53 protein-coding genes and 1 pseudogene (1 of these 54 running past the window's edge) are annotated in these 55991 nt (G+C 72.9%); 13 read left to right on the forward strand and 41 right to left on the reverse strand.

Going from position 1 to position 55991, the window contains the following annotated elements:
• The 21 genes from FF100_RS04080 to FF100_RS36900 all read right to left on the reverse strand — a co-directional run.
• The coding region (locus FF100_RS04080; RefSeq protein ID WP_139034317.1) for a DUF2793 domain-containing protein at positions 1-630 on the reverse strand (630 nt) is incomplete at its 3' end.
• Positions 623-4537, reverse strand: coding sequence for a baseplate multidomain protein megatron (locus FF100_RS04085; RefSeq protein ID WP_139034318.1), 3915 nt, complete (start codon positions 4535-4537; stop codon positions 623-625). The genes FF100_RS04080 and FF100_RS04085, both read right to left, overlap by 8 nt.
• Positions 4534-5010, reverse strand: a complete 477-nt coding sequence (locus FF100_RS04090; RefSeq protein WP_139034319.1) for a DUF6950 family protein — start codon at positions 5008-5010, stop codon at positions 4534-4536. The genes FF100_RS04085 and FF100_RS04090 overlap by 4 nt, the downstream gene beginning before the upstream one ends.
• Positions 4988-5875, reverse strand: coding sequence for a DUF2163 domain-containing protein (locus tag FF100_RS04095; protein ID WP_139034320.1), 888 nt, complete (start codon positions 5873-5875; stop codon positions 4988-4990). The genes FF100_RS04090 and FF100_RS04095 overlap by 23 nt, the downstream gene beginning before the upstream one ends.
• Positions 5876-5879: 4 nt before the next feature.
• On the reverse strand, positions 5880-6515 hold the full coding sequence (locus FF100_RS04100; RefSeq protein WP_139034321.1) for a DUF2460 domain-containing protein: 636 nt from the start codon (positions 6513-6515) through the stop codon (positions 5880-5882).
• Between the two features lie 34 nt (positions 6516-6549).
• Complete coding sequence (locus FF100_RS04105; RefSeq protein ID WP_246101915.1) at positions 6550-7959, reverse strand: hypothetical protein; 1410 nt, start codon at positions 7957-7959, stop codon at positions 6550-6552.
• Positions 7956-8537: a gene transfer agent family protein gene (locus FF100_RS04110; protein WP_139034322.1), complete on the reverse strand. Its 582-nt coding sequence runs from the start codon at positions 8535-8537 to the stop codon at positions 7956-7958. Before FF100_RS04110 ends, FF100_RS04105 begins: the two co-directional genes overlap by 4 nt.
• Before the next feature lie 8 nt (positions 8538-8545).
• Positions 8546-8992: a phage tail tube protein gene (locus tag FF100_RS04115; protein ID WP_139034323.1), complete on the reverse strand. Its 447-nt coding sequence runs from the start codon at positions 8990-8992 to the stop codon at positions 8546-8548.
• Between the two features lie 23 nt (positions 8993-9015).
• Positions 9016-9435: a DUF3168 domain-containing protein gene (locus FF100_RS04120; RefSeq protein ID WP_139034324.1), complete on the reverse strand. Its 420-nt coding sequence runs from the start codon at positions 9433-9435 to the stop codon at positions 9016-9018.
• The gene (locus tag FF100_RS04125; protein ID WP_139034325.1) at positions 9435-9719 is read right to left on the reverse strand and encodes a hypothetical protein; all 285 of its coding nucleotides are present in this window, start codon (positions 9717-9719) and stop codon (positions 9435-9437) included. The genes FF100_RS04120 and FF100_RS04125 overlap by 1 nt, the downstream gene beginning before the upstream one ends.
• Positions 9716-10030, reverse strand: coding sequence for a hypothetical protein (locus FF100_RS04130; protein ID WP_139034326.1), 315 nt, complete (start codon positions 10028-10030; stop codon positions 9716-9718). The genes FF100_RS04125 and FF100_RS04130 overlap by 4 nt, the downstream gene beginning before the upstream one ends.
• Complete coding sequence (locus FF100_RS04135) at positions 10030-10404, reverse strand: DUF4054 domain-containing protein (RefSeq protein WP_139034327.1); 375 nt, start codon at positions 10402-10404, stop codon at positions 10030-10032. The genes FF100_RS04130 and FF100_RS04135 overlap by 1 nt, the downstream gene beginning before the upstream one ends.
• 1 nt (position 10405) lies before the next feature.
• A complete protein-coding gene (locus FF100_RS04140; protein ID WP_139034328.1) occupies positions 10406-10681 on the reverse strand; it encodes a hypothetical protein in 276 nt (91 codons plus the stop codon).
• 11 nt (positions 10682-10692) lie between these two features.
• Positions 10693-11640, reverse strand: coding sequence for a DUF2184 domain-containing protein (locus FF100_RS04145; protein WP_139034329.1), 948 nt, complete (start codon positions 11638-11640; stop codon positions 10693-10695).
• 26 nt (positions 11641-11666) lie between these two features.
• Positions 11667-12110 (reverse strand): structural cement protein Gp24, encoded by a 444-nt coding sequence (locus FF100_RS04150; RefSeq protein ID WP_139034330.1) that lies wholly within the window; start codon positions 12108-12110, stop codon positions 11667-11669.
• Positions 12110-13114 carry a DUF2213 domain-containing protein gene (locus tag FF100_RS04155; protein WP_139034331.1) on the reverse strand — a complete coding sequence of 335 codons (1005 nt, stop codon included), beginning with the start codon at positions 13112-13114 and terminating at the stop codon, positions 12110-12112. Before FF100_RS04155 ends, FF100_RS04150 begins: the two co-directional genes overlap by 1 nt.
• A 334-nt stretch (positions 13115-13448) precedes the next feature.
• Entirely contained in the window at positions 13449-14714 is a 1266-nt protein-coding gene (locus FF100_RS04160; protein ID WP_139034332.1) for a DUF1073 domain-containing protein, read from the reverse strand.
• On the reverse strand, positions 14714-16081 hold the full coding sequence (terL, locus tag FF100_RS04165) for a phage terminase large subunit (RefSeq protein WP_139034333.1): 1368 nt from the start codon (positions 16079-16081) through the stop codon (positions 14714-14716). The genes FF100_RS04160 and terL overlap by 1 nt, the downstream gene beginning before the upstream one ends.
• A gap of 22 nt (positions 16082-16103) precedes the next feature.
• Positions 16104-16685, reverse strand: coding sequence for a hypothetical protein (locus tag FF100_RS04170; RefSeq protein WP_139034334.1), 582 nt, complete (start codon positions 16683-16685; stop codon positions 16104-16106).
• 261 nt (positions 16686-16946) lie between these two features.
• Positions 16947-17624: a transcription termination/antitermination protein NusG gene (gene nusG, locus FF100_RS04175; RefSeq protein ID WP_139034335.1), complete on the reverse strand. Its 678-nt coding sequence runs from the start codon at positions 17622-17624 to the stop codon at positions 16947-16949.
• A gap of 25 nt (positions 17625-17649) precedes the next feature.
• Complete coding sequence (locus FF100_RS36900) at positions 17650-17823, reverse strand: hypothetical protein (protein ID WP_171070045.1); 174 nt, start codon at positions 17821-17823, stop codon at positions 17650-17652.
• 356 nt (positions 17824-18179) lie between these two features.
• Here FF100_RS36900 and FF100_RS04180 point away from each other — a divergent pair, with 356 nt between their 5' ends.
• A complete protein-coding gene (locus tag FF100_RS04180) occupies positions 18180-18896 on the forward strand; it encodes a LexA family transcriptional regulator (RefSeq protein ID WP_246101916.1) in 717 nt (238 codons plus the stop codon).
• Positions 18897-18966: 70 nt separating this feature from the next.
• On the opposite strand, the gene FF100_RS04185 is transcribed toward FF100_RS04180, so the two are convergent.
• The 3 genes from FF100_RS04185 to FF100_RS04195 all read right to left on the reverse strand — a co-directional run bounded on the left by FF100_RS04185 (position 18967) and on the right by FF100_RS04195 (position 21443).
• Positions 18967-19359 carry a hypothetical protein gene (locus tag FF100_RS04185; protein WP_246101917.1) on the reverse strand — a complete coding sequence of 131 codons (393 nt, stop codon included), beginning with the start codon at positions 19357-19359 and terminating at the stop codon, positions 18967-18969.
• Positions 19360-19614: 255 nt separating this feature from the next.
• Complete coding sequence (locus FF100_RS04190; RefSeq protein WP_139034338.1) at positions 19615-20547, reverse strand: aldo/keto reductase; 933 nt, start codon at positions 20545-20547, stop codon at positions 19615-19617.
• Positions 20544-21443 carry a helix-turn-helix domain-containing protein gene (locus FF100_RS04195; RefSeq protein ID WP_139034339.1) on the reverse strand — a complete coding sequence of 300 codons (900 nt, stop codon included), beginning with the start codon at positions 21441-21443 and terminating at the stop codon, positions 20544-20546. The genes FF100_RS04190 and FF100_RS04195 overlap by 4 nt, the downstream gene beginning before the upstream one ends.
• A gap of 158 nt (positions 21444-21601) precedes the next feature.
• On the opposite strand from FF100_RS04195, the gene pobA reads away from it, so the two are divergent.
• A complete protein-coding gene (pobA, locus tag FF100_RS04200) occupies positions 21602-22801 on the forward strand; it encodes a 4-hydroxybenzoate 3-monooxygenase (RefSeq protein WP_139034880.1) in 1200 nt (399 codons plus the stop codon).
• A 9-nt stretch (positions 22802-22810) separates the two neighbouring features.
• Here pobA and FF100_RS04205 read toward each other — a convergent pair whose 3' ends face one another.
• Entirely contained in the window at positions 22811-23254 is a 444-nt protein-coding gene (locus FF100_RS04205) for a PACE efflux transporter (protein ID WP_139034340.1), read from the reverse strand.
• 100 nt (positions 23255-23354) lie between these two features.
• Between FF100_RS04205 and FF100_RS04210 the strand changes: the two genes are divergently transcribed.
• Entirely contained in the window at positions 23355-24263 is a 909-nt protein-coding gene (locus FF100_RS04210; protein WP_139034341.1) for a LysR family transcriptional regulator, read from the forward strand.
• A gap of 228 nt (positions 24264-24491) precedes the next feature.
• Here the strand turns inward: FF100_RS04210 and FF100_RS04215 are convergent, their stop codons facing one another.
• The 7 genes from FF100_RS04215 to FF100_RS04245 form a co-directional block, all read right to left on the reverse strand.
• The gene (locus tag FF100_RS04215; protein WP_139034342.1) at positions 24492-25547 is read right to left on the reverse strand and encodes a TIGR01620 family protein; all 1056 of its coding nucleotides are present in this window, start codon (positions 25545-25547) and stop codon (positions 24492-24494) included.
• An 8-nt stretch (positions 25548-25555) separates the two neighbouring features.
• Positions 25556-27022 carry a YcjX family GTP-binding protein gene (locus tag FF100_RS04220; RefSeq protein WP_139034343.1) on the reverse strand — a complete coding sequence of 489 codons (1467 nt, stop codon included), beginning with the start codon at positions 27020-27022 and terminating at the stop codon, positions 25556-25558.
• A 78-nt stretch (positions 27023-27100) separates the two neighbouring features.
• Positions 27101-28300, reverse strand: a complete 1200-nt coding sequence (locus tag FF100_RS04225) for a hypothetical protein (RefSeq protein WP_139034344.1) — start codon at positions 28298-28300, stop codon at positions 27101-27103.
• A gap of 348 nt (positions 28301-28648) precedes the next feature.
• Positions 28649-29167: a SixA phosphatase family protein gene (locus tag FF100_RS04230; protein ID WP_139034345.1), complete on the reverse strand. Its 519-nt coding sequence runs from the start codon at positions 29165-29167 to the stop codon at positions 28649-28651.
• A 4-nt stretch (positions 29168-29171) separates the two neighbouring features.
• Positions 29172-30017: an AAA family ATPase gene (locus tag FF100_RS04235; RefSeq protein WP_139034346.1), complete on the reverse strand. Its 846-nt coding sequence runs from the start codon at positions 30015-30017 to the stop codon at positions 29172-29174.
• Between the two features lie 76 nt (positions 30018-30093).
• Entirely contained in the window at positions 30094-30753 is a 660-nt protein-coding gene (locus tag FF100_RS04240) for a hypothetical protein (protein WP_139034347.1), read from the reverse strand.
• Positions 30750-31976, reverse strand: coding sequence for an ATPase (locus tag FF100_RS04245; RefSeq protein WP_246101918.1), 1227 nt, complete (start codon positions 31974-31976; stop codon positions 30750-30752). Before FF100_RS04245 ends, FF100_RS04240 begins: the two co-directional genes overlap by 4 nt.
• Positions 31977-32234: 258 nt before the next feature.
• Here FF100_RS04245 and FF100_RS04250 point away from each other — a divergent pair, with 258 nt between their 5' ends.
• The 3 genes from FF100_RS04250 to FF100_RS04260 all read left to right on the forward strand — a co-directional run bounded on the left by FF100_RS04250 (position 32235) and on the right by FF100_RS04260 (position 36591).
• Positions 32235-33539 carry a cystathionine gamma-synthase family protein gene (locus tag FF100_RS04250; protein WP_139034349.1) on the forward strand — a complete coding sequence of 435 codons (1305 nt, stop codon included), beginning with the start codon at positions 32235-32237 and terminating at the stop codon, positions 33537-33539.
• Positions 33540-33669: 130 nt separating this feature from the next.
• The gene (locus FF100_RS04255) at positions 33670-35460 is read left to right on the forward strand and encodes a cation:proton antiporter domain-containing protein (RefSeq protein WP_139034350.1); all 1791 of its coding nucleotides are present in this window, start codon (positions 33670-33672) and stop codon (positions 35458-35460) included.
• A 27-nt stretch (positions 35461-35487) separates the two neighbouring features.
• Positions 35488-36591 carry an ATP-dependent DNA helicase gene (locus FF100_RS04260; protein WP_139034351.1) on the forward strand — a complete coding sequence of 368 codons (1104 nt, stop codon included), beginning with the start codon at positions 35488-35490 and terminating at the stop codon, positions 36589-36591.
• 61 nt (positions 36592-36652) lie between these two features.
• Here the strand turns inward: FF100_RS04260 and FF100_RS04265 are convergent, their stop codons facing one another.
• Complete coding sequence (locus FF100_RS04265; RefSeq protein WP_139034352.1) at positions 36653-37165, reverse strand: P-loop nucleotide/nucleoside kinase family protein; 513 nt, start codon at positions 37163-37165, stop codon at positions 36653-36655.
• Between the two features lie 286 nt (positions 37166-37451).
• Between FF100_RS04265 and FF100_RS04270 the strand changes: the two genes are divergently transcribed.
• Genes FF100_RS04270 through hslU form a run of 3 tightly spaced genes read left to right on the forward strand, consistent with a single transcriptional unit; the run spans position 37452 to position 40222 of the window.
• The gene (locus tag FF100_RS04270) at positions 37452-38342 is read left to right on the forward strand and encodes an EAL domain-containing protein (RefSeq protein WP_139034353.1); all 891 of its coding nucleotides are present in this window, start codon (positions 37452-37454) and stop codon (positions 38340-38342) included.
• Complete coding sequence (gene hslV / locus FF100_RS04275) at positions 38321-38851, forward strand: ATP-dependent protease subunit HslV (RefSeq protein ID WP_048431164.1); 531 nt, start codon at positions 38321-38323, stop codon at positions 38849-38851. The genes FF100_RS04270 and hslV overlap by 22 nt, the downstream gene beginning before the upstream one ends.
• A 57-nt stretch (positions 38852-38908) precedes the next feature.
• A complete protein-coding gene (gene hslU / locus FF100_RS04280; protein WP_139034354.1) occupies positions 38909-40222 on the forward strand; it encodes an ATP-dependent protease ATPase subunit HslU in 1314 nt (437 codons plus the stop codon).
• Positions 40223-40425: 203 nt separating this feature from the next.
• On the opposite strand, the gene FF100_RS04285 is transcribed toward hslU, so the two are convergent.
• From FF100_RS04285 to FF100_RS04305, 5 genes are all read right to left on the reverse strand, one after another.
• Entirely contained in the window at positions 40426-41487 is a 1062-nt protein-coding gene (locus FF100_RS04285) for an MBL fold metallo-hydrolase (RefSeq protein WP_139034355.1), read from the reverse strand.
• 342 nt (positions 41488-41829) lie between these two features.
• Complete coding sequence (locus tag FF100_RS04290; RefSeq protein ID WP_139034881.1) at positions 41830-42213, reverse strand: PilZ domain-containing protein; 384 nt, start codon at positions 42211-42213, stop codon at positions 41830-41832.
• Positions 42214-42337: 124 nt separating this feature from the next.
• Positions 42338-42562 carry a hypothetical protein gene (locus FF100_RS04295; protein ID WP_139034356.1) on the reverse strand — a complete coding sequence of 75 codons (225 nt, stop codon included), beginning with the start codon at positions 42560-42562 and terminating at the stop codon, positions 42338-42340.
• Between the two features lie 214 nt (positions 42563-42776).
• Entirely contained in the window at positions 42777-43436 is a 660-nt protein-coding gene (locus FF100_RS04300; protein WP_139034357.1) for a cysteine hydrolase family protein, read from the reverse strand.
• Positions 43437-43531: 95 nt separating this feature from the next.
• Positions 43532-45574, reverse strand: coding sequence for an NAD(+) synthase (locus FF100_RS04305; protein ID WP_139034358.1), 2043 nt, complete (start codon positions 45572-45574; stop codon positions 43532-43534).
• Positions 45575-48915: 3341 nt separating this feature from the next.
• Here FF100_RS04305 and FF100_RS38575 point away from each other — a divergent pair.
• The 4 genes and pseudogenes from FF100_RS38575 to FF100_RS04325 all read left to right on the forward strand — a co-directional run.
• Positions 48916-50496, forward strand: a pseudogene (locus FF100_RS38575) (DNA translocase FtsK); the annotation flags it as partial.
• Positions 50497-50644: 148 nt separating this feature from the next.
• Positions 50645-51601, forward strand: a complete 957-nt coding sequence (locus tag FF100_RS04315) for an outer-membrane lipoprotein carrier protein LolA (RefSeq protein ID WP_139034359.1) — start codon at positions 50645-50647, stop codon at positions 51599-51601.
• A 117-nt stretch (positions 51602-51718) separates the two neighbouring features.
• Entirely contained in the window at positions 51719-52528 is an 810-nt protein-coding gene (locus FF100_RS04320; protein WP_139034360.1) for an exodeoxyribonuclease III, read from the forward strand.
• Between the two features lie 108 nt (positions 52529-52636).
• Complete coding sequence (locus FF100_RS04325; RefSeq protein WP_139034361.1) at positions 52637-54016, forward strand: TAXI family TRAP transporter solute-binding subunit; 1380 nt, start codon at positions 52637-52639, stop codon at positions 54014-54016.
• A 15-nt stretch (positions 54017-54031) separates the two neighbouring features.
• On the opposite strand, the gene FF100_RS04330 is transcribed toward FF100_RS04325, so the two are convergent.
• The 3 genes from FF100_RS04330 to sdhA all read right to left on the reverse strand — a co-directional run.
• A complete protein-coding gene (locus FF100_RS04330) occupies positions 54032-54652 on the reverse strand; it encodes an AprI/Inh family metalloprotease inhibitor (protein ID WP_139034362.1) in 621 nt (206 codons plus the stop codon).
• A 185-nt stretch (positions 54653-54837) separates the two neighbouring features.
• Positions 54838-55620, reverse strand: a complete 783-nt coding sequence (locus FF100_RS04335; protein WP_139034363.1) for a succinate dehydrogenase iron-sulfur subunit — start codon at positions 55618-55620, stop codon at positions 54838-54840.
• A 141-nt stretch (positions 55621-55761) separates the two neighbouring features.
• Positions 55762-55991, reverse strand: partial view of a succinate dehydrogenase flavoprotein subunit gene (gene sdhA, locus FF100_RS04340; RefSeq protein ID WP_139034364.1) — the end only. It continues 1597 nt past the right edge of the window; the window shows 230 of its 1827 coding nt (coding positions 1598-1827); its start codon lies off the right edge, out of view; its stop codon occupies positions 55762-55764.

Here is a 55991-nt window from a genome sequence, read left to right on the forward strand (position 1 = left end):
GGCCTCGCGCCAGGTGCTCCCGTCGGCCGAGACCTTCAGGCGCACGTCGTCGTCGCCGGTGAGCCCGAGTTCGGCCCGGCCGGAGAACCCGGACTGGAACAGCAGCGACAGCACGTTGCCGGCAGCTTCCTTGTTCAGGGTGTAGCGCAGGTCCCCGGTCCCGCCCTCGCTGGTGGCAAGCGCGGTCCAGAGCGCCTTGTTCAGCTTGGCGGCGAACGGGTTGGTGGCGTCGGCGGTGGTGCCGAGGCCGAGGCGGGTGAGGTTCTGGAGCGCCGTCAGGGTGGAGCGGAACGAGGCCCACGCCACACCTGTATAGGTGTACAGGTCGGCCTCATCCGCCACGAAGGCGAGCCAGCCGGCGCGCGGCACGAAGGAGCGCCACGCCCCGTCCTGGTAGCGCACCACCCGGCCGGCCCATCCCGACCACGCCCCGGTGGGAGAGGCGCCGGCGATCAGGTAGCGGTCGCCCTCGGCCGGGCTGGCGGGCGGCGCCGTCAGGTCCTTGTCGAGGACCGCGAGCTGCACCAGCGTGTCGAGGGCGACCAACGCCTCGTTGTGGGTCACGTGCTTCTGCGCCTGCGCCGCCTGGAGCAGCGGCAGGGCCAAGTTTGCGGTGGCTGCGTCAGGCATACAGGGTCGCCCTCAGGGCCGCGCCGCGGCCGTAGGTTGCCGAGACTTGGTGGATGGCGACGGACAGGCTGGTGACCGGCCCGCCGAAATCGGCCGCCTGGTGGGCGGCTTCGTAAGTGAGGGACGGTGCCGACAGGTCGAACGTCCGGAGAACGGTGGCGCCGGAGAGCACGTCGAGGGCGTAGGCCTCGGTTTCCTCGGCCAAGGGCACCTCGAGCTGTTCCCACGGGTCGCCGTCGATCCGGGTGCGCCGGATCCACGTCAGCACCAGGTCGCCCGACGCCGCCCGCACCATCCGGGCCTGCGCCGGCGCGTAGGGGCGCAGGCCCACGCCCCGGAACGCCAGGGTGGCGCCGGCATAGGACGGGTCATCCTGCGGCCGGCCGAGCGGCCCCCAGCGCCAGGCGAGCGGCAGGGTGCGCAGGGACAGGGGCATCCCCGACTGCACCAGGGCATCCGTCAGCACCACGAACGCCGCTCCGGCCGGAGTCGGGTTGCCCAGGGCGAAGTCCGTCCCGAGCTGGCCGCGCAGCAGCGTGCGGAGCCGGTAGCGCCCGGGCGCCAGCAGCGTGGCTTGCGCCCATTGCAGCACCTCCCACTCCCCCGACGGCGTCAGCAGGGCCGCGACGTTGGCCCCGTTCAGCACGTCGACCTCGGGTGAGGAGGTCAGCTCGACCCCGCGCGGCACCTCGACATCGACGCTGTTCCCCCGGTCCCACCGGGCGACCGGGCCCGGATACAGCGCCTCGGTCAGCCGCCCGATGATCGACCGGGCGCCCACCGTGGCGTCGTCCTCGAACGCCCCGCCGGCGGTCGAGCGCAGCACCGCCACCGGCGACCACGGCGCCGTGTAGGCGGCGAGGTACGGCGCGTGCGGCACCGCATCCGGGCGCAGGAGCGGCAGGTCGAGGACGTGGAACAGCGCGACCCCCGCCGTCGCCGGCGGCTCGGCCGGCCGCGGCGTCGCGGTGCCGTCCCGGTAGGCGAACACCGCCGGATCCGTGCGGATGCCGCTCGCCGGCCGGCCCGCTTCGAGACCGAGGCGGGTCAGCCGGTAATCGGTGGCGGCCCCGGCGAGGGAGAGGGTGACGACATCGCCCGCGTCCAGGGCGAGGCAGGACGGCGGCAGGGTGGCCCCGACCTGCTCCCGCTCGACCACGCCCTGATAGAGCAAGGCCTGCGCGATGCCCCGCGCCGTTCCCTCGTCCAGGCAGAGCGGCACCGTCACCCGCTGCACCGAATTGGCCCGCCCGTTGGAGCGCCGCGCCTCGACCGATGCCGACTGGTAGCCCCGGTGCGGATCGATGTAGGTCAGCGCCACCACCCCCGGCAGCGCCGTCTCCTCGCCCCGGATGCGCCGGTAGTCCCCGCCGGCCCCATCCCGCGCCACCAGATCGTCGGCAGTGAGCTGGAGCGCCGGCGCCCGCGCCAGCGGCGCGAAGACCAGGCGCCCGGCCGACTCCGCCGCGTCGAAGAAGAAGCACGTGCGCAGCGGTTCGAGGCTGGCGCGCGGCGTCTGCACCTCGGTGACGGCGTAGCCCTCCACCACGCCGTAGAGCTGGCCGACATCCACCGGCACGCTCAAGCCCCCGCACAGCTCCGCCACCACGTCGGCGATCGGCGACAGGCCGAGGCGCCCGTTGATCCAGTGGCCGAGCCGGTAGTTCGGTCCGTCGCTCCACACCGCCGCCTGGCGCGGGAAGTCCGGATAGGGCCGGGCATCCCACGTCCAGACGAACAGCCGCTCCGGATCGACCATCCGGCCGCCATAGACGGCCGAGACCGGGTTGCCGGCGGTCCCCTGCCAATAGGCCAGGGCGGCTTCCAGGTAGGCCCGTTGCGCCGCCGGATCGCGCCGGCCGTTCGAGTAGTACGGCAGGACGCTTTCCGACGACTTCGGATCCACGAAGACGTTGGGTTGGTTCATGCCCTTGTCGACGGCCGGGCAGCCGAGCTCGATGAACCGGACCGGCTTGCCCTGCGGCACCCAACCCGTTGCGCTGTCCTGGCGCACCCCGCCCGGCCGGTCGCGATGCGGGTTCGCCCACCAGGCGCGCAGATCCTTGAGGCGGAACACCCAATGCTCGCCGTAAGCCGTGTCGGCGATCGGCGTCCGGGCCTGCGCGTCGCGATCGGCCTGCGTCGGATAGTACCAGTCGAACAGCTCGCCGGCCGCGACGTTGCCGGTGAGATAGCCCGGGTCATAGGGCGAGGACGCGCCGGCTTTCGCGTCGAGGTGGTCGAACCCGTCGCGCCAATCGGCGAGCGGCATGTAGTTGTCGATCCCGACGAAGTCGATATTCACATTCGACCACAAGGGATCCAGGTGGAAATACACGTCGCCCGTCCCATCCGCCGGGCGATGGTTGGCGTATTCCGTCCAGTCGGCCGAGTAGCCGAGCTTCGTGGCGCTCCCCAGGATCGACCGCGCGTCGGCCGCCAGGGACACGAGCTGCGCCACCGCCGGGAAGGTCGAGGCGCTGGAGCGCACGGTGGTGAGCCCGATCATCTCCGAGCCGATCAGGAAGGTATCGACCCCGCCCGCAGCCTCGGCGAGCCGCGCACAGTGCAGGATGAAGCGGCGGAACGAGAACTCCGCCTTGGCGCTGGTGACCGTGCGGCCGTTCCACGCCAGGTCCCCCGGCGCCACCGTGCCGAAGAACGCCGCGACCTGGTCGGCCGCGGCGGCGGTCTTGTCGACGGTGCCGGGCCGGCCGGGCGCCGGATGGCAGGTCACGCGCCCGCGCCAGGGGAACGCCGCCTGCTCCGCCCCGCCATAGGGGTCCGGCAGGCCGTTGCCGGGGGCGATGTCCATCATCACGAACGGGTAGAGCGTGACGGCGTAGCCCCGGCTTTTGAGCGCCCCGATGAGCTGCACCACCGACAGGTCGGCCGGCGCCCCGCCGAGCAACGGCACGCCGAGCCCGGTGCGGCTGACGATGGCCGCCACCGCCCGGGCGATCCCGCCCGCCAGCCAGTCCGGCGACGTGGTCTTGCTCGCCGTCTCGACCTTCGGGACGATGCGGCAGGCGCCCAGCCGCAAGTCGGTGCCGTGCCAGGCGACCACCAGGGAGACGTGCCGGCAGCGCGGCGCCTCCGCGGCGAGCTGATCGAGCGCCTTCAGCGCGTCGACCCCGCCCGACACCGTGTTCTGCCCGGTGATCCCGCCGAAGGTCGAGGCGTTGACCGGCACCGTGGCATAGGTGAACTCGCCCATGCTCGGGATCATCGTCACGGCGGTGACCAGCTCCTCGAGACGCGGCCGGCCGGAGGCGTTGGGGGCGCGCCGGATCACCTCCGCGGTGATGACCGGCACCCGGTTGCCGAAGCCGGCGAGCGGCAGATCCTCGAACACGAGGTAGGCCAGGCCGCGATAGGCCGGGGCGTTGGCCGCCCCTTCGATCGCGGCGATCTTCGGGTCGGGCCCCTGCGCCTCGTCGCCGAGATAGACCCGCGCGCCGTAGGCCGCGAGGCTGATCGGCTTGCCGTCGGCGTAGACCTGCCCCACCGCGACGATCGGGCCCTCGCACAGGGCAATCGCCACGCTGACGCTGTAGAGATAGGTGACGTTGAACTGTTTCTGCCCGCCGCCGCTCTTGCCGCCGGGGGACTTCACCTTCTCGACCTTCTGGGTCTCCTTGAGCTTGGTGGCCCAGATGATCTGCCCGCCGATGCGGACGCGGCCGAACACGCGGGCGAGGGCCGCCCCTTCGGTCGAGGCGGTGACGTGCAGGTCCGACAGGCGCGGGCCGAGGTTGACCTGCGGCTTGGGGCGCGAGCCGAACAGGGCGCGGTCGATCAAGCCGCCGCCGGCGGCGCCGACGATCTGGCCGAGCGCGCCGCCGATCGGCCCACCGAAGGCGGTGCCGGCCGCCCGGCCGGCATAGGACAGGACGAGCGTGCTCACGTCGGGGGCTCCGGCGATGGGGTCTGCGAGGGTGCGGGGAACCGGAAGGCGTAGGCGATGCGCCGGGACCAGGCCGGCGGGATCCAGGTCTCCATCACGGCGTGACCGTCATAGGCGTGGATCATCACCGAGGGGGCGACGAGGATCCCGCAATGCTTGGCCGGCAGCCGGTCGCGCCAGCGGAACAGCAGCACGTCGCCGGGCTCGGCCGCGGCCGGCGCGAGCGCGACCAGGTGGCGGGCGGCGGCATCCCGCAACGTCTCCTGGCCCCGGTCCTCGGCCCAGCTCGGCGTGTAGGGCGGCGGCGCCTCCGGCTCGGCCCCGTACAGCTCGGCATAGACGCCCCGCAGCAGGCCGAGGCAATCGGCGCCGGCGCCCCGCAGGCTGGCCTGGTGATGGTAGGGCGTGCCGAGCCACGTGCGCGCCAGCGCGACGACACGCGCGCGAGTGTCAGCCGCGGCGGCCTCCGTCATTGTCTGCCCCCTGCTCCGCGTAGGCCACGGCGTAATCGTTGCCCGGCAAGTCCGGGAAGCCGCGGAAGTTGACGACGTTGGCGAACTTGTCCCGGCAGCTCGCCAGGGACTTGTCGCACCCGGCGGTGACCTGGAACGCGTCGCCAGGCGCGATCGGCGCCGGCATCGGCTCCCACAGGTCGAGGGTGGCGAGGCCGCCGGCGCGGCCGTGCGCCCGCACCTCGACCGCCGCGCCGGCATTCGCCCCGGAGGTCCAGACCAGCCGGCCGGCCTCGAACCACCGGGCGGCGTAGCCAGCGAGGCCGGAGGCGGTGACGCCGCGGGCGCTCCCCACCGTCGCGACCGTCCCGGCGCCGCGGATCGCGGCGGCGGTGGCGTCGACCCGGCAGCGGCTATCGCCCAAGAGCGCGTCGCAGGTCCGCTGGTAGACCCGGCCCAGGGGTTGGTTCAGGCGATCGGCGAGGCCGCGGACTTCGGCCGTGAAGGCGGAGGGCCCGCGCGAGACTTCGCCTATGGTGCCGGAGAGGACGAGGAGGCGGTCGGCCGGGCTCGACCAGTCGACCCGCCAGACCGCGACCGTGGCGCCGTCGAACAGGCCGCGCGCCAGCTCGGCCTCCGCCAGGCGCCCGCTGGTGAGGGCGCCGACGATCTCCAGGCTGTCGGCCGAGAGGCCGGTGCCCTGTTCGAGGGCGGTGCCAGTGGCGCCGCTCTCGGCCGAGCACGTCACGCCGTCGACCACCACGTCGAGGTCATGGTCGGTGAAGCCGAGGCGCAGGCCGTCGGTGCGGGTGACGATCCAGCAATGGCACAGGGTGGTGACCCCGCTCGCGAGGCGCGCGGCGAGGGCAGGCGATAGCGTCTTCATGGGCTCACCGCCGGATCTCGATGACCGGGATGTCGGCCACCACGCCGGCGCGCAGGGCCTGGTGGTCGATCGCGAGACGGTCGGTGGCGAAGCGCACCGGCACGTCGAACAGGAAGCCTGCCGTCACCACCGCGCCGGAGGCGGGCGCGGCCTTGAGGGTGACGAGGCCGGTTGTGGCATCGAGCGCGAAGGCGGAGGCCGCGAGGGCCACGCCGCCGACCGCGACCACGACCGAACCGGCGACCGGCTTGGTGATCGGCCGGGCATAGGGCGCGAAGGCCGCGCCGTAGGTCTTGGCGAGCGGGAACACCCGGCTGGTCCCGTCGCCGGTGCCGAGGCGCTGGTCGGTGGGCGCGATCGCCTGGCCGGGGGCGGCGGAGCTGTGGTCGAAGGTGTCGCGCCAGCGAAAGCCGTAGAGCGGGCCGCGGCGCTCCTCGAAGAAGGCGATCAGCACAGCGACGTCCTCGGCGGAGCGCAGGGCCCGTCCCGCATCGTAGCTGCGGCGGGAGTGGCGCCAGAGGCTGTTGCGCTCCTCGTCGCCGGATCCGAGGGGGACGATCTCGGTGCGCCGCTCCGGCCCGCCGCGGGATCCGTAGGACAGGGCGAGGGGAAAGCGCACCTCGTGGAAGGGGCTCGGCATGGCTCGCGGGCTCCTCTGCTCACCGGCTTGGTTCTCACAGGCCCCTCAGGCCGCGCTGCACCGCCCGGGCGAGGGCGGCGCTGACCTGCGCCTCCGCGCGGTGGAAGCTCGGGGCGTCCACGGTGGCGATCGACACCGAGACCTGGACGGTCGGGGCGGCCGCCTGCGGCGCGACACCGTGCGTCGCCGGCAGGATGCGGCCGGGCTGGAGCGGCACGAAGGTCTCGCGCCCGCTCTCGCCGACCGTGTAGGCGACGCCCGGGGTGACCGGCCCGCCGGCGGCGCGGCCGGTCGGGTTCGGGGTCAGGCCGAGCGACCCGATCGCATCGCCGATCAGGTCGCTTCCGGGGCTGCCGCGGCCGAACAGGCCGTCGAAGGCCCGGTCGAGGCCCCGGCTCGCGAGCGTGGTGGCGAGCCGGGCGACGACGGTGGTCAGGCGCTCGCCGTGCAGGATCGCGCCCTTGAAGCTGTCGGCGAGCGCCGAACCGAGTTCGCGCGAGGCGGATTGGGCGGCGCGCTGGGCGGCTTCCGCCCGCTCCACCTGCGCGGTCGCGGCGCCATAGGCCTCCGCCACCCGGTCGACCTCCTCGCGCAAAGCCGGCGTCACCGAGAGGTCGGCCTTCTTGGCCGCCTCCAGCAGGCGGAACGCCGCCTCGGCCTTGGCGGCGGCGCCCTCCTCCCGGCCGACCGCGCCGGCCTCGATCGTGAGGAGGCCGGTGCGCCGGGTGAGGCGGGCGACCTCGCCGCGAAACGCGTCGTCCTCCGGCTCCGCCGCCTTGGCGGGCCGCGGCGGCGGCCGGGGAGGCGACCATGCGGGCTCGGCGGTGGGGGCGGCAGCCGTGACGGCTGCGGTGGTGGCGGCGGCGGCTGGCGCGGGGACGGGGCCGGCCGGCGGCGCGAGGCTGCCGCGGGGCGCGGCGTCGCTGATCGCGAAGGCGTCGGCGATGCGGGCGCGGATCGCCGCGCCCCCCCGTGCGCTCTCCTCGGAGGCTGCCTTCACCCGCCGGCCGAGATCGGCGACGAGGTCGGCGGCGGCCGGGATCTTGTCCGCGATGCCGCCGACCGCGCTCGTCACCGCCTCGAACCCCGCCACCGCCTCGCGGGAGGCGGAGCCCGCTTCGCCGAGCCGCGCGGTCAGGCTCCCGACCGCGTCGTCCACCCGCCGCAGGGAGGCGCCGTCGCCGGTCGGGACCGCGCTCGCCTGCTCCAGCGCCCGCTGCAGCCGCCCCAGGGATTCCGGCGCGGCCATGCGGGCGAGCTCGTCGCGCACCTCGGCGCCGGCCCGCGCCATCGCGGCCGCGATGCGCCCTGCCCCGGCCTCGACCGCGCGCTCGGCCTCCGCCATCGCCCGCTCGGCGATCGGCCCGGCCCGCGCCAGCTCGCGCTCGTAGGCCTCGACATGGGCCTCCAGGGAGACCACCAGGCGCTCGATCTCGGTCGTCATGCGGGCGATCCGTCATCCGGCACGCTCTGATGGGGAAGGCCTTGGAGCCAGGCCCAGAGCGCGTCCTCCTCCTGCGGCGTCGGGGCGTCGGCGGCATCCGCGTCGCGGGCGCGGTTGAAGCCGTCGATGTAGGCGGCGAGCTGCCACAGGCTCATCGCCCGCAGGTCGGCGGCCGGCAGGCCCATGGCGGCGGCGGCGCCGTAGAAGGCGGCGAAGGCGATCCGCCCTTCGGGTCCCGCGGCGGCGGCCGGGCGGCCGACCCGCTCGTCCTCGGCGCCCTCGAGCCCTGCGGCCAGGACCAGGGCGGCCTTGGCGATCAACGGGATGCAGGGCATCCCGTCGAGCCTCCGGGCGATCGCGTGGGCTTGCGGCACCGGGGAGCCGCCGCCGATCAGGCCGAGGCGCAGCACGTCGCGCACGTCCTGGAACCGGTAGCGCCGGCCGGCATGGAAGCGGTGCAGCAGGTCGGCGGGACCCGCGCCCGTCGCCTCCTGCAACGCCTCGAGGTCGCCGATGGCGAGGCGGAAGCGGCGGGTCGCGCCGTCGAGGTCGAGGTCGATATGGCCGTCGCGGCTCATCGCCCGCCTCACGCCGCCGCCGTGAAGAGAACCGCCCCGGTCGATTGCAAAGCCACCGAGACGGTACAGCGCTCGCCCCGGACGGCGCCGACCTCGAAGCTGGTGAGGTGGAACAGCCCCTCCCAGGCGCCGCCGCCGTCCGCTCCGGCGCCGCTCACCTCGACGCGGGCCTTCACCGGCGCGTCGGAGTCGAAGGCGGCGCGCCAGCGGGCGATGCTCTGGCGCGCCATCACGCCCTTCCCGGACACCGCGACCGACTTCGACACGGCGAACCGGTCGACGAAGGGGGCGACATCCTCGTTGGCGCAGTCCGGTACGACCGAGCTGTTGGTCTCCTTGGTGAATTGCGCCGCCCGCTCGGTCAGGCCGCAGGGCGCCTCGAAGGTGCCGGCCTTGGTCAGGCTCTCGAGCTTCACGGCGATGGCCGAGAACGGCAGGGTGGTGGGCTGGGTCATGAACGCGCTCCCGACGGTGGTGATCAGAGGGTTTCGGCGGCGACCGCCCCGAAGCGGGCGACGCCGTGCCAGGAGCCGGGCCCGAGGGGCTCCGGCAGGACCAGGCTGCGCTCGTGCGACAGCCACAAAAGCTCGCCGCGGGTCAGCGCCAGGTCGGCCTCGTCGAGGGCGCCCACCACCGCGGCAAGGAGGTCCTGCACCGGCCTCAGGTCCCGGGCGCCGCGCAGGAAGGCGTGGACGGTCAGGCGGCAGGTGCAGCCGCGCCATCCTTGCGCCTCGTAGGGGCCGACCTCCGGCGGATCGACGCGCAGGAACGGCCATTCCTCCCGGGCGCTCACCGTCTCGCGCACCCGGGTGCCGACGAGCGGGCGCAAACCCGGATCGGCGAGGAGGCGGCCGCGCACCGCCCGCAGGAGCTGGGGCGACAGGTCGAGCCCGGCCATCACGTCCTCCCCGGCAGGCGCGCGAGGGCGGGCCCGATCACCGGACGGGGGCCCTGCGTCGCGGTGCCGAATTCCCGCACGGCCAGGCCCGGCGCCTCGACGGTGACGACGGCGCCGTCGGGCGTCTCCGCCGCCTCGGCGCGTCCGTCGGCCAGGTCCTGCGCGATCTCGGCGGCGAGGGCGTCCGCCGTCTCCCGCGCGCGGGCCCGCGCGGCGTCGCGTCCGGCCCGGGCGAGGCGCGTGAGCCGCGCCTGGAGCGGGCCGGTCTCGGCATGTCGCGTCACAGCGGTCTCCCCTGGATGAGGGCGTGGCTGCCGGCGGGGTCGGTCTCCACCGCGACGATGCGGTGGCGGGTCCCCGCCAGGGTGATCTCGTCGTCGGGGTTCGGAGGGAGGCCCGGTGTCAGGACGGTCATCCGCACGAGGCGGCCCGGCAGGCCGGGTTCCTCGGCGGCCTCCCGGTCGCCGTCGCGCCTGGCCCGGACGGGATTGTCCGAAGCGAGGCCGTCCGGGCCGATCCGGTGCAGGATCGCCTCGTCGAACAAGGGGGCGAAGGCCTCCCCGAGGTGGCGGCCGAGGCCGTCGAGGAGGCCCATCACACCACCGCCACGCCGAGACTGTTGCGGCGCATCACCTCGTGGAAGCGCCGCCCGTAGGAGGTGAGCCCCAGGGTGCCGGGCAGGATCTCGCCAGGGGCGTCGCGACGCTCGAGGTGGAGCGTGCCGCTTCGCAACGCCTTGAGGTCGAGGGCGCCCGCCCGGGCGAGCTCGGCCTCCGCGCCGCCCTGCCCGTCGAGGGTCAGGGTGTGGGCGGCGTGGAGCATCCGCCCGAGGGCCGCGTCGGCGTCGGGCCAGGAGGCGCCGACCCGGGGGGCGGCCTCGGCGAGTGCGCCCGCGATCGCGGCGTCCGGGCTGCCCCCGAAGGCCGGGAAGCGGGCCCGGAAGGCGGCGGGCGTGATCGTGTCCGCCATCTCACGCCTCCCCCCTGAGGGGCGGCCGCTCGCGGCCGCGCCGGCGCTCGGGCCGTGGATCCTGCCGGAGCGGCGGATCCTGCGGCGGCGGGTCCCCGTCGGGCCCCGCCGCCTCGATCCGCACCTCGCCGGCCGCCGCCCAGGCGGCGAGGCAGGGGTCGGGCCGGTCGGGCAGCGCGAGTACCGCGCTCTCGCCGGGCACCAGCAGCCGGGGGGCGCGAGCGCCCTTCGGCCAGACCAGCCGGGGGCCGGCGGCGTGGTTCGTCACCCGCATCATCGCGCCCTCCCCTAGATGCCGTCGAGGTAGCGGCAGGCGGCGGGCCGGCGGATGTCGAGGCCGCCGAGCCGGAAGGCGCCCGGCACCTCGAACCGCCACGGGCCGGTCTGCCAGGCCGGGAAGAACCGGAACGGCATCGGCAGCCACAGCTTCAGGACCGAGGGGTCGCGGCGATAGGCGACCATCCGGGCGGTGCCGCCGGTGCCGGCGGTCTCGAGCGCCCGCACGCCGTAGACCGTCAGCTCCTGGCCGGTCTCCAGGGTGTAGACGTTGTGGCGCCGGATCCAGTCGAGCAGGGTGAGCGGGCTGATCCCGTCGAGGCGGCGCAGGCCGATGCCGAGCATCTGCTCGTAGGGCAGCAGTAGCGTGTCGGCCATCTCGACGGTGTTGGAGCCGGTGAAGATGCCGATCAGCTGGCCGTTGACGTCGGCGAGGATCTGCTCCGCCGTCTTCTGGGCCCAGGCGGTGCTGCCGTTGGTGCCGGTCGCGGCGGCGCTGCCGACCGTCACGCCCGGATGGTTGAGGAGGCCGGAGAAGCCCTTCGCCGGGTCGCCGAAGAGCGCGACTTGGTCGATGAACTCCTCCGAGGCGAGCCGCGCCGCGTCGGCCTTGTCGGCGTCGAGATCCATGCCGAGGAGCTGGGCCTTGCCGAGCTCCTCCAGGTCGTAGCCGTAGCCGATCCCCGCCATGGCGACGGCGGTCTCGTGCTGGCGGCGCAGCATCTCGACCTTCGGCACGTCGGCGGCGGCGCCGTGGACCCAGGTCGCCTGCCCGACCCGGTCGACCGAGAAGTAGGTCACGGTCGGCACCCATTCGGGCGCCGCGGTGTCGACCGGCACGAGGCGCGGATAGCGGATCGCCGGGTACTGGGCGCGGTAGACGGCCGGCTCGATGAAGGCCTGCTGGCTGACCAGGAAGGCGAGCGCCCGGGGCGCGTCGGTGAGGAGAGTGCGGGTCATGCGAAGGCTCTCTTTCCGGGCTCTCGTCAGTTCAGGCGCAGGCGGACGAGGCCGCCGGCGGGGGCCGAGGTGTCGAACAGGGCGTTCGCGATCGGGGCGTTGCCGGAGGCGGCGGCCGTGAGGGCGCCGGCGGGCGTGACGTAGGCGGGGCTGCCGGCGCTCGCGGCCGAGGCCGTCACGACCCAGACGGCGCCGGACGTCATGACGGCCGCGGTCTCACCCTTGGCGAAGAGGTCGGCCCCGCTCGGGCTCGGCCGGGCGTTGCGGTCGGCCAGCACGATGCCGCGGAACACCGCGCCGGCGGCGGCGATGCCCTCGTCGCGGGCGCCCTGGAAGGCGGCGCGGCCGAAGCCGATCCCCTCCGCGGTCTCGACGGTGCGGCTCACGACCGTGGCCGGGTTCTGGTCGGCGGCCATGCCCTCGTAGGCGGCGGCCGGCCGGCCGGGATAGCTGGTCTGGACGGGGGGCATCAGCGGGCTCCTGCGGGTTTCCAGGCGTTGCGGAGGGTCTCGACCATGGCGGCGTGGGCCGCCTCGGGCGTGAGGGCGTCGACGGACCGGTGCCGCAGGGCGTCGCGCAGCGGATCCGGGGCGTGGGGTGGGACGGCGTGGGGCGGTCCGGCGGCGACGACCCGGAAGGCGCCCTCGATCGCCGCAGGCGCCATCGCGGCGGCCTCCGCCTCGCCGAGCGCCCGGGCGACCGCCGCACGCCGGATCGCCTCGGGCGTCAGGCCGGTCGGGTCGAAGGCCTCGCCGAGGATCCGGCGGGCGTCGGCGACCAGGGCGCCGCGCTCGGCCGCCAGCGCGTCGAGGGCGGTCGCGTCCGGCACCCGGGCGCGGAGCGCCGCGACCTCGCCCTCGCGCTCGGCCAGGGCCGCCTCGGCGGCCTCCGCGCGCCGCTCCGCGTTGGCGAGGCGCTGGCCCAGATCCGCATCGCCGATCCGGCATTCTGGCCCGGCGCGGCCCTGCGCCACGATGGCGACGTGGTCGACGACGACCTTCGTCTGGCGGGCGTCGTAGGGGCTGCCGTCCGGGGCGGTGCCGGGGGTCCAGTCGAGGTCGCAGGTATATCCGACCGAGACCTCGCGCCGCCCGCCCTGCACCGCCGCGATCGCCGCGGAATCGGCGAGCAGCATCGGGATGCGGACGAAGGCGCCGTCGCGCACCACCTCGTCGCCGACATGGCCGCGGGCGACCCCGCGCCAGGTCCGCGGCGTCACCGCCTCGGGCGGATGATCGAGGGTGACCGGCTTGTGGCCGAAGCTGCGCAAGGACTCGGCCCGGAAGATCTCGTCCGGGTCGCGGTAGATCCGGACCTGCGCGAGGTCCGGCCGCGCGACCTCGTCGCCGCGATAGACCTGGACGTTGCCGGCCCGCGCGGCGCGGGCCTGCACCACCAGGGCGCCGTTGCCGAGCGGGCGCGCGCCCGCGATCTCGGCCGCGGGGCCGAGGCTGAACCTGTCGAAGAGATGCATGGGGGTGGGTCTCGTGGTGGGAGGTGGGAAGCGCCTTGCCCGTGCGGGTTCGTCCGTTCACACGCCGGGTCGTGCGCATCTCTCCTCTCCCCGCGGGCGGGGAGAGGGCTGTGTTCCCGTTCAGGGAACGCAGCGAGGCGGTCGCCGAGGGTGAGGGGGTGTCTCCGGGAGAGGCTCCTCCGGCACCTCACCCTCGCTCCAGCTTCGCCTTCGCTAGCTCCGTCGACGGCGAGGTCGCCGGAGCCCTTTCCCCGCCCGCGGGGAGAGGAGAGAACCCGCGCCCATCTCGGCGATGTGACCGTGTCGGCCTGCTCGGGAGTGGGTTGAACGTCGCTCAGCCCGCCGGCCGGCCGAAGGCCGCGGCGATGCCGGGGAAGAGGTCGGCGGCCGACAGCCAGCCCTCGACGCCGCGGGACAGGGCTTCCGCCGGCACCACGCCCTCGCGGGCGAGCATCGCGGCGGTCTCGGCCTTGAGGCGGCCGATTTCCGCCCTCTCGCGCTCGCTCGCCTGGGCGAGCGGCCGCCAGGCGTAGCGCAGGGCGGGGTCGGAGCGGCCGAGGCCGTCGCGGATCAGCAGCCGGTCGAGCCGGGCGATGGCCGGGGTGAGCTCGACATTCTGCCGCGCCGCGACATGGTCGTGGTAGTTGCGGATGTCGGATTCGCCGGTGGCGTTGAGGCCGGCGGGCGACTGGCCGAGCAGCCGCGTCACCGGGATGTCGGCGGCGCCGGCCGCAACCTGGAGGAAGAGGCGGGCCACCTCCGGCAGGCCGGAGAAATCGAGCTGCTTCTGCTGGTAGCGCTCGCCCTCCGGCGCGCGGCCGTCGCCTTCGAGCAGCAGCATCCCGAACAGTCCCTTCATCCGGGCCGCGTAGGCGAAGCGCTCGGTGAGCGCAGCGGTGCCGTCCTCGGTCGACAGGTGCTGCGACAGGCCCGGCACCGAGATCACGTCCTGCTTGGCTTCCGGCAGCATCGCGGCGATGTGGGCGGACGCCGCCGTCGCCTGGTCGATCGCCTCCAGCAGCGCCTGGAGCACGCTGTCGCCCCACCCGTCACTGACGGCGTCGTCCGGCAGGGCCGCGCCGAGGAGGCGCACCACCCGGGACGGGTGCACCGCCTGGCCCCCCGCGATGGTGTAGTCCTTGGGCTCCCCGAACCAGGGCGAGAGCGGGTCGCGCTCGATGCCGCCGGCCTGGATCCGGCCGCGGGGCAGGACGTGGAGGTAGCGCAATCCCCCCTGCCCGAGCGTCTCGGGATCGAGCGGCAGGGCCGGGTCGGGCGCGCCGTCGCCGATCAGCAGCGCGGCGCCGCCATGCAGCCGCGCGAGCCGCAAGGCCCGCAGCAGGCGGTCGCGCAAGGCAAGACGCTCCTCGCTCGCCGCGAGCGCCGCCGCGATGTCGGGCGGGGCCTGCCAGGCGCGCCACTCGCGCAGCATGTCGAACGGCACGATGTCGACGACCTTGCGGGCGAGCCAGTTGTCCCGGTAGGCGGCATCCAGTTCCGCCCGGGCCCGGGGCACGTGGACGTGCAGGTTGCCGGTGCTCTTGTCCCGCGGGCCGCCGAGGCCGGAGACGAGGTTGGCGAGGCGGTCGGCGAGCCACATCACAGGACTCCGAGCAGGCCGTATCCCGGCCGGGAGAGCGCCGCGAAGGCGCGCGAGAGGGCGTCGACCTGGTCGAGGAAGGCGCCGTTGGGGAAGGCGCAGAGCTCGTCAAGGAGGGCCTCGTTCCAGGGCCCGACGACGAGGTGCAGGTTGCCGGCCTCGGCCTGGGCCGAGACCGGGGCGGCCCGGGTCGCCTTGTCGCCGCTCTCAGGGCTGGCCCGCACGTCGTAGCCGGCGAGGCGCGAGACGAGGTACTGGGCCTGCGCCTTGCCGGCCTGGCCGGGATCCTGCGGCAGCGAGATCCGGCAGGACGGGCCGTCCGCGGCGGCCGTCGCCAGGATCAGCCGCTCGACGCCGCCGGCCGAGAGCCGGTCGCGGCGCACGTCGACGACGTAGAGATGCCCGTCTGCGCCGCGCGCGAGCTTGACCCCGGCGGTGTAGTCCGGCCCGCGCCCGCCGCGCGGCACGCTTGCCGCGAGGTCCCAGGCCCGCACCGTGGCGCAGCCCGCCGGCACCGCCCGCACCAGGCTGAACCAGCCGCGCTTGAACAGCCCGCCCTCCCGGGGGGCCGGCCGCTGCTGGTACTGGCCGGCCGCCGCGTACTCGCCCATCGTGGCCTTGTCGCGCTCCACCGCTTCCCGCGGAAAGCGGGCGGGAAACAGCAGTTCGCCCGGCTCCCGGCGCGGATCGCGGAAGCCGATGCGGGTGGCGCAGGCGCGCTCCGGCTCGAACTCCATCGGCAGCATCAGGTGCTCGTAGCCGAGGTTCCGCGCCAGGATCACGCCCGACAGGTCGCGCTCGTGCAGCCTTTGCATGATCACCACGATCGCCGAGCGGACGGGGTCGTTGAGGCGGGTCGGGACCGCCTCCAGGAACCACTGCGCGATTCCCTCGCGCACCCGCTCGGAATTGGCGCCGTCGACCGAGATCGGATCGTCGAGGATCACCCGGTCGCCGCGCGAGCCGGTGATCGAGCCGGCCGAGACCGCCTCGCGCAAGCCCGTCGCCGTGGTCTCGAACCGGCCCTTACGGTTCTGGTCGCGGGTGAGGCGCACCCGCTCGCCCCATAGGTCCCGGTACCAGGGCGAGGTGATCAGGCGCCTCGTGCGCAGGTTGTCGCGGAGCGCCAGCCGCTCGGTATGCGAGACTGCGACGGTGCGGAGCGCCGGGCGGTTCTTCGGGCCCCATTCCCAGGCCGGCCAGAACACCCCGGCGAGCAGGCTCTTCATCGTGCCGGGCGGCACGTTGATCAGCAGCCGTGTGATCTCCCCGGCGGTGACGGCTTCGAGATGGGCGCTGACTGCGTCGATGTGCCAGCCATGCATGTAGGGCGCGCCCGGCTCGATCACCGGCCAAGCCCGGCGCACGAAGCCCGCCAGGCTCTCCTCGCTATCGAGCCGGTCGAGCGCCCGCAGCAGGGCCGGCGGGTCGCTCAGCCAGGCGCTCGGCGATGGCCCGGAGCTGGGCCCGCTGGCCCTCGTCGAGGAGGCGGAAGGCGGCCTCGGGATCCGCGATCGGGCAGTCGTCACGCTGTTTGCCCTCCCCCTTGCCGTCGAGGTCCCAGGCCTGGCGCTCGAGCGCGATCCACAGCCGCGCCGCGGCGGCGAGGTCGCGCAAAGCCGCGACGCGTTTCTGCAGGATGGCCGCGCGGGCGAGCCCGCCCTCCTCGGTGCCGTCCTCCGGGCCGGGCTCCTCGGCCGCGGCCTGGAGGTCGTCGAGGAGCTGCAACGTCAGGGCCGCGCCCTGCGCCACCACGATGCGGTGTCCGCCGCGCACGTCGCCCGCGTCGAGGATGTCCAGGGGGGCCGGGGCGTCGCGCGCCCAGCCTTCCGCCCGGGCCCGGCGCCGCAGGGTCGACGGGCTGATGCCGAACCGGCGCGCGATGGCGGGCCCGGCCCCCGGCTCGGCCCGGTAGGCCGCGGCGATGCCCGCCCAGTCGATGACTCGGCGGGACGACTGCTTCTTGGCCATATCGCCTCTTCGGGAGGTCGGGATCTTCGGGACGTGGGAAGGCGCGGCCGATCCGTGGCGGGGGGCCCGCGGAGACGAGCCGCCCTTCGCCTCGGTGATGCCGTGGGCCGGGTCCAGGGACACATCCCCGCGTCGCGGGGCAGTCGAGCGGCCACTTCCTCGAAGGGCAGGCCGCAGACCTGGATAACCTGGGATCCTTGTACCCGCCCCGCCGATGTTCGTCAAATGTTCTCTTCGGCGGGGCGCGATTTTTTTAACGGATCAGTCCCGTGCGAGCTGGTCCTCGTCGAGCACCACCGGGGTCTCGCGCCCGAACAGCGACAGGGCGACCCGGTAGCGCCGGCGGGCCGGATCGACGCCCTCGACCGTGCCGGACAGGGCCGCGAGCGGCCCGCCGATCACCCGCACGCCGTCGCCGAGAGCGAACAGGACCGCCCTCACCGCCTCCGCGTGGCCGGCATCCTCGCCCCCGGGGATGCCACGATGCCCGCCATATCCGGTGATCGCGTCGGCGAAGCCCTGGAGCACGCCGGCGGCGATGATGACGGCGCGGCCGTCGCGGAACAGGATCCGGTCGATGCCGGGATGGGCCTCGACCCGCGCGAGGTCGGCGTCGTCGCGCAGGCCCACGAACAGCATGCGGTGCAGGAGCGGCACCCGGGCGGTGCGACGCCGGCCGGTCGGAGAGGTCAGCTCGACCTCCTCCCGCGGATCGAAGGTGGCGATGCCGGCGGCCTCGAGGTCGCGGGCGGCGCGGGCGGCCCAACGGGCCTTGGTCTCGGCGACCATCCAGACCCGGTCGGCCGCGAGCACGATCCGGACGGGCCGGACCCGCCGGCGGCGGCGCCGCCGGATCTCGTCGGCCCGGTCGGCCGGAGGATGATTGCGGGCCAAGGCCTCGCGGCGGCGGCGGGCGATGCGGCGCGTCGGCTTGCTCACGCCGCCCTCCCCGCCGGCGAGCCGGTCAGGCTCCGCCGGGACGGTCCGGTTCGCCCCCGTTCGCGGGCGGCGCGCCGATCCGCTCGCGCTCGGCCTCCCGCGTCAGCGCCTCGGTCGCACGGATGATCCGGGCGCGCACCATCAGGAACAGGCCGACCCCCGCCGCGAGGGTCCAGAGCACGATCAGGGCTACCTTCATCCGCCCCTCCTGCACCGGCGGGCCGCGGCGCGCGACGGCTTCCCCACCTCGCCCTGCCCCGTTGCGGCGATTCGCCGCCCGGCTGCGCCGGGAGTCCGCGTCCCGGATCGCCCGGTCCCGCTCCGGCGTTGCGCCACCGGAGGTCTCCCCCGTCGGGCGGGCGGCACCGGGCGTCAAGGAAACGGTGGATCATCGGCGACTCCCGCAACGAGGGACACGGCGCAAGGCTGCCCTTGAGGTAGGATGCAGAATGGGCACGCGCGAACAGCGATGCTCGCCCCTGGCCTTGCAGCCAAAGTAGCTACATGATGTAATGATTTTGCTCAATACCTCAAGTGTCGAGGATGTTCGCTGAGGTGATTCAATCGGGAGAGAACCAGGTTCGGGCCGCGCAGGGCGAGCGGCTGCGACAGGCGCGCCTCGCCGCGGGCTACCGCTCGGCGCGGGACGCCGCTTTGCAGAATGCCTGGCCGGAGAGCACCTACCGGGCGCACGAGGCCGGCACCCGGACCATCGGCCAGGACGATGCCGAGCGCTACGCCGCGCGCTTCCGCCGCGACGGCGTCGAGGTCACCGCCAAGGGGTTGCTGTTCGGCGACGACGACGCGCCCGAGCCGCCCGCGGAGGGCGGTCCGGTCGGGGGTGTCGTGGTGGGGGTGAAGGGATTGATCAGCGCCGGCGGCTTGATCGAGACCGGGGACGAGCAGCCCGGCCCGGACGGCGACCTCTTCCGCATCACGGTGCCGTTCGGGGTGCCGCCCGGCACCATCGCGTTCCGGGTCGCCGGCCTATCGATGTATCCGAAATACGAGCCCGACGACGTGGTGCTCTGCGCCGAGGCCGGGGAGAGCCCGGACCGCCTGGTCGATCTCTACGCCGCGGTCACGACGGCGGAGGGGCACCGCTTCCTGAAGAAGATCCTGCGCGGCTCGCAGCGGGGCGCCTACCACCTCGAGAGCCACAACGCCCCGCTGATGCCCGACCGGCGTCTCGTCTGGGCCTCGGGCATCATCAGCACCGTGCACGCGCAGCACTGGAGCCGGTTCTGTGCCCGCGCGAAGACGGGCCATTGAGGGAGGAGATCGCTGCGTCTTGCAGCGATCCTGACCGGGATCAGGGGGACTTGGATCAGCCGGGCTTGGATCAGTCGGCTTGGGCGACCCGGGTCGAGCGGCGCTGGGCGGTCCAGCGGCCCGAGCAGAGCGACGACACGCTCCAGGTGCCGGAGCCGGAATTGGCCTGGAGCCGGCCCGCGGCGGCACCGCTCGCCGAGCCATGGCGCACCGTGAGGCCGACATTGCCGTCCTGCCCGATGCGCCCGCTCACCGTCGCCCCGCCATCCCCCGCCGAGGCCACCCGCACGTCGCCGTCGTTGATCGCCAGCGAGACGGTGTAGCGGCTGTCGCACAGGCCCGATTCGGTGACGAGCTGGACCGCCCAGGTGCCGTTGAAGCTCCGCCCCTCCGCCGCCGCCGGCTGCAGGCTGGCCGGCAGGGCGGCGCACAGGACGAGAGCGGCGACGGACGACTTGCGCATGAGACCCCCGGACATTTCGATCGTGGCGGATTGTTTGGTTTGAACCGCAACCGGACGCGGCGCGGCCATGCAAGACCGCGTGCGTGTTGGGAACGATATGGATGGGGGATCCTTAACACAGGCAGAACGGCAGCAATATGGCGCGCCGCGACCGCCCTTCGGGGGGATCGACTGAATGGTCCGACGCGATTCGGGGCCATCCTACTGCCGAGCTACTACGGCATCCAGCGGTTCAGCTTGAAGTCAGGCAGGAAGTCAGGCCGGCAGCGTCGCCGCCATGCGCCGGCGCAGGGCTTCGTCGGGCATCGGGCCGGTGCCGGCACGCAGGTTCGCCGCCATGTGGCCGGGATCGGCGGTGCCGGGGATCGCGCAGGTCACGGCCGGGTGCGAGACCACGAATTTCAGCAGGATCTCGGCCCAGGAGGCGCAGCCGAGATCCGCCGCGTAGTCCGGCAGCGGTTTGGCCCCGAGGCGGCGCAGCAGCCCGCCGCCGCCGAACGGCCGGTTGACCAGCACCGCCACGCCGCGCTCGGCGGCGAGCGGCAGCAGCCGTTCCTCCGCCGCCCGGTCGTCGAGGGCGTAGTTGATCTGGAGGAAGTCCAGCCGCTCGGCCCGCAGCACCGCCTCGACGGCGTCGTAGGCGCTCTCGGTGTAGTGCGAGATGCCGAGATAGCGGAGGCGCCCCTCCTCCTTCCAGGCCCGCAGGGTCGGCAGGTGGGTGCGCCAGTCGAGCAGGTTGTGGATCTGCATCAGGTCGAGGCGCTCGGCGCGCAGGAGCTGGAGCGAGCGGCGCATCTGCGCGAGTCCCGCCTCGCGGCCGCTGGTCCAGACCTTGGTGGCGAGGAAAGTGCGGTCGCGGGCGCCGAGTCCCGCCACGAGGTCGCCGGTGACGCCCTCGGCCCGGCCGTACATCGGCGAGGAATCGATCACCTGGCCGCCCTGCCCGAGCAACGTCGTCACCACCTCGCGCAAGGGCGCCCGCGCGGCGGGCGTCTCGCCGACATCGAAGCCGCGCCAGGTGCCGAGCCCGATCACCGGCAGGGTCTCGCCGCTCGCCGGGATCGGCCGCCGGTGCAGGGCCGCGACTGGCTGCGTCCCTTGCGCCGCCGCGCCGCCGCCGAGGGAGGCGGCCGCCAAGACCCCGCCGAGGAATTCCTGCCGGGTCAGTCCGTCCCGCTCCGTCGTCATCGTGCCTCTCCCCGGTCCGCGCCGCGCCTGTCACGAAACGCCCGGGGGCATTCCCCGGTGCCCTTGGCGAAGAAGCGCGAGAAATAGGCCGGGTCGGAGAAGCCGAGGCCATAGGCGATCTCGGCGATGCCGAGGTCGGAATAGAGCAGGCCGCGCTTGGCCTCGAGCAGGCGGCGCTCGCGGATGATCTGCCCCGGGCTCGCGCCCGCCACCGCCCGGCAGGCGGCCCGCAGCCGCGCCTCCGTCACCCCGAGATCGTCGGCATAGGCCGCGAGCGGGCGGTCGCGGCGGTGATGCGTCTCGACGAGGTCGCGGAAGCGCGCGGCGAGCAGGGCCTGCGGACCCGGCGGGGCCGGCGGCGCCCTGAGGGCCGCGAGGCGCCGCAGGCCTGCCACCAGCAGCAGCAGCAGGTGGGCCTCGATGGCGCCGCGCCGGCCCGGCGCCGCCCAGGCCAGTTCCCGGGCGAGTTCGGCCAAAGCCTCCTCGGCCGCGCCCGGCTCCGGCAGCGCCAGGGCCGCCGGGCCGGCGAACAGGGCGCCCAAGTCCGGCTCGCGCCCGCACAGGTCGCGCAGGTAGCGCGCCGAGAGGGTCAGCACCGTCCCGACCGTGCCGTCGGCGAAGCGGAAGCCGTGGGCGGTGCCGGCCGGCACCACCAGCAGGCACGGGGCCGTGAAGGTCAGCCGCTCGGCCTCGGCCCGCATCTCCCCCGCCCCTTCGGCGATCAGCAGCACCTGATGCAGGCCGGAATGGACGTGCGGCCGGATCGTCCAGCGGTTCGGGCGGCTGCGATCGTCCAAGGCTTCGAGGTGCAGGAAGCGGTCGTCGGCGTCCCGCGGCGCCTCGCCGTACAGGAAGAAGTGCGGCACCGCAGGACGTTGGGACGGGTCGAGGCGCATCGCGGGCCTGATCTTCCGGACGGACGGGACGAACGAACAGTCCAACTTTTTCCGCGCCGCGTCCATCGTCAACCGAGCCGGCGCGGGTCATCGTTTCGGGATCGCGCAGCCTCCGCCGAGACGGGGGCGCCACGGGAGAACACGCCATGCCCAGCCCGATCCGCACGCAGGTCGCCATCATCGGTGCCGGTCCGGCCGGCCTGTTCCTCGCCCACCTGCTGGCCCGCGCCGGGGTGGACGCGGTGGTGCTGGAGCGCCGCACCCGCGACTATGTCGAGGGCCGGGTGCGGGCCGGCGTGCTCGAACAGGGCACCGTCGCCCTGATGGAACGGCTCGGCCTCGACGCGCGGCTCAGGGCCGAGGGCCTGGTCCATACCGGCACCAACCTCGCCTATGACGGCGAGATCTTCCGGATCGACATGGCGGCGCTCACCGGCGGCTCCGCCGTCACGGTCTACGGCCAGCAGGAGGTGATGCGCGACCTGTTCGATGCCGCCGAGTCGCGCGGCGTGCGGATCGTGTTCGAGGCCGAGGACCTGCGGCTCGACGGGCTCACCGGCGACCGTCCGAGCGTCGCCTTCACCCGGAACGGGGTCGCGCAGAGCCTCGCCTGCGATTTCGTCGCGGCCTGCGACGGCTTCCACGGCGTCGGGCGGGCCTCGATCCCGGCCGACGTGCTCAAGGTCTACGAGCGGGTCTATCCGTTCGGCTGGCTCGGCATCCTGGCCGAGGTGCCGCCGGTCAACCACGAGCTGATCTACGCCAACCACGCCCACGGCTTCGCCCTGGCCAGCATGCGCTCCCCCACCCGCAGCCGCTACTACGTCCAGGTCGGCCTCGACGAGCGGATCGAGGATTGGTCGGACGAGCGGTTCTGGGACGAGGTCGAGACGCGCCTGGGGCCGCAGGCCTCCGCCGGGCTGGTGCGCGGGCCCTCCTTCGAGAAGAGCATCGCGCCCCTGCGCAGCTTCGTCGCCGAGCCGATGCGCTACGGCCGCCTGTTCCTCGCCGGCGACGCCGCCCACATCGTGCCGCCGACGGGGGCCAAGGGCATGAACCTCGCGGTCTCCGACGTCGCGATGCTCGCCGAGGCGCTGACCCTGCACTACGCCGAGCGCGATGCGTCGGGCCTCGACGGCTACTCGGCCCGGGCGCTCGCCCGGGTGTGGAAGGCCGAGCGGTTCAGCTGGTGGTTCACCGGCCTCACCCACCGCTTCCCCGACATGGACGCGTTCGCCCGCCGGATGCAGGTGGCGGAGCTGGCCTATATCCGCGGGTCGAAGGCCGCCCAGACGGCGATCGCCGAGAATTACGTCGGGCTGCCGATGGGGTTCGGAGGCGAACCGTCGAACCGGTGACGGATCGCGTCACCGCGACGGTTCCGCCGCGACCTCGCCCCAGTCCTTCAGCGGGAAGGCCCGGTCATAGGCCCAATTGAAGACGAAGGCGTAGGCGACGTAGAACAGGGCGATCGCGATATCCATCACGAAGGCCTGGACGAGGCCGATCCCGAGATACCAGGCGATCGGCGGCAGCAGGATCACCAGCAATCCCGCCTCGAACGTCACCGCGTGCGCCAGCCTGAGGCCCAAGCTCTTGCGCGTATGGCCGACGAGCCGCTGCATCGCGTGGTCGAAGCCGAGATTGTAGACGTAGTTCCACCCCGTCGCCGCGACGGCGCTGCCGATTCCGATCACGCCCATCTCGGCGGCGTGCAGCCCGAACAGCGCCGTCCCGAGCGGGACGATCAGCGCGAGGCCGATGGCCTCGAACAGGAGGGCGTGGCGGATGCGATCGCGTGTGCTGCGCATGGCGGGGCTCTCGATGCGGCTCCGAAAATCCGGTTGGTCCGCGGCGTTCTATCGGCGATGCTGCGGCCGGCAAGTTAGGATGTATCGGGAAATCGGATAGGTGGCCGTCTCGCTCGACCAGCTCCAGGCCTTCGTGGCGGCGGCCGAGGCCGGGTCGTTCTCCGGCGCCGCCCGGACCTTGCGCAAGGCGCAGTCGGCCGTCAGCACGCAGGTGGCGAATCTCGAGGCCGATCTGGGGCTGGAGCTGTTCAGCCGGGCCGGCCGCAACCCGGTCCTCACCCCGGCGGGGGAGCGGCTGCTCCTGGAGGCCCGGGTGGTGCTCGACCGGCGCGAGCACCTGATCGGCGTGGCGCGCAGCCTGGAGCAGCGGGTCGAGAACCGGCTGGTGGTCGCGATCGACGAGCTCTACCCCGAGCACGCGCTCGGCGCCCTCTTCGCCGCGTTCGCCCGGGCCTTCCCGCATGTGGAGCTGGAGCTGCTCTTCCCGCTGATGGAGGATGTCAGCCGCATGGTGCAGTCGGGTGCCGCCGATCTCGGGGTGATGTGGCGCCAGGAGGTGCTGCCGACGGAGCTCGGCTTCCAGACCATCGGCTGGGTCCCGCTCAAGCTCGTCTGCGGCCGCGACCACCCCCTCGCCAAGGCCCGGGTGGAGTGGGAGGAGCTGAAGCGCCACCGCCAGATCCTCGTCGCCGCCCGCAGCGACGGGCCGGAGAAGCGCCGCCTGCGGGTCGCCGCCGAGGTGTGGTGGGTCGAGAGCCACTGGGTGATCTTGGAGATGGTGAAGCACGGGATCGGCTGGGCCTTCGTCACCGATCACGTCATCGCGGCGTCGCTGACGGCGCCGTACCTCGTCACGCCGGATCTGCAGTTCGACCAGGGGGATTGGCCGATCGCGCTGGAGCTGGTCTGGCACAAGCAGCGGCCGTGCGGGCCGGCGGCGGCGTGGCTGCGGGAGCGGTTCGCGGCGGAGCGGGTCGGGGGCTCTGCGGGAGAGGTGCGGGCGGACTGACGGAGCAGCCGGCCTCTCATAAACCTCCCTCTTTCCCGGACGACTGCAACGAAGTGGAAGGAGATCCGGGAACCAGCACACGACGTCGCGAACCGTCCGTGCGTCTGCAACGGTGAAAAATCAGAGCCGCTTCGCGGCGAGTCTTGCGGCTGGATGCCGGATCTCCTTCCGCTGACGCTGCAGTCGTCCGGGAAAGGGCGGATGAAAGATCAGCCTGACGAGACGCGACTATCGCGCTCCGTCCCGCCCCTCCCCATCACCCCCACCCCGCAACAACTCCCCCGCCACATCCCCCAGCCGCGGCGCCGGCTCCCGGGTGAACGGCAGCGGCCGGCACACGGCGACCGCTGCCAGCCCGAACCGCGCCGTCATCAACCCGTTCAGCACGCCCTCCCCCAGCTTCGCCGAGATTCGCGCCGCGACGCCCAGACCCAGCACCGACTGCACCAGGCTGTCGCCGACCGCGACGCTGCCGGTGACCGCGAGATGGGCCAAAGCCGCCCGGGCGAGGCGCAGGAAGCCGAACAGGCCGGGCCGGCCGCCATAGATGGTGGCGATGCGGCGCAGCAGCCGAACGCCTGCGAAGATCACGAAGCCGACATCGACGATCGCCCGCGGGCTCAGCGCCGTCACCGCAGAGACTTGCTTCGCGGTCTCGGCCACCGCCGCCTTGGCGGCGCGGTCGAGGGAGGCCAGCAGCTCGGCCTCGGCGATGCCGATCCGGTCCTCGACGTCGAGGATCTGGTCGTCGAGGGCGGCCAGCCGGGCGCGGGCGGCGCTCGCCGCCGGCCGCTCGGCGTAGAGGGTCGAGAGCTGTCGCACCACCGCCTTGGCGGCGCTGTGGTCGCGGGAGCGGAGCGCGTCGAGGGCGTCCTCGCGCACGTGTTCGATCCGGCGCTCGCGCAGGACGCCTGCCACCTCGCGCCAGACGATAGCGGCCAGCGCCACCACGGCGACGGCCAGCAGCACCAGGGCGACGATCCCGAGCCAGGGCGCGGCGGAGAACAGGTCGGCGATCAGCCGCTCGATCGCGAGGCCGATGCCGAGCGAAGCGAGCCCCCCGAGGGCCGAGAGCAGCAGCGTCGCCCACGGCGCCCGCGAGCGCGGCGCCACCGGAACGGCCACGCCGTCGGCGGCCTCGACGATCTCGAACGGCTCCTCCACCACCCGCACGCCGTCGGCGAGCGCGGTCTCGGTGCCGGGCGGCGGGGGTGTGGCGACCGTCTCCGTGCCGGCGGGCGGCAGGCGGAAGGCGCGGGGCTTCGAAGTCGGAGGATTCGTCATCAGGATCCTCAGGCGAGGCGGTCGCCGATCAGGAAGTGCAGGGCGCGGTCGAGGCGGATCTGCGGCAGGCGGCCGGGGCGGCCGAGCGCGTCGCGGGGCACGGGCGGCGGGCGGAAGCGCGGGAAGCGGAGCGAGCCCGGCGGCACCGCCCCTTCCAGCACGGCTTCGGGCCGCTCGGGCAGCTCGCCGGGGAAGATCGCGGCCTCGGTCTCGCCGTCGAAGGTCTCGCCGTCGATGCTCTCGCCGGCCTCCGGCGTGCCGGCCACCGCCCGGAAGGCCTGCGGCCCGTCATGCACCACCGTCTCGCGGGTCGAGCGCACCGAGGCGAGCGCCTGGGTGCTGACATGGGCGCCCGCGGCCTCGGTGCGCCGCAACGACCGGGCGACGAGGAGGCGCAGCAGCGCGTCGAGCCGGTCGTGGCTGGCATGGTGGAGGTGGTCGGCCTTGGTGGCAGCGAACAGGATCCGGTCGGCCCGGGGTGCGAAGAACCGCGACAACAGGCTGTTGCGCCCGACCCGCAGGCTCATCAGCACCCGGTCGAGGGCTTCCTCCAGCTCGGCGAGGGCCGCCGGCCCGGCATCGACCGCCGCCAGCACGTCGACGAGCACGATCTGCCGGTCGATGCGCTGGAAATGGTCGCGGAAGAACGGCGTCACCACCCGGTGCTTGTAGGCCTCGAAGCGGCGCTGCATCAGGCCGCCCAGGCTGTCGGGGTTGACCGGCCCGTTCAGGAGCAGCGGCGCGAAGGTGAGCGCCGGCGAGCCGGCGAGGTCGCCCGGCATCAGGAAGCGGCCGGGCGGCGTGGTGGCGACCGCCTCGGGGCCGGCCCGCACCGCGGCGAGGTAGGTGGTGAAGGCCTCGCTCGCCCGCTCGGCCACGATCTCGTCGAGGGGCTGGTTCGGATCGAGCGCCCGCAGGGACGCGAACCAGGGCGCCGCCATCGCGGCCCGGCCAGGCCGCTCTCCGGCGATGATCGTCTCGCGCGACCAGCCCTCGTAGGTCTGCTCGATCAGCGCGAGGTCGAGCAGCCACTCGCCCGGGTAATCGACGATGTCGACCATCAGGCTCGCCGGCCCGGTGCGCCAGCCGCTCTTGCGCTCGTAATCGATCTCGAGGCGCAACTGGCTGATCCGGTCGGTCGAGCGCGGCCAGCGCCGCGCGTCGGTCAGCGCCGCGAAATGGTCCTCGTAGGGGAAGCGCGGCACCGCGTCGTCGGGCTGCGGCACCAGGCGGGCCCGGCGCAGGCGGCCTTCCTGCGAGGCGCGGAGCGCCGGCAGCGGGTGGAGGCCGGTGAGCTGGTGCACCAGCGCGGTGGTGAACACCGTCTTGCCCGAGCGGGCGAGGCCGGTGACGCCGAGCCGCACCGTCGGCTGGACCAGGAGGTCGTTCGAGGCCTCCGCGAGCGAGCGCGTCGCCTCGGTGACGGACTTGGCGAGGGAGCCGGCACGCGCGGCGAGGTCGGTCAGGGGCGGCACGCGATACGCTCTCGCTTCCTATCGTTCGGGGAGGTGGCGCGGGGACGGGGCTTCCGCAAGGTCTCGGTGTGCGAAGGGCTACGGTGCGGCCTCGGCCTGCCGTCCGGCCGCCCCGCGCTCGGCCTCGGCCCGGGCGATCGCCGCGGCGACGAGGGCCGGGCTCGCCCGCAAGGCTCCGAGCTCGACCGACGACATCGCCAGCAGGACGGGAGCGAGGCGCTCGGTGGCGTGGCCGTCCGGCGTGAACAGGCCGAGATCGTCGCCGGGCTTGACGCCGACGCTGCCGGCGATGCGGGCGGCGTAGTTCTGGATGCGGATCTCGTCCGAGCCGCAGAGCGGCGCGGGTGGGCGCAGGGCCGGCGGCAGCGACGAGATCGACGCGGCGGCGAGCGTCGGCAGGGCGGCGGCCTCCGCGGCAAGGCGTGTGCCGTCGAGGATCCGACCCGGCTCGATCGCCGCGATCGGGCGCACCGTCTCGCCGATGCCGGTGGCGATGGTGGGGAGCGGGGCCGCCTTCACGGCGCGGACCGGCTGGCGCGGTCGGCCCTGCATCCGGGCCAGCGCCGACCAGGGCTGGACCCGCAGGGCGTTGCCGGCGACGGGGCGCGGCGCCGGGGCGGCGACCGGGCGCGAAGGAGCCCGCGCGACCCGCCGGGGGGCGCCGCCGCGGCCATGGCCGGCGAGGAAGCGCGCCCGCAGGGTGCGGCCGATGCCCTGCGGCGCCAGGGCCGCCAGGGCCGGCGAGGCGGCCCGGGCGGGAGCGGCGGCACGCCCGGGGATGATCGATCGGGCGGCGGCCGGCGCGCCGCACTCGGCCGGCGCCCAGCGGCGGACGATCGCCAGGGCCGAGCGGCGCCCGTACTCGCCGTAATAGCGTCGCAGCAGCGAGACCGCGGCATCCGCCCCCTGCCCGGCGGTGGCGAAGCCGGTATGCCCCTCCTGGTCGCCGCCGATCTCGCCGTCCCAGCGCGCCCGCTTGATGCACCAGTAATTGTTGAGCTTGACGCAGCGCGCGACGAAGGCCGGGTCGTTCGGCGCCGCCCAGGCCGCCCAGGCCAGCGAGAGCGGCAGGAGCCCGTCGCGGGTCTCGGCTCGCCAGTTCGACACCGCCCGCGCCTCGGGGCGGTAGACCGGCATCTCGCGCGCCGGTGCCGCGAGGGTCGAGAGTGCGGAGAGCCCGTCACTGAGGCGCGTGGCGCCGTCCCTGACCAGGGCGGCGCCCGCATCGGTCGCGGGTCCGGCCGCGAGGCTCAAGGCGAGGAAGGCGGTGAGGATCACGACGGCCAGAATGCGTTGATGCGGCTAAGGCTGTCTCAAGTGATGGACCGGTCACTCCGTTCCACCGTGGGAGGCGCGGGTTTCTCCTCTCCCCGCGGGCGGGGAGAGGGCTGCGTTCCCGTTCAGGGAATGCAGCGAGCGCAGGCGCAGCCGGAGCGAGGGTGAGGGGGTCTCAACGAGCGAGACTCTTCCGGAGAAACCCCCTCACCCTCGCCCTGCGGGCTTGCTGATCCCCTTGAACGGGGGATCAGCCCTCTCCCCGCCCGCGGGGAGAGGAGGATATCCGCGCCTCATCGATTCCCCGACAGCCCGGCCTCGATCACCAGGGCAGCTTCCCCGCCCCTTTGCCTACTCGTCCTCGCCGTGCCCGAGGCTCTTCGGCGTCACGAACCGCTCGACCGTACCCTCCCCGGCCTCGACCTCGGCCCAGGATTCCACGGCGAAGTCGATCACCGTGATCGCCGCGGTCGGGTACTTCCTGGTCAGCGCCCGCCGCGCCTCGCCGGGTCGGCCGAGCAGCCGGGCGAGGTCCTGGAAGCCCGGATTGTGCCCGATCATCAGGGCCGTGGCGGCCTCGTCGGGAATCGCCTTCACCACGTCGAGGAGGCGCGAGACCGGCGCCTCGTAGATCTGCGGCACGGTCTCGTCCGGCACCGCCCCGAGGGCGGGCCGCACGAGCTCCCAGGTCTCCTGCGTGCGCCGGGCCGGCGAGACCAGCACCCGGTCGGGGATCAGCCCCTCCGCCGCCAGGTAGGCGGCCATCTTGGGCGCCGCTTCCTGGCCGCGGGGCGCGAGCGGCCGGTCGACGTCCGACGTGCCGTCGGGCCAGTCGGACTTGGCGTGGCGGAGCAGGATCAGGCGGCGCATCGCTCTAGCGTCCCTCGCGGCGGCTCAGGAAGGCGAGCTTCTCGAACAGCCCGACATCCTGCTCGTTCTTCAGGAGCGCCCCGTGCAGCGGCGGGATCAGCTTGCGGGGATCGCGCTCGCGCAATTGCTCCGGCCCGATCTCCTCGGCCATCAGGAGCTTGAGCCAGTCGAGGAGTTCCGAGGTCGAGGGCTTCTTCTTCAGCCCCGGCGCCTCGCGCACCTCGAAGAAGATCCGCAGGGCCTCCTCGACCAAGCGCTGCTTGATGCCCGGATAATGCACGTCGACGATCGCCTTGAGCGTGTCGGCATCGGGAAACTTGATGTAGTGGAAGAAGCAGCGGCGCAGGAAGGCGTCCGGCAGTTCCTTCTCGTTGTTCGAGGTGATGATGACGATCGGCCGCCGCGCGGCCCGCACGGTCTCGCCGGTCTCGTAGACGTGGAATTCCATCCGGTCGAGTTCGAGCAGCAGGTCGTTCGGGAACTCGATATCGGCCTTGTCGATCTCGTCGATCAGCAGCACCGGCCGCTCGGGGGCGGTGAAGGCCTCCCACAGCTTGCCGCGGCGGATGTAGTTGGCGATGTCCGACACCCGCGGGTCGCCGAGCTGCGAATCGCGCAGGCGCGAGACCGCGTCGTACTCGTAGAGGCCCTGCTGCGCCTTGGTGGTCGACTTGATGTGCCAGGTCAGCAGCGGGGCGCCCAAGCCCCGGGCGATCTCCTCCGCCAGCACGGTCTTGCCGGTGCCCGGCTCGCCCTTGACCAGGAGCGGCCGCTCCAGGGTGATGGCGGCGTTGACCGCGATGGTGAGGTCGCCGGTGGCGACGTAGTTCTCGGTTCCGGTGAAGCGCATCGGGCTCGCGTCGCATTCCGTGGGGCGTTGACCCGAACCTAGGCGGCGGAGGCGGCGCTGGCGAGCCCCGCCCTCCTCACAGCTTCGACGGATCGAACCACACGCAGCTGCGGGCGATGACGGAAAAGTTCACCTCCGAGCGGGCCGGCTGCGGCAGCAATTCGCCGTCGATCGCCACGGTGGTCTGGTTCGAGGTGGCGCCGTCGCCGAAGGTCTGGGGCCGGGTCACGTAGCAATACTGCTTCTCGGGCTTCTGCTCGTCGCCCTTGAAGTTCCAGCCGGTGACGATCGAGCCGTCGAGATACGGCACGGTCTTGAACACCGTGAAGCTCGTGCGCACGGCGGCCGCGGCGCTCGCGGGCGCCTCGGTCTTGCCCTGGTTGCCGGTGAGCGCCGACACGTCGGGACGCCCTTTCGCCGCCGGGACCCCGCCCTCGATCTTGAGGGTGTTGTCGGTCAGCCGGACCTCGCCGCTCGTCTTGAGCGTCGTGGTCTCGAGGGCCTGGGTCAGCGCCTTGGCCAGCTTGTCCGAGGCGTTGCCGACCTCGTTCATCGTCGCGTAGCCGTAGAAGGCGGCGCCGAGGCCCGCGCCGGCCAGCCCCAGGAACGCCCCGAGGCCGATCGCCCGGAACAGGAAGGCGCGGGCGTTGGAGATCCGGGCCTCGGCCCGCAATCGGCCGTTGACGTGCTGGGCGAGGGCGACGTTCTCCGGCGTGCCCGGTGCGTGGTAGCTCACGGTCTCGGTCTCTCGATGCGGTCATCGTCGCGCGTCGGGGGCGCCGGGGGCGTGCCGGCCTGCGGCACGGTCGGCGAACGGCGCTGGTCGAGGGGGATCGCGGCGCCGGACGCCACCGCCTCCCGTACCGCCCTCTCCGCGTCGTTCATCATGGTCCGGCTCTCGGCGATCTGGTTGAGGAGCAGCGGCATGCCCTCGGCCTGCATCACCGTGTCGAGGTCGTCCTCGTCGCGGTAGGTCCGGCGCACCTGCACGGCGCAGAGCGCGAGCAGCGTCGAGGCGAAGGCAGCGCAGAGGGCCGGCGCGAAGACGAAGATGCGCAGGAAGGCGTGGACCTGCTGGTCGGTGACGTCGACCGGGTCGGCGCCGTAGACCATCGCGGTGAAGGAATGGAGCTGCGAGCGCCGCACGGCGTCGCGGTAGGCGCCCTCGGCTTCCGTCACCCGCCGGTCGGCGGCGGCGCGGTCGAGCTGGGCCCGGGCGGCGCGGGCCTCGGCCAGGTTCCTGGCCACCACCGCGCGCTCGTCGCCCGCACTCTTCAGGCTGCCCGCGATGGTGGCGGTGCGCGGATCGGTGACGCAGCGCAGGTAGTTGTAGCGCTTGCCGCGGCTGTTGGTGCCCGACAGGCGCTCGCAGCGCTGGCCCGGCAGGCCGGCGAGCTGGGACGAGGCCTCGGTGGCGCGCTTCTCGAGCGACGCGGCCTCGGCCGCGTACTGCGCCACCCGGGCATCGGCCTGGGCGATGCGGTTGTCGATCGTGCCGCGGTCGGCTTCCGCCTCCTTCAGGGTGGTGCGGGCCTTCGAGGCCTCGGCGAGGCGGGGATGGAACATCATCTCGCCGAGCTGCGACACCGACTTGGTGGTGACGCCCGCCGCCATCACGATGCCGATCACCGCGAGGCTCTTGATCAGCCAGTCGCGCTGGACCCGGATCAGGATGCCGAGCGGCACCCGGCACAGCTCGATCGCCGCGTAGACGATCGGCGCCAGCAGCATGAACCAGAAGCTCTGGTCGTGCTTGTCGGCATAGGTCTCGGCGAAGAACCACGCCCCGGCGAGCGAGGTGCAGATCACCAGCGCCTCGACCAGATACGCGATGGCGACGTAGCCCCAGCGGATGCGGTAACCCTTGCGGATCGCCCGGTCCTGCTTCCAGGCATCGGTCTCGTCGGTCCAGGCGCGCCTCTCGCGCACCACCACCCGATCGGGAGGCTGTCGGCTCATCACCACTCCTCGCACCACTCCTCGCCTGGCCGCCCGGGGTCGCGGCCGCGTACACGGAATTTCAATCCTTCGCCGTAAGCGGGTTTTGCGCCGAAAATGCGCCCTGGGCGAGCCGGGCGTGCCGCGGCGCAGCGTCCGGGCGGCGGTTTACGCACCGCAAAACGCTGTGGCCCGCGCTAGAACTGGGTTGCGGCGCGGTCGTCGCGCCGAAACCCGACGCCGCCGAGGCGGCGTCCCCAGACTGGAGCGAGGCCCCGCATGTCGGACGACCGCTACCACAAGGACAGACTCGGCAACCGCCGGCTGAACCCCGAGACCCTGATGCTCGGCTACGGCTACGACCCCGCCCTGTCGGAGGGGGCGGTGAAGCCGCCGGTCTTCCTGACCTCGACCTTCGTGTTCACCTCGGCCGAGCACGGCAAGGCGTTCTTCGACTACGTCTCGGGACGGCGCGAGCCGCCGGCCGGCGAGGCGGCGGGGCTGGTCTATTCCCGCTTCAACCATCCCAACAGCGAGATCGTCGAGGACCGCCTGGCGGTGTTCGAGGAGGCGGAAGCCGCGCTGCTGTTCTCGTCGGGCATGTCGGCGATCGCCACCGTGATCCTGGCCCATGCGCGGCCCGGCGACGTGGTGCTCCATTCCCAGCCGCTCTACGGCGGCACCGAGACGCTGATCGCCAAGACCCTGGCGGGGTTCGGGATCGGCGCCGTCGGCTTCCAGGACGGCACCGACGAGGCGAGCATCACGGCGGCGGCCGAGGCCGCGGAGGCGCTGGCGAAAGAGGGCGGCGGCCGGGTGAGCGTCGTGATGGTCGAGACGCCCTCGAACCCGTTGAACACGCTCGTCGATCTCGGGCTGGTGCGCCAGGCCTCCGACCGGATCGGCGCCCGCCAGGGTGGGCAGGCTCCCGTGGTGGTCTGCGACAACACCCTGCTCGGCCCCCTCTTCCAGCACCCGTTGCGCTTTGGCGCCGACATCTCGGTCTACTCGCTGACGAAGTATGTCGGCGGCCATTCCGACCTCATCGCCGGGGCGGCACTGGGCTCTGCGGCCCGGATGAAGCCGGTGCGGCTCCTGCGCTCGGCGATCGGCACCCAGCTCGACCCGCATTCGTGCTGGATGCTCGGGCGTTCCCTCGAAACCCTGACCCTCAGGATGGAGAAGGCCAACCGCAACGGCGAGATCATCGCCGACCTCCTGCGGGCCCACCCGACGGTGACGCGTCTCCACCATCTCGGCCATCTCGCACCCGGCTCCGGCGCGGCGCGGGTCTACGCCGCGCAATGCGCCGCCCCGGGCTCGACCTTCTCCTTCGACGTCGCCGGCGGTGAGGCGGAGGCGTTCCGGGTGCTCAACGCGCTCCAGCTGTTCAAGCTCGCGGTGAGCCTAGGGGGCACCGAATCGCTCGCGAGCCACCCGGCCTCGACCACCCATTCGGGCGTGCCGAAAGAGGTGCGCGACCGCCTCGGCATCACCGACGCGACGATCCGGGTCTCGATCGGCATCGAGCATCCGGAGGATCTGGCGGCGGATCTGGAGGCGGCGCTCGCGACCTTGGGGTGAAAAGCGGCGGCGGCGGTCCGTTTTGGCTTGCCCCGCCGGGCCCCCTCCGCAAGATGGCCGGACAGCCCCGGCCGCCACGCGGCCGGGCGCTCCCGTCCGACAGCGCCGATGAGAGGCCCCGCCGCTCCCGATGACCGAGCACGCCGCGTCCGGCTCCTACAAGGAGGTCATCCTGTTCCTGGTCACGGCCGGGATCGTGGTGCCTCTGTTCCACCGCCTGCGCATCAGCCCGGTCCTCGGCTTCATCGGCGCCGGGGCCCTCCTCGGGCCGTCGGGCCTCGGGCGGCTCACCGAGACGGTGCCGTGGCTCGGCGCGGTGACGATCTCGAACCGCACCGAGATCGCGCATCTCGCCGAGCTCGGCGTGGTGTTCCTGATGTTCATGATCGGGGTCGAGCTGTCCTGGGAGCGCCTGCGCATCCTGCGCCGCCTCGTCTTCGGCCTCGGCTCGCTGCAGGTGGTGGTGTCGAGCCTCCTCGTCGGGGCGGTGCTGATGGCGCTCGGCGTCCCGGCCATCGCCGCGATCCTGGTCGGGCTGGCGCTCGCCCTCTCCTCCACCGCCATCGTGCTGCCGGTGCTCGCCGAGCAGAAGCGGCTCAACACGCCGGCCGGCCGGGCGAGCTTCGCGGTGCTGCTGTTCCAGGACCTCGCCGTCGCTCCCGTCCTGTTCGCCATCGCGGTGCTCGGCCGCAAGGACAGCGACGCGGTGACCGGCCTCGCCCTGGCGCTCGGCCAGGCGGCGGTCGCCCTGGCGCTGCTGGTCGGCGCTGGGCGCTTGGGGTTGCGGCCGCTGTTCCAGCTCGTCGCCCGCACCCGCAGCCCCGAATTGTTCATGGCGGCCTGCCTCCTCGTCATCGCGGCGACGGCTTTGGTGGCGGCGGCGAGCGGGCTGTCGATGACGCTCGGCGCCTTCGTGGCCGGGCTGCTGCTCGCCGAGACCGAGTACCGCCGCGCGATCGAGGCGACGATCGACCCGTTCAAGGGCCTGCTGCTGGGCGTGTTCTTCGTCTCGGTCGGCATGGGGATCGACCCGGCGGTCTTGATGAAGACGCCGCTCACCATCCTGGGCCTCGCCCTCGGGCTTCTCGTGCTCAAGGGCGGGGTGATCGTCGCCATCGGGACGATGCTGCGGCTGCCCCGGGCGGTGGCGCTCGAATCGGCCCTGCTGCTCGGGCCCGGCGGCGAGTTCGCCTTCGTGCTGGTCGGCAGCGCGCTCGCCGCCGGTCTCGTGCCCGACGATCTCGGACAGGCGGCGCTCGTCGTCACCACCGCCACGATGGTGATGATCCCCGGCCTCGCGGCGCTCGCCCGCCGCCTCGGCCGGCGGATCGATCGCAACACCCTCGGCCGGGCCCGGGCCGAGCCGCCGCCGCCGGAGCGCCAGCCCGGCCGGGTGATCGTCGCGGGCTACGGCCGGGTCGGCCGGCTCGTCGCCGAGATGCTGGCCCGCCACAAGGTGCCCTACATCGCCCTCGACATGGACGCCGCCCGCGTCGCCGACCAGCGCCGCCTGGGCAACCCGGTCTATTTCGGCGATTCGGCCAATCCCGACCTCCTGCGCCGCTGCGGCATCGACACCGCCCGCGCGCTCGTGGTCACCCTCGACCAGCCGCGCGCCGTCGAGGCGGTGGTGGCGGCGGCCCGCGCCGAGCGGCCGGACCTCACCATCGTGGCGCGGGCTCGCGACGCCCGCCACGCCACCGCCCTCTACGAGATGGGCGTCGACGACGCGGTGCCGGAGACGATCGAGGCCTCGCTCCAGCTCTCGGAGGCGGTGCTCGTCGATGTCGGGGTGCCGATGGGGCTCGTCATCGCCTCGATCCACGAGCGCCGCGACGAGTTCCGGGCGATCCTGCGCCGCAAGGAGGCGCCGCCGGCCGCGCCCTTCCAGGCCCGCCGCACCGTGGGCAAGAGCCCGTGACCGAGATTCAGGACCGGTGAGAGACACGTGAGCGAACTCGGGTCGCAGCAGGAAGCGGCGCTCAAGGCCGTGTCGGCCTGGCTGAAGCGCGGCAGCCCGCAGGTCTTCCGGCTGTTCGGCTTTGCCGGCACCGGCAAGACCACATTGGCGAAGCGCCTCGCCGAGGATGTGGACGGCGGGGTGCTGTTCTGCGCCTATACCGGCAAGGCGGCCTCGGTGATGCGCGCCCGCGGCTGCCCGGACGCCTCCACCATCCACAGCCTGATCTACCGCACCCGCGAGGATACCGAGGGCGGGCCGGCCTTCACCCTCAATCGCACCGGGCCGGTGAGCAAGGCGGCCCTCGTGGTCATCGACGAGTGCTCGATGGTCGACGGCGACCTCGGCAACGACCTCCTGTCCTTCGGCACGCCGGTCCTGGTGCTCGGCGACCCGGCGCAGCTGCCGCCGGTGAAGGGCGGCGGCTTCTTCACCGAGGCCGAGCCCGACGTGATGCTGACGGAGGTCCACCGCCAGGCCGCCGACAACCCGATCGTGCGCCTCGCCATGACGGTGCGGGAGGGCGGACGCCTGGAGTTCGGCGCCTACGGCGAGAGCCGGGTGATCCCGCGGCGCGACATCGACCCGCAGACGGTGCTCGCCGCCGACCAGGTGCTGGTCGGGATGAACCGCACCCGGCGGCTCTATAACGGCCGCATCCGCGAGCTGATCGGCCATGCCGATCCGATGCCGGCGGTAGGCGAGAAGCTGGTCTGCCTGCGCAACGACCGCACCAAGGGCCTGCTCAACGGCTCGACCTGGACCGTCCAGGCGCTACGCGCCGCCCCCCGCCCCGACCTCGTCCGCCTCGACGTGGTGCCGGAGGACGATCCGGCGCTCCGCCGCAAGCCCCAGGACATCCGGGTGCTGCGCTCGGTCATCGCCGGCAGCGACGAGGAGGTGCCGGCGATCCTGCGCCGCGAGACCGAGGAATTCACCTACGGCTACGCGCTGACCGTGCACAAGGCGCAGGGCTCGCAATGGGACAAGGTGGTGCTGTTCGATGAATCCTTCGCCTTCCGCGAGCATCGGGCGCGCTGGCTCTACACGGCGCTGACCCGGGCGGCGGAAGCGATCACCGTGGTGGTGTAGACCGGCATCGGTCCGTCGCCCCGCCGGGGCCGGGCACCCGGATCTCACGCCGGATCGTATCTCACGCCGGATCGTCCTGCGCCACGATCCCGAGCACGGCGCCGACGGCCTCCGAGGGCGACGAGGCTGCGCTGTCGATGACGAGGCGCGCCCGGTCCCAAGGCTCATAGTGGCCGCCCATGACCGCCTCCCACGAGGGCAGGACGAGGCCGGGAATGTCGGAGACCCGTCCCTCGACGCGGCGGCGATGCTCGCGCGTGTCCGGACACGCCACCTCGACCTCGACCAGCCGCACCGAGGCGCGGTCGGCCACGGCCCGCCATCCCTCGCGGCTGGCGGCGACCGGGTTGACGCAATCGGCCACGACGATCCGCCCGTCACCGAGATGGGCGCCCGCAAGCGCCTGCGCCACCGCGTAGCCCGACGCGCCGACGAGGCCCGCCGGGACGCCCGAATCCCGAATCGCCTGCTCGATGATGTCGATGCGCAGATGGGTGGCCGCGAGGGCTCGGGCGACGGCGCGGGAGATGGTGGTCTTACCCGTTCCGGGCAGGCCGGCGAACACGATCAGCATGACGCAGGCCCCGGATCCGGCGCGGCGCAACGACCTCTTCATAACGGTCTCGGGTCGATGAGGGGAGCGTCGGTATCGGGACGACGGACGCCGTCCACCGGCTCGGCACGACGGGGGATGGACCGGGGCCCGGCCGATCGGCGAGCGACGTCCTCTCCCAGGCGAAGCGGACGGGGCGAGGCAGAACCGTCGTGTTCGACGAGGATCACCGGAGCGACGTGGAAGCGTCGAGCCGGATCGAGGCGGCGCTGCGATCCGCCGACCTCGACGCCGAGTTCTTTCCGGAATGCCAGCCCGTGGTCGATCCGGCCGACGGACGGACGGTTCTCATCGCGCGCTGCCACGCTGGCGCAGCCCGGTGCTCGGCCTCGTGTCGCCGGACCGCTTCCTGCCCGTCGCCGACCAGTCCGGCCTGATCACGTCGGTGACGCCGGTCCTCCTGCGGAAGGCCCTCGACGCCGCGAAGGCTCTCGACGCCGCGAAGGCTTGGCCCGACGGCCTGCGGGTCGGCGTCGACGTGTCGAAGCACGACATCCCCACGCCGGAGAGAACCTCGAACCTGCTGTCGGTCCTGGGGCCCGGCGGCGTATCGCCCGGCCGCGTCGCATTCGAGATTCCGGATGCGGCGCTCGCCAAGCAGGCCGACCGTGCCGCCGCCGGCCTCCGGCATCTCCGCGCGACCGGCGCGACCGGCGCGACCCTGATCCTGAACGACGTCGCCGCCGACCGGACGAGCTTCGGTCAGTTGCCCGGTCTCGGGATCGGAATGGTCAAGGTCGTGTCGGACGATGCCGGGGCGACGGCGACCCGTCTCGCCGCCGCGCTCGCGCGCGCGCTTTCCATCGATTGCGTCGGGTGCGGCGTCGATACGCGCGAGCCGTTCGACGCGGCGCGACGGGCCGGCGGGATCTTCATGCGGGGCGACGTCTTCGCCGCCCCGATGGGAGAGGGAGAGGCCGCGGACTTCCTCATGCGGGACGCCGAAACCTGCCGCGGGACGGTGGCTTGGGACATCGCCCGGCAGAGCCGGCACCCTGCGGGCACCTCGCCCGCTGGACGAACGCGCCGCGAACCCCCACCTACGCCGCAGCACGACGCGACAGCCCGCCCGGAGAGACATCCTTGGCCAACGACGACGCGGGGGGCGCCCCCCGCATGCATGCGACGACGATCCTGATGGTGCGCAAGGGCGGCCGGGTGGTGATCGGGGGCGACGGGCAGGTCAGCCTCGGCCAGACCATCGTCAAGGGCAATGCCCGCAAGGTCCGCCGCCTCGCCAAGGGTTCGGTGATCGGGGGCTTCGCCGGGGCCACCGCCGACGCGTTCACGCTGTTCGAGCGGCTGGAGGCCAAGCTCGAGCAGTATCCGGGCCAGCTCACCCGGGCCTGCGTCGAGCTGACCAAGGACTGGCGCACCGATCGCTACCTGCGCCGCCTCGAGGCGATGATGCTGGTCGCCGACAAGGACGTGAGCCTGCTGCTCTCCGGTGCCGGCGACGTGCTGGAGCCCGAAGGCGGCGTGATGGCGATCGGGTCCGGCGGCAACTACGCGCTCGCCGCCGCCCGGGCGCTGGAGGAGCAGGACCTCGATGCCGAGGCGATCGTGCGCCGCGCCATGCGGATCGCCGCCGAGATCTGCGTCTATACCAACGGCAGCCTGGTGATCGAGAGCCTGGACGCCGCCTGACGGGCGCCCCCGCCCCGTTCACCCCCACATTCGGCCGCGAGCCCCGCGAAGAACCTCATGACCACCTTCTCCCCCCGCGAAATCGTCTCCGAGCTCGACCGCTACATCGTCGGCCAGGGCGACGCGAAGCGCGCGGTCGCGATCGCGTTGCGCAACCGCTGGCGCCGCCAGCAGCTCCAGGGCCCGCTCCGCGAGGAGGTGGCGCCGAAGAACATCCTGATGATCGGCCCGACCGGCTGCGGCAAGACCGAGATCTCGCGCCGCCTGGCGCGGCTCGCCGGCGCGCCGTTCCTGAAGGTCGAGGCGACGAAGTTCACGGAGGTCGGCTATGTCGGCCGCGACGTCGAGCAGATCGTGCGCGACCTCGTCGAGATCGGCATCGGCCTGAAGCGCGACGAGAAGCGCCGCGGCGTCCAGGCCAAGGCCGAGGCCGCGGCCGAGAACCGGGTGCTCGACGCCCTCGTCGGCGCGACCGCGAGCCAGGCGACGCGCGACGCCTTCCGCCGCCGCCTGCGCGCCGGCGAGCTCGACGACAAGGAGGTCGAGCTCGAACTGGCGGCGGGCGCCCCCCAGGGCATGCCGATGTTCGAGATCCCGGGCATGCCCGGCGCCGCCATGGGGGCGATCAACCTCGGCGACATGCTCGGCAAGGCGCTCGGCGGCCAGAAGGGCAAGCCGCGGCGGATGACCGTGCGCGACGCCTATGCCCCGCTGATCAGCGAGGAATCCGACAAGCTCCTCGATCAGGACAGCGTGGTGCAGGAGGCCCTGCGCGACGTGCAGGACAACGGCATCGTGTTCCTCGACGAGATCGACAAGATCTGTGCCCGCGAGGGCCGCTCCGGCGCCGACGTCTCGCGCGAGGGCGTCCAGCGCGACCTGCTGCCGTTGATCGAGGGCACCACCGTCGCGACGAAGCACGGGCCGGTGAAGACCGACCACATCCTGTTCATCGCCAGCGGCGCCTTCCACGTCTCGAAGCCTTCCGACCTGCTGCCGGAGCTTCAAGGGCGCCTGCCGATCCGGGTCGAGCTGAGCCCCCTCACCGTGGACGATTTCCGCCGCATCCTGACCGAGACCGAGGCGAGCCTGACCAAGCAGGCGGTGGCCCTGATGGCGACGGAGGGCGTGACGATCGACTTCACCGACGATGCGATCGACGCGCTCGCCAAGGTCGCCGTCGACGTGAATTCCTCGGTCGAGAATATCGGCGCGCGCCGGCTCCAGACGGTGCTGGAGCGGGTGCTCGACGACGTGTCGTTCACCGCCCCCGACCGCTCGGGCGAGACGGTGACGATCGATGCGACGTACGTGCGCGACCGGGTCGAGAGCCTGGCGCAGAACGCGGATCTGAGCCGGTTCATCCTCTGACGGTGCCACGCCCTCTGCGTCATCCCGGGGCTCGCCGGCGCGAGAGCCCGGGATCCACAACCCTGACGCCGGAGGATGAAGCACAGCGGCGACGGAGCCATGCCGGACCGTCGGCGGTCATGGATCGCGGGTTCCGGGGCGCGGCGCCAGGATCACGTGGACGGTCGGCCTTGCCGGGATGAGCCGGACAGGCCGGGAACCCCTCACCCGCCCCAGACCTGCCCCGGCCGCAAGGCCAGGAAGCGCTCCGCCGGCACCTCGGCCTCCGCGAGCGCCCGGCCCAACGCCTCCGCCGGCTCGCCCACGCCCTCGTTGGTGAGCCGGAACGTGCCCCAGTGGTGGCCGAGCCCCTGCTCGGCCCCGACCTCCCGGAAGGCCCGCACCGCATCCTCCGGGTTCATGTGCTGCGGCTGCATGAACCAGCGCGGCTCGTAGGCGCCGATCGGCAGGGTGGCGAGGCGCGGGGCGCCGAAGCGCTCGCGCACGTCCCGGAAGATCGCCCCGTCGCCGTAGCCGGTATCGCCGACATGGTAGAGCACGCCGTGCGGGGTGGTGAGCACGAAGGCGCACCACAGCGCCATGCGCCGGTCGTTCACGCCCCGGGCCGACCAGTGGTTGGCCGGCGTCAGGTGCACGGTGATCCCAGCCCCGAGATCGACCGATTCGCCCCAGTCCCGGGTCTCGACCGGGATGGTGGCGTCGTAGCTGCGCAGGATCGCGTCGTTGCCGAGCGGTGCGACGAAGGCCGGCGCGTGCTCGGCCCAGAGCCGAGCCAGGATCGGTCCATCGAGATGGTCGTAATGGTTGTGGGTGATCAGAACCGCGTCGATCGGCGGCAAGGCGCCGAAGGCGATGCCCGGCGGGTTCACGCGCTTCGGGCCGCTGAAGCCGACCGGGCTCGCACGCCGGGCGTAGACCGGGTCGATCAGGATGTTGCGGCCGGCGACCTGGATCAGCAGGCTCGCATGCCCGACATGGACGACCCGCAACCCCTCGACCCGCTCCGGCGGCGCATCCTGCGGGAACGGGCTCGGAAAACTCGCCGGCCAGGCCGTCCGGCCGCCGCCGAGCTGCCAGCGCGCCACCTCGCCCAGGCCCTTGTCCTGCGGCTGTCCGGGCGAGAAGAACCGTACCCCGTCGAAATGGTCGCTCACCGGACCCCGGTAATACGGGTTGCGGCTGCGCTTGTGCGCCGCGTAGCCGACGCCGCCGAGCGTCATCACCGTCATGGCGCTGGCGAACTTGAGGAAGCCACGATTCTTCATGCACGGGAGATGATCGGGGGAAGGCCGAGGTCAAGGTGTGGACGGACGGACCCTTCGCCGCGCCCCGACCGCATTGCACAATGCCGCCGAATGGTTACATTCCTTCCATCGGCAACAACAGGAAGGAGGTGATCCAGTGTCTCATTGTCATCAGCCGCGGTCGACTGCGGGCCTGACCTGGATCGTCGCCTCCGGCTTCACGGCCTGAGCGTACGACGAACAATCCAGGATCGGGTGATCCTGACAGATCGATCAGTCGGACCGCGGTTCGGCAATGGAAGGGCCGCCCTGTCGTCAGGGCGGCCCTTCGTTCGTGTCAGGCACCCCGCTCCGCTCTGAAGGTCAAGGCATCCGCTCCAGCAGCATCGCCTCCGCGTCCTTCAGCTGCCGGCGCAGGGACGCGTTCTCGGCCTCCAGCTCCTGGACACGGGCGAGGAGCGCGACCGGGTCGGTTTCCAGCACCGGTGCGCGGACGGGCTCCTCCGCGAAGGTCACGCCGATGCTGTCCTCGCGGCGCCAGCGCAAGGTCGCCCTGTGGACCCGGTCCCTGGCCGGGATGAGGAGGTCGAAGCCCCCGGGCAGCGTCGCGGTCTGGCTGAGCATCAGGCGGGCGCCGGAGCCGGAGAGGTCCCGCACCAGGCAATCCATGCTGGAATTGCCGTTGTTGAAGACGATGCGCCCCTTCAAGAACGTCCGCAGGCGGGTCTCCCTGCGCAACTCGGACATGTCGGACATAGGCCCAGCCCCGTTCGGCCTCGCGGGTTTCGGATGCCTCGATCATGCCCGAGCGACCTTTAAGGAATGCTCGCCGCGATCCCCGACTCGAGGGACTTCCCCCGGCGGATCGCGGTCAGCCCTGTGCCGACATGCTCTGGAACAGGTAGAAGCCGTTGAAGCGGACCGCGGTCGCCGCCGCGGCGCCGTCGAAGCCGACCGGCCGGGGCGTGCTGCTGTCGAGCTTGCCGCCGAACGCCCAGCGCGCCTCCGTGACGAAGGCCGGCACCGCGTAATCCTCCGGCACCGCGCAGACCAGCCCGTCGAGGCCCTTCAGGCAGAACAGGTTGTAGCTTCGCATCGGATCGCCTCCGCTCGCAGGTGCTGCCATGGCGCCCGTCCGCTAACGGTTGATTTGGCCGAGACTATGTCAGCCGCCATCGCCCGGTGCCACCATGATCTCGGCCATGACGCTGGGTGCGATGCGGTCGAATCACGAAAACGTGCGCGGGGGAACCTGGGAACGATACGGGAAACGATCCCGTCGCGCGTCCGTAACGCCGGGGCGCGCGGATTCATCGGGTCGTCAACTCGGACAAGTTCCAATTGTGGAGGATCTGGTCGGTCGTCGCGACTTCGAGCTGCTGGCCGAAGCGTTGCCGGTAGAGCGTCATCATGGCGTCGTGGGTCTCGTCGGACGACGAGCAGACCGCATCCGTCGCGAGCACGATGCGGTAGCCGCGGTCGACGGCGCCGAGCACGGTGGCGAGCACGCAGACATCGGTCTCGCCGCCGGTGATCACCAGGGTCTCGGCCCGGCGCGCCTGCAACGCCGCGTCCAGGCCCGGCTCCATCCAGGGCGAGTAGACGGTCTTGTCGACCACCGAGCCGGGAGGCGCGAGCGCCGCGAGTTCCGGCACCAGCCCGACCATGTCCTCCCCCAGGCGCTCCACCGTCATCTCGGCCCAGCGTTCCCAGTACCGCTTCCAGCAGCCCCGCCCCTCGCCCGGATGGCGGGCCGGGACGAAGCGGGTGAACACCGTGCGCTCCGGCGCGGCGCCCGCGAGGCGTAAGACCCGCGGCAGCACCCGGCCCATCCAGGGGGTGTGCCAGGCGGTCTCGCGCGCGAAGAGGTTCTGCATGTCGACGCAGACATGCACCGCATGCTCGTCCAGCGGGCCGTTCGGCAGGGTGTCGGTCGGCGCGGCGTCGGTATCGGCGGGCGTGGCGGCCATGCGGGTCGGGCTCCCAAGACAGGGGCTCTTCCGCGGCCCCGGGGCCCGACCAACGCTTATACTCCCATGGGGTTTCTGGGGCCGGGCTCCCGGGTTCACGCCTTCGGAACGTGGCGCTCCAGCTCGTCGAGCCAGATCCGGGCGTTGCCGTCGGAGGGCGCGCGCCAGTCGCCCCGGGGCGAGAGGGCGCCGCCCGCCGCCACCTTCGGGCCGTTCGGCAGGGCCGAGCGCTTGAACTGGCTGAAGCCGAAGAACCGCCGGACGAACACCGCGAGCCACGCCCTGATCTCCGGCAGGTCGTAGGCGCCGCGCTTCGCCGCCGGGAATCCGGGCGGCCAGGGCCCGCGGGCCGCATCCTCCCAGGCCATCAGCGCCAGGAAGGCGATCTTCGAGGGCCGGTAGCCGTAGCGCAGCGTGTAGAACAGGTTGAAATCCTGCAGCGCGTAGGGGCCGATCCGCGATTCGGTGCTCTGGATCGTCTCGCCCTCGCGGGCCGGCACCAGCTCGGGCGAGATCTCGGTAGCGAGGATCGCCTCGAGGGTGTGGCCGACCTCGGACGAGAACTGGCCGGAGGCGATCACCCAGCGGATCAGGTGCTGGATCAGGGTCTTGGGCACGCCGGCATTGACCGCGTAGTGGGACATCTGGTCCCCGACGCCGTAGGTGCACCAGCCGAGCGCCAGCTCCGACAAGTCGCCGGTGCCGATCACGATCGCGTCGTGCTGGTTGGCGAGCCGGAACAGGTAGTCGGTGCGCAACCCCGCCTGCACGTTCTCGAAGGTGACGTCGTAGACCTCTTCGCCCCGCCCGAACGGGTGGCCCATGTCGGTCAGCATCTGCCGGGCGGCCGGCCGGATGTCGAGCTCGGCGGCCCTTGTGCCGAGCGAGGCCATCAGGCGGTGGGCGTTGCCCTTGGTCTCGTCCGAGGTGGCGAAGCCCGGCATCGTGTAGGTGAGGATGTCCGAGCGCGGCAGGCCGAGCTGGTCGAAGGCGCGGGCCGCCACGATCAGCGCATGGGTCGAATCGAGCCCGCCCGAGATGCCGATCACCACCCGGCGGGTGCCGATCGCCTGCAGGCGCTGGGCGAGGCCGGCAACCTGGATGTTGTAGCCCTCGTAGCAATCCTGGGCGAGGCGGGCCGGATCGGCCGGCACGAAGGGGAAGCGCTCGACGGTGCGGTGGAAGCCGAGATCCGTCTCGGGAGGCGCCACCCGGAACGGCACCCGGCGATAGGCCGGCATGCCCGGCGCCACCGCCGCCCGGTTGTCGTCGAAGCTGCCCATCTGGGCCCGCTCCTGGCGCAGGCGGTCGAGGTCGATGTCGGCGAGCGTGACCTGAGGCTCCGCCGGGAAGCGCATCCCTTCGGCGATCAGCTCGCCGTCCTCGAAGATCGCGGTCTGGCCGTCCCAGGCGAGGTCGGTGGTCGATTCGCCCGGGCCCGCCGCGGCGTAGATGTAGGCCGACAGGCAGCGCGCCGAGGTGGATCGGCACAGGAGCGTCCGGCTCTCCGCCCGGCCGATGGTGATCGGGCTGCCCGAGAGGTTGGCGAGCACCGTGGCACCGCTGAGCGCCGCGAGCGCCGAGGGCGGCACCGGAATCCACATGTCCTCGCAGATCTCGACGCCGAGGACGAGGCCCGGTAGGTCGTCGGCGGGAAACAGCAGGTCGGTGCCGAACGGCGCCTCGGTGTCGCCGATGCGGATCGTCTCGGCGGTGATCCCGGCGCCGGGGGCGAAGTGACGCTTCTCGTAGAACTCGCGGTAGTTCGGCAGGTAGCTCTTCGGCACCACCCCGAGCAGCCGGCCGCGATGGATCACCGCGGCGGTGTTGTAGATCCGGTTGCGGTGGCGCAAGGGCGCGCCGACGACGAGGACCGGCATCAGCCCGCGGCTCGCCTCGACGAGGCCGCGGAGCGCCGTCTCGACCCGGTCCAGCAGCGTCTCCTGCAGCAGCAGGTCCTCGAGGGCATAGCCCGATAGGCAGAGCTCCGGGAACACCGCCACCGCGACGCCGTCCGCGTCGCACCGTTCGGCGAGCGTCCTGATCTCGGCCGCGTTGGCATCCGGATCGGCGATGTGGCTGCGCCCGAGGCAGGCCGCGACGCGGGCGAAACCGTGCCGGTAGAGGGAACGAAACATCGCGCGACAGGCCCCTTCTCGCCGGAAATGCCCCGATCCTTAACCCGCCCGCCCGGCGCGCGGTACTGGCGCCACGACATGTCCCCCCATCGGCCCGTACCGGCGTCGTGCTCCGGCTCGTCGCCGTGCCTAATCGGGCGTTAACGATGCCGTGGCTAACTGGCTCGACGCGACGCGGCCGAGGGCCGCCCACACACACTTTCGGCATCATGAGACAATCGGGACGGCCACCCTTCTCCGACTCCTCGCCGCGTGCGCCCCAGCGAGTGCGCGATCATCTCCGCACGCCCGAGCGCCGGGAGCGCCCCCTCGGCTTCCTGGCCCAGACCGTGATGAGCCTGCGGGCGATCCTGTCCCGCCGCCTCGCTCCCACCGCGCCCGCGCCCGCCCAGCGGGACTACACCCTGAGCCGCCGCGCCACCCCGAGCTGGATGGCCGATGCCCTGGTGCGTCCCGACGCGCCCGAGCCCGGACCCGCCCCCGCGATGCCGCCGGAGCCGTGGAGCCAGAGCCCGTTCGCGCCGAGCCAGGCCGTGGGCTCCGCTCCGAGCCAAGGTCCGGGGCAGGATCCTCGCCAAGATCCTCGCCAAGAACTTCGCCAAGATTCGCGTCTTCAAGATCCGCGTCTTCAAGATCCGCGTCTTCAAGATCCGCGTCTTGGCCGGACGGCTCCGCCGGCCGTCGCCGCCTCGGCGGAAGCCTATGGCGTGCCGGCCTGGGCGCCGGCTCCCGTCCCCCCGGCGACCCCCTGGCCGGAGCCCCCGGCGCGGGCCGCCGCCCCGCGCCCCTCCCCGGCCCGCCAGGATGACGGCCGCAGACCCGGGCCCGCCGCGGCGGGCTTCACCGACGCTCGCGCGGCTTGGCCGCCCGTGCCCGAGGTCGTCGCGCCGCCGGTCGAGCCGTCCCGCACGCGTCATCCCGTTCTTTCGGCGGACCTCCCGCCCGATCTCGCGCCCCAAGGCGACCTCGCGCCCCAGGTTGATCTCGCGCCTCACGGCGATCCCGACCTCGTCGCGCCCCCGATCATGGTGGTGGCGCCCGAGCCGCCGGCGCCGCGCCGTGCCTCGACCTGGGCACCGGACCCCGCCCTGGTGCCCGATGGCGGCTGGACCATGCCGATCCCGCCCGCCGGCCCGGCCCGGGCAGTCCTGACCCGCGCCCGCCGCCGGGACGCGGATCAGGCCCAGGCGTCCTGCCCGGTCACGGCGGAGGCGCGCCCCTCCGCGGCATGCCCCGAGGCGCCGGCGCGTGCCGCGGCACCGGCCCGGCCCGCCGAGTCCGGCGTGCGCTTCACCCGCACGCCCGATCACGTGCTGCAGGCGCGCCAGCGCCGGCGCGAGCAGGCCCTGCGGGAGAAGGAGGAGGCCCGGCTCGCCTCCGAGGCCGCTTCCGTGGCCGCTGCCGCCGCCGAGATCCTGGCCGCCGAGGCGGCGCGCGCCGAGGCCGAGGCCGCCCGGGCCGAAGCCGAGGCGGCCGCGGCTGCCGCGGCGGTGCCGTTATGGCGCCAGCCCTTCGTCCTGCCGCCGGGCGTGCGCTTCACCCGCACGCCGGACCATCTCCTGCGCCATCCGCAGGAAGAGGTCGTCCCGCAAGGCGAGGCCGCGTCTCAGGACGATGGCGGCCGCGGCGAGGGCCAGGAGGTCTTGGCGTCCCAAGAGGTCGCGGCGCCCCAGGAGGCGGCGGCGCCCCAAGAGGCGGCGGAGCCCGAAGCGGCAGCCCAGGAGACGGTTGCGGCCGGCGCAGAGGTCGTTCCGGCCGACGCCGCATCGCCGGAGGTGGCGAAGGCCGCAGGCCTCCCCGATGCCGCGGAGCCGGTCGTCAGCGGCGTGGTCACGGCCGACGCCACGACCCCGCCCGTCGCGATGACGGAGCGGGCGGCTGAGGGTGGCGCCCAAGACGTGGTCGGCCAAGACGCGGTCGCCCAAGACGCGGTTGCCCAAGACGCCGTCGTCCGGGAAGCCGTCACCGTCGAGCCCCTCGCTCCGGCCTCCGCGGTCGTGACCTTGCACGCCGCGGGCGCCATGCCCGTGCCCGACCTGTCGGCGCCCGAGCCCGCCCTGGTCGCGGAGGCGCCGGCCCAGATCTTCGACGTGCCGAACAGCGCCATCCTGGTGCCGGTCGACGTCTCGCACCTGCGCTCGCTGCCGCCGCGCCCGGTCTACGCCCTCGACAGGCTGCTGCAGCACGACTGGACCCGCCCGCTGCCGACCGCCATGGAGCAGGACAACCGGCTGCCGCCGGAGCCGGTGGCCGATGAGCCGGAGGTTGCGGAGCCGGACGTCGCAGTCCTGCCCGCCGAGATCCCTGCCGTTGCGGAGCCGGTCGCCAACACCCAGCCCGTCGAGGTCCGGGCCCCTGCCGTCGATCCCGCCCCGACGGCCGATCCCCGCGTGGACGCGCCTTTCGTCGCGGAGGCGTGTGCCACCGTGACGCCGGTCATGGCCGAGGCTGTCTCTACGGCCGGCGCGGATGCGTCGCCGGGGCCTGCCGGCACGGCGAATCGGCATGCCGCGGCGGAGCGGTCCTTCACGGCCGAGCGGCTGCCCGACACGATCCTGCTGCCCGCGCCCGCTCCGGTGCTGGCCCTCACTTACGCGCCCCTGCAAGAGGTCGTGAGTGTGCCGGACATGGTCGGGATGTCGGATCTGGCGACCCTGCCGGACGCGACGGTCGCCTCCGCGTCGGCCGCCTCTGAGCTCCCGGCCGCCCCGCTGCCTCTCGCCGCCCCCCTGCCCGTCGATGACGGGCCGGACGGTCTTCCCGAGCCCGCCTTCGTGCCCCTGGTCTTCGCGCCGGTGCCGTGGTCGTTCATCGCCGCGGACGCCCTGCCGGTCGCGACGGTGGAGGAGCCGGCGGGACAGCCGGATGCGCCGCAGGCTCTTCCGGCCGTATCCACCTTCGTGCCCGCGCCGGTCACGGATCGTCCCGCGGCCGAGCCGGCGCAGGCCTCCGCCCAAGCCTCGCAGCCCGGCGTGCAAGCCTCGCAACCCTTCGTCCAAGCGTCGCAACCCTTCGTCTACGTGCCGACCGGCCGCCTCAACGCGCAACCGCCGGCCCCGACGCTGCCCTCCCCCCCGCGCCCGCCGCGCATCATCCTGCCGCTTGCTTCGCAACCGGTAGCGCCGGTGTCGCCCCCGGCTTCGCTCGTCGCGCAGCCGATGGAACAGCCCGGTGCGCCGGCCCCCGAGCCGTACGCCGTCCCGGCGGCGCCGGGCTGGTCGGCTGCGATGCCGGAGATGCCGGCCGCGGAGCCGCACGGTCTGGTGATCGGCACGACGGGGCTCGCCGTCGATCTTGGCCTCGATGCCGACGATGACGGGGAGGACGACGACGACATCCTGGCGCCGGTCGCCACCATCCCGTTGCGCCCGGCCGCCCGCCTGGTCGAGGTGCCCTACGAGCTGCCCTCGGTCGACCTCCTGGCCGAGCCGCGGGAATCGGACGGCAGCAACCTCGATCCCGAGATGCTGGAGGACAACGCCCTCCAGCTGCAGCAGGTGATCCAGGATTTCGGCGTGCGCGGTGAAATTCTCGCCGTGCGGCCGGGCCCGGTGGTGACACTCTACGAGATGGAGCCGGCTCCGGGCACCAAGTCGAGCCGCGTCATCTCGCTTGCCGACGACATCGCCCGCTCGATGTCGGCGATCTCGGCCCGCGTCGCCGTGGTCCAGGGCCGCAACGCCATCGGCATCGAATTGCCGAACCTCAAGCGCGAGACGGTGTACCTGCGCGAGCTGCTGACCTCGCCGGTCTTCACCGAGACCAAGCAGAAGCTCGCGCTCTGCCTCGGCAAGAACATCGGCGGCGAGGCGATCATCGCGGACCTCGCCCGCATGCCCCACCTGCTCGTCGCCGGCACCACCGGCTCGGGCAAGTCGGTCGCCATCAACACCATGATCCTGTCGCTGCTCTACCGGATGAAGCCGGAGGAGTGCCGCCTGATCATGGTCGATCCCAAGATGCTGGAATTGTCGGTCTATGACGGCATCCCGCACCTGCTCTCCCCGGTCGTCACCGATCCCAAGAAGGCGGTCATCGCCCTCAAATGGGCGGTGCGCGAGATGGAGGAGCGCTACAAGAAGATGGCGCGCCTCGGGGTGCGCAACATCGACGGCTTCAACGCCCGGGTGGCGGAGGCCCGCGCGCGGGGCGAGGTGATCACCCGCACCGTCCAGACCGGCTTCGACCGCGAGACCGGCGAGGCGGTCTACGAGGACGAGGTCATGGACCTCTCCGCCCTGCCCTACATCGTGATCGTGGTCGACGAGATGGCCGACCTGATGATGGTGGCCGGCAAGGACATCGAGGGGGCGATCCAGCGTCTCGCGCAGATGGCGCGGGCCGCCGGCCTGCACCTGATCATGGCGACGCAGCGGCCGTCCGTCGACGTGATCACCGGGACGATCAAGGCGAATTTCCCGACCCGGATCTCGTTCCAGGTGACCTCGAAGATCGATTCGCGGACGATCCTCGGCGAGATGGGCGCCGAGCAGCTGCTCGGCCAGGGCGACATGCTGTTCATGGCGGGCGGCGGCCGCACCACCCGGGTGCACGGCCCGTTCTGCTCGGACGACGAGGTCGAGCAGGTCGTGGCCCACCTCAAGCGCCAGGGCCGCCCGTCCTATCTCGACGCCGTCACCGCCGAGGAAGGCGAGGAGGAGGCCGACACCCCGGTGATGGACCAGGGCGGCAGCTTCGGCGACCCGACGGCCGACCTCTACGACCAGGCGGTGGCGGTGGTCCTGCGCGACAAGAAGGCCTCGACGAGCTACATCCAGCGGCGGCTGCAGATCGGCTACAACCGGGCGGCCTCGCTGATGGAGCGGATGGAGCGCGAGGGCATCGTCGGCCCCGCCAACCATGCCGGCAAGCGCGAGATCCTGATCGAGCCCGCACCCCAGGCGGGAGCCGAGGAACCGTGAGCGGCCCCGCCGTCGCATATTCGCCACAGGGGGCGGCTCTATCGTGGCGCCGGTCCCCTGCGGCACACCCATCCGCCGGGCAGGCGCGGCGTCGGCTCGACCGCGCGTGCCCGTCCGTCCCCGTCCGCCACCACGGAGAACCCTGCCGATGAACGGCCGTCCTCGCTCCGGCCCGCTCCGCGCGGCGTCCCTCGGCGCCGCGCTCTCGGTCGCCGCCCTCGCGATGCCGGCCGCGCTCGTCGCCTCCCCGGCCGAGGCGCAGGTCTCGTCGTTCCTCGACGGGCTGTTCGGCCGCAAGGACCCTGCGCCCGAGGCCCAGCCGGAGGCGGCCCCGGCCGCACCGAGCCAGGCGGCGCCCGGCGGCGCCTCCGCCAAGGCGCCGCTGCCGCCGCGCCGTCCCTCCTCCCTCGGCGGGGCCAAGACTGCCGCGCCCGAGCCCGTCGAGACCGCCGCCGTGCCGACCGGCACCGAGGCCGGACGGCCGGCCCAGCAGGTCGCCGCGGCCACCACCGCGGCGGCGGTCGATCCCGCCAACCCGGCTTCGGTGATCGAGCGCGCCAACGCCTATTTCAACGGCGTCTCGACGCTGACCGGCAACTTCGTCCAGATCGGCGCCGACGGGCGCAAGATCGGCGGCAAGCTCACCCTCGCCAAGCCCGGCCGCCTGCGCTTCGACTACGACCAGCCCTCGACGCTGGAGGTGATCGCCGACGGCACCTCGGTGGCGGTGCGCGACCGCAAGCTCGCGACCCAGGACCTCTACTTCATCTCGCAGACGCCGCTGAAATTCCTGCTGCGCGACAAGATCGACCTCGCGCGCGACCTCACGGTCACCGACGTCTCGGCCGAGCCCGGCGGCATCCGCATCGTGCTCGACGACCGCTCGACCCTCGGCGGCACCTCGCGCATCGCGCTCTACTTCGACGATGCGATGAAGACCCTGAGCCAATGGCGGATCACCGACCCGCAAGGCTACCAGACCACCGTGCTGCTCTCCAACCTCCAGCGCGGCCGCGCCGTCGACGGCATGCTGTTCGTCATCAATTACGGCCGCGCGGTCGACAAGGAGCTGGAGGCCAAGATGCAGCAGGCCCGTCCCAACTGATTTCCACCCCTGCGCCGATGCGTCGGCGCGGGCGTCCATCCGGGCTCAGCCAGCACCATCGAACCCATCGGCACGATGGCGCTGCGCGACCCATTCCTGCCTTCGAGTACCCGACCGTTGCGCCTCACCGTCAGCACCTGGAACATCAACTCGGTCCGCCTGCGCATCGATCTCGTGCGCCGCTTCCTCGACGAGGCGAAGCCCGACGTGCTCTGTCTCCAGGAGACCAAGTGCCCGGACGACCGCTTCCCGCTGAAGGAGCTGCAGGGCTTCGGCTACCCGCACATCGTCTTCGCCGGGCAGAAGGGCTATAACGGCGTCGCGATCCTCTCGCGCCTGCCGCTCGTCACCCGCGAGGTGATGAGCTTCTGCGAGCGCCAGGACGCACGCCACATCTCGGCGGTGCTCGGGCCCGAGGCGGGGGCGGCCGCCGGCATCGCGATCCACGACTTCTACGTCCCGGCCGGCGGCGACGTGCCGGACGCCAAGCTCAACGACAAGTTCGCCCACAAGCTCTCCTTCATGGACGAGCTGCGCGCCTGGGGCGGCCGGCGCCCCTCCGGCCCGGCGATCCTCGTCGGCGACCTCAACGTGGCGCCGCTCGAGCACGATGTCTGGTCGCACAAGCAGCTCCTCGACGTGGTGAGCCATACCCCGATCGAGACCGAGCGCCTGGAGACCCTGCGGGGCGAGGCCGGGTGGATCGACACGATGCGCCACCTGCGCCCGCCGCCGGAGAAGATCTACACCTGGTGGAGCTACCGCTCCCCCGACTGGGCCGCCGCCGACAAGGGCCGGCGCCTCGACCACATCTGGGTCACCCCGGACCTCGCCGGCACCGTGAAGTCGGTGACGGTCGCGCGCCACACCCGCGCCTGGGAGAAGCCGTCGGACCATGTACCGGTGACGGTCGCGCTGGAGCTTTAACCTCGCTGCCGCTGCGACACGCGGCCCGCGCAACCCGGGCCGCCCCCTCCCCGTTAGGACTGACCGGGGCCGCGAGGCCTCGTTCCTGAGGGAGGGCGTGTCCGCGCGATGACGACAGCGTTCCGGCCCGAACGGATCTTCCTGGTCACCAGCCTGGTGCTGACCGTCGCGGCGGCGGTGGCGCTCTACCTGTTGCAGGCGACCACGCTCACCATCGCGGTGGCACCCCGGGACGGCACCGAGCCGGCCCTGATGCGCGCCTACGCGGAGGCGCTGAAGAGCACCAACAAGGGTGTGCGCCTCAAGATCCTGCCCTTCGACGACGTGCGCGAGAGCGCCAAGGCGCTGGAGCAGGGCAAGGCCGACCTCGCGGTGGTGCGGCCCGACGTCGACCTGCCGGCGAACGGCCTGACGCTCGCGATCCTGCGCGACCAGGCGATGCTGATCGCCTCGCCGGCGCCGTCCGGCATCACGACCTTTCCCGGCCTCGCCCGCAAGCGCCTCGGCATCGTCGCCCACCGCGACGCGGATCTGTGGCTGCTCAAGAGCCTGATGGGCTATTACGGCCTCACCCTGCAGGAGGGCGGCACCGGCCCGATCGCCGCTGGCCAGGTGCGGCTGGTGCCGCTCGCCGAGGACGATCTACCCCAGGCTTTCGCGAATAAGCGCATCGACGCGGTGGTGGCGGTGATCGCGCCGGCCGCCCCGATGGCCTTGCGCCTCGTCAGCACCGTCCTGGCGGCGAGCAAGACCCGCAAGGCCGAGTTCGTCGGCGTCGATGACGGGCCGGCGATCATCGAGCGCCTGCCCCGGCTCCAGGCGGTGACGGTGCCGGCCGGCCTGTTCGGCGGCAGCCCGAAGGTGCCGGCGGAGGAGGTGAAGACCGTCGGCGCCTCCTACCGGCTGATGGCACGCGCCTCGATGAGCCGCACCGTGGCGGCCGACGTGACCCAGCACCTGTTCGAGCTGCGCTCGCGCCTCTCCGACGCGACGCCCGCGGCCGACTACGTGGCGGCGCCGGCCTACGAGACCACCGCCGAGGCGACGAGCGCGCGGCTGCCGATCCATCCCGGCGCCATCGATTATTACGAGCGCGAGCAGCAGGGCTTCATCGAGCGCTACGGCGACTGGATCTATCTGCTGGCGGTGCTCGGCGGCGGCTTCGGCTCGGCCCTCGCCTGGCTGCGCCAGCGCCTGCGGCGGCTGCGGCGCGAGCGCATCGACGTGGTGATGGACCGCCTGCTCGAGATCCTGGCCGAGGCCCGGCAGGCCGACCCGGCCGGGCTCGACGCCCTGACCGGCGAGGTCGACACGTTGGCCGCCGACGTGGTGCGCTACACCCGCGAGCGCGAGACCGACACCCGCACCATGGCGGCGGTGATGATCGCGATCGAGACCGCGCGCTCCACCATTGCCGATTGCCGCCGGATGAGCGGGGAAGCGGAGCCGCCCCGCCGCCAAGCCTTCCGGCTCAGTGCCGCCGAATGACGGCGGCCGAGTAGGTCAGCGCACCATCGCCAGTGGCGCGCCGGACTTCGACAGGGCACCGTCCATCGCCCCGCCGGCCGGGCGCAGGCGCGCCGCGACCGTGCCGCCGGGCTGGTACAGGTAGACCTCGCCGTCGCGATAGTCCCAGGCGGTGACCTTGGCGAGATCCTTGTTGGCGCAGCCGGTCGAGGACGCCTTGTAGAGATCGAGGGCCGGGGTGCTCGCGAGGTTGACGCGGCAGCTCGCGCCGGTCGCGTCCTTGGCGGTCCAGCCGCCGACGACGCCCGAGCGCCCGCCGCTCGACACCACCGGCGGCGGCGGCGGGGCGATCGCGGCCTGCTGCTGCACCGGCGGCGGCGGGCTCGGCTCCGCCATGATCGGGCCGGACGGGTTGGCGACGACCGGGCCGGGGGCCGCCGCGGCGCCCGGCGGCGGGGCGAGCGGTGCCGAGGTCACCGGGCCGGAGGACAGGCCGGGGCCGAGATCCGGCTCCTCCGGCGGCAGCGGCCGGGCGACGCGCGGCGCCGGGCGCGCCGAGGCGCCGATTCCCCCGGTGTCGAACCGCGACGAGGAGCAGGCGCCGGCGCTCGCGGCGAGGGCCAGGGCGGCGACGGTGCAGAGGAGCTGACGCGGCATCGAGGGGTCCTGCGAGGGCCCTTGGGCGGGCGGTATCTGTCGGGGATCGTTTCCCCGGGAAATACGATGCCGCGAAGGCGCGTGCAGAGGTTTCCCCAACGACAAAGGCGCCCGGAGGCGCCTTTTCGAGGGGGTGTGGCCGACAGGACCCAGTCGGCCGCACCAGGCAGGTTTTCGGAGGCGGATCAGACCTCGCGGGCCACCATCATCTTCTTGATCTCGGCGATGGCCTTCGCCGGGTTCAGGCCCTTCGGGCAGGTATTGGCGCAGTTCATGATGGTGTGGCAGCGGTAGAGCCGGAACGGGTCGTGCAGGCTGTCGAGGCGCTCGCCGGTATGCTCGTCGCGGCTGTCGATCAGCCAGCGATAGGCCTGGAGCAAAGCCGCCGGGCCGAGGAAGCGGTCGCCGTTCCACCAGTAGCTCGGGCACGAGGTGGTGCAGCAGGCGCACAGGATGCACTCGTAGAGCCCGTCGAGCCGCGCGCGGTCCTCGGGGGTCTGCTGCCACTCCTTCTCGGGCGAGGGCGTCTCGGTCTGCAGCCACGGCTCGATCGCCGCGTGCTGGGCGAAGAACGAGGTCAGGTCCGGCACCAGATCCTTCAGCACTGGCATGTGCGGCAGCGGATAGATCTTGACCTGGTTCGACTTGCAATCGTCGATGCCGAGGGTGCAGGCGAGCGTGTTCTGCCCCATGATGTTCATGGCGCAGGAGCCGCAGATGCCCTCGCGGCACGAGCGCCGGAAGGTCAGGGTCGCGTCGACCTTGTTCTTGATCCACAGGAGCGCGTCGAGGACCATCGGGCCGCAATCGTCGCGGTCGACGTAGTAGGTGTCGATCCGCGGATTGGCGCCGTCGTCCTGGTTCCAGCGGTAGATCCGGAACTCCTGGACGTTCTTGGCGCCGACCGGCTTCGGCCAGGTCTTGCCCTCGGTGTACTGGGAGCCTTTGGGGAGATTGAACTGGGCCATCTGTCTATGCCTGATCGGTGCGATCAATCCGAGGGAGCGGAGGCGGATGGACCCGCTCACGGCGGCCGGATTGTGGAAAGTGCAGGAGAATGGATTCGCCGCGCGATGGCTGGCCCCAGCGGGGCCAGCCATTCGTCATCGTCAGTACACGCGCGCCTTCGGCTCGATATACGCGATGTCGTTCGACATCGTGTAGGTGTGGACCGGCCGGTAATCGATCGCGACCTTGCGGGCGTCGGGGTCGAGCCAGGCCAGGGTGTGCTTCATCCACTGCTTGTCGTCGCGGTCCGGGAAGTCCTCGCGGGCATGCGCGCCGCGCGACTCGGTCCGGTTGGCGGCCGATTCCATGGTGACGACGGCCTGGCCGATCA

This window comes from Methylobacterium terricola (assembly GCF_006151805.1).
Lineage (GTDB): Bacteria > Pseudomonadota > Alphaproteobacteria > Rhizobiales > Beijerinckiaceae > Methylobacterium > Methylobacterium terricola.

Excerpts from the sequence above, each read along its gene's own strand:
- FF100_RS04205 (WP_139034340.1), bottom strand. The coding sequence starts at position 23,254 with ATGCGCAGCACACGCGATCGCATCCGCCACGCCCTCCTGTTCGAGGCC.
- FF100_RS04255 (WP_139034350.1), top strand. The coding sequence starts at position 33,670 with ATGACCGAGCACGCCGCGTCCGGCTCCTACAAGGAGGTCATCCTGTTC.
- hslU (WP_139034354.1), top strand. The coding sequence starts at position 38,909 with ATGACCACCTTCTCCCCCCGCGAAATCGTCTCCGAGCTCGACCGCTAC.
- FF100_RS04185 (WP_246101917.1), bottom strand. The coding sequence starts at position 19,359 with ATGCGCAAGTCGTCCGTCGCCGCTCTCGTCCTGTGCGCCGCCCTGCCG.
- FF100_RS04230 (WP_139034345.1), bottom strand. The coding sequence starts at position 29,167 with ATGCGCCGCCTGATCCTGCTCCGCCACGCCAAGTCCGACTGGCCCGAC.
- FF100_RS04155 (WP_139034331.1), bottom strand. The coding sequence starts at position 13,114 with ATGCATCTCTTCGACAGGTTCAGCCTCGGCCCCGCGGCCGAGATCGCG.
- FF100_RS04300 (WP_139034357.1), bottom strand. The coding sequence starts at position 43,436 with ATGGCCGCCACGCCCGCCGATACCGACGCCGCGCCGACCGACACCCTG.
- FF100_RS04290 (WP_139034881.1), bottom strand. The coding sequence starts at position 42,213 with ATGTCCGAGTTGCGCAGGGAGACCCGCCTGCGGACGTTCTTGAAGGGG.
- FF100_RS04105 (WP_246101915.1), bottom strand. The coding sequence starts at position 7,959 with ATGACGACCGAGATCGAGCGCCTGGTGGTCTCCCTGGAGGCCCATGTC.
- FF100_RS04110 (WP_139034322.1), bottom strand. The coding sequence starts at position 8,537 with ATGAGCCGCGACGGCCATATCGACCTCGACCTCGACGGCGCGACCCGC.
- FF100_RS04095 (WP_139034320.1), bottom strand. The coding sequence starts at position 5,875 with ATGAAGACGCTATCGCCTGCCCTCGCCGCGCGCCTCGCGAGCGGGGTC.
- FF100_RS04190 (WP_139034338.1), bottom strand. The coding sequence starts at position 20,547 with ATGACGACGGAGCGGGACGGACTGACCCGGCAGGAATTCCTCGGCGGG.
- FF100_RS04335 (WP_139034363.1), bottom strand. The coding sequence starts at position 55,620 with ATGGCCCAGTTCAATCTCCCCAAAGGCTCCCAGTACACCGAGGGCAAG.
- FF100_RS04145 (WP_139034329.1), bottom strand. The coding sequence starts at position 11,640 with ATGACCCGCACTCTCCTCACCGACGCGCCCCGGGCGCTCGCCTTCCTG.
- FF100_RS04305 (WP_139034358.1), bottom strand. The coding sequence starts at position 45,574 with ATGTTTCGTTCCCTCTACCGGCACGGTTTCGCCCGCGTCGCGGCCTGC.
- FF100_RS04325 (WP_139034361.1), top strand. The coding sequence starts at position 52,637 with ATGACGACAGCGTTCCGGCCCGAACGGATCTTCCTGGTCACCAGCCTG.
- FF100_RS04295 (WP_139034356.1), bottom strand. The coding sequence starts at position 42,562 with ATGCGAAGCTACAACCTGTTCTGCCTGAAGGGCCTCGACGGGCTGGTC.
- FF100_RS04115 (WP_139034323.1), bottom strand. The coding sequence starts at position 8,992 with ATGACCCAGCCCACCACCCTGCCGTTCTCGGCCATCGCCGTGAAGCTC.
- FF100_RS04245 (WP_246101918.1), bottom strand. The coding sequence starts at position 31,976 with ATGAGCCGACAGCCTCCCGATCGGGTGGTGGTGCGCGAGAGGCGCGCC.
- FF100_RS04120 (WP_139034324.1), bottom strand. The coding sequence starts at position 9,435 with ATGGCCGGGCTCGACCTGTCGCCCCAGCTCCTGCGGGCGGTGCGCGGC.
- FF100_RS04250 (WP_139034349.1), top strand. The coding sequence starts at position 32,235 with ATGTCGGACGACCGCTACCACAAGGACAGACTCGGCAACCGCCGGCTG.
- FF100_RS04265 (WP_139034352.1), bottom strand. The coding sequence starts at position 37,165 with ATGCTGATCGTGTTCGCCGGCCTGCCCGGAACGGGTAAGACCACCATC.
- FF100_RS36900 (WP_171070045.1), bottom strand. The coding sequence starts at position 17,823 with ATGAAGGTAGCCCTGATCGTGCTCTGGACCCTCGCGGCGGGGGTCGGC.
- FF100_RS04135 (WP_139034327.1), bottom strand. The coding sequence starts at position 10,404 with ATGGCGGACACGATCACGCCCGCCGCCTTCCGGGCCCGCTTCCCGGCC.
- FF100_RS04140 (WP_139034328.1), bottom strand. The coding sequence starts at position 10,681 with ATGATGCGGGTGACGAACCACGCCGCCGGCCCCCGGCTGGTCTGGCCG.
- FF100_RS04195 (WP_139034339.1), bottom strand. The coding sequence starts at position 21,443 with ATGCGCCTCGACCCGTCCCAACGTCCTGCGGTGCCGCACTTCTTCCTG.
- FF100_RS04090 (WP_139034319.1), bottom strand. The coding sequence starts at position 5,010 with ATGACGGAGGCCGCCGCGGCTGACACTCGCGCGCGTGTCGTCGCGCTG.
- FF100_RS04235 (WP_139034346.1), bottom strand. The coding sequence starts at position 30,017 with ATGCGCTTCACCGGAACCGAGAACTACGTCGCCACCGGCGACCTCACC.
- hslV (WP_048431164.1), top strand. The coding sequence starts at position 38,321 with ATGCATGCGACGACGATCCTGATGGTGCGCAAGGGCGGCCGGGTGGTG.
- FF100_RS04270 (WP_139034353.1), top strand. The coding sequence starts at position 37,452 with ATGCCAGCCCGTGGTCGATCCGGCCGACGGACGGACGGTTCTCATCGC.
- FF100_RS04315 (WP_139034359.1), top strand. The coding sequence starts at position 50,645 with ATGAACGGCCGTCCTCGCTCCGGCCCGCTCCGCGCGGCGTCCCTCGGC.
- FF100_RS04285 (WP_139034355.1), bottom strand. The coding sequence starts at position 41,487 with ATGAAGAATCGTGGCTTCCTCAAGTTCGCCAGCGCCATGACGGTGATG.
- FF100_RS04330 (WP_139034362.1), bottom strand. The coding sequence starts at position 54,652 with ATGCCGCGTCAGCTCCTCTGCACCGTCGCCGCCCTGGCCCTCGCCGCG.
- FF100_RS04130 (WP_139034326.1), bottom strand. The coding sequence starts at position 10,030 with ATGGGCCTCCTCGACGGCCTCGGCCGCCACCTCGGGGAGGCCTTCGCC.
- FF100_RS04150 (WP_139034330.1), bottom strand. The coding sequence starts at position 12,110 with ATGCCCCCCGTCCAGACCAGCTATCCCGGCCGGCCGGCCGCCGCCTAC.
- FF100_RS04215 (WP_139034342.1), bottom strand. The coding sequence starts at position 25,547 with ATGACGAATCCTCCGACTTCGAAGCCCCGCGCCTTCCGCCTGCCGCCC.
- FF100_RS04100 (WP_139034321.1), bottom strand. The coding sequence starts at position 6,515 with ATGCCGAGCCCCTTCCACGAGGTGCGCTTTCCCCTCGCCCTGTCCTAC.
- FF100_RS04170 (WP_139034334.1), bottom strand. The coding sequence starts at position 16,685 with ATGGCCAAGAAGCAGTCGTCCCGCCGAGTCATCGACTGGGCGGGCATC.
- FF100_RS04160 (WP_139034332.1), bottom strand. The coding sequence starts at position 14,714 with ATGTGGCTCGCCGACCGCCTCGCCAACCTCGTCTCCGGCCTCGGCGGC.